The following is a 56,285-nucleotide window of genomic DNA, read 5'->3' as shown; positions in this document are numbered from 1 at the left end:
TTACAGATTCCAAAAATTTTTCCCCCCGTCGCCATAGCGACTGAAACATTGCCGCGTTTAATCTCGTCCCAATCTTTATATTTGGTGACCATCTCAAATACAGCCAAAAAAATAATAACTGCAAGCAAGGCGGCAGCGAAATAAGCGGCAGTCAACACGTAAGAATTAGAGAAAATAACCAACCCTTTCCCTCCTCCACTGTTAAAAGAATAGTGTCTATTCCTTATTATTTATATATCATACGAAAAAAAAAAGCGGCAGTTTCAGCCGCCGCTCTCTCCGCTATTTCAATTCCACAATCGTGGCGCCAAGCCCACCTTCGCCCTGCCCGCCCCAACGGAACGATTTCACAAGCCGATGGTTACGCAAATATTTCTGCACGCCGAGCCCCAGAGCGCCTGTTCCTTTGCCATGAATAATGGACACTTGATTCAATCCGCTGAGCACTGCCTCATCCAGATACTTGTCAATCCGGATAATGGCTTCTTCTACCGTATGGCCGCGCACATCAAGCTCCATGCGTACCGGTTCGCGCGCAGATGTAATGCGCGTAATCTGCTGGGTCGCTTGCGGCCTTGCCGATTTAAGCTTTTCCAAATTATCGGCTTTGACATTCATTTTAACAATACCAATTTGTACCTGGAACTCGTTGTCGCTCACCTTGCCAACAATCTCACCTTTCTGGTTGAACGACAGCACGCGCACTTCATCTCCCACTTCCAACGGCTGCTGATTAAGCGGCACATTCTTCGGCTTCTGCTTTTTCCTTTTGCGCAGCGTGGGCACCGCCTCTTCCAGTCGCTTGCGCGCTTCAATTAGCTTGTGCTCCTTAATATTGGCGTGCTCTTCTCTCGCGAGCCTCCGCAGGTCAAAAATAATCTGCTCTGCTTCTTTGCGCGCTTTCTCCACAGCGGCACGCGCCTCTTCTTCCGCCTGCCGGTATAACTGTTCCTTTTTCTCCTCCAAAATGGCTAACTCGCGGGCAAGCTCCTCGCGCGCAAGCTCCAATTCCGCGCGCAGATGTTCGACCGTGCGCCGTTCCGCCTCCGCTTTACGCTGATTTTCCTCCAGTGAAGCAATCATCGTATCAATTTCAGTTTCTTCCGTTTTCACGAAATCGCGCGCCTGCTGTAAGATTTTTTCCGGCAGGCCAAGCCGAGAGGCGATGGCAAACGCATTGGAACGGCCTGGGATGCCGACAAGCAAACGGTACGTTGGACGCAACGTTACTTCATCAAACTCCACGCTCGCGTTCACAATCTGCGGACGATCATAGGCATACGCTTTCAGTTCGCTGTAATGCGTCGTTGCCACGAGACGGGCGCCGCGCTGATGTACATAATCAATAATCGCCATCGCGAGCGCCGCGCCTTCCGTCGGGTCCGTTCCCGCGCCCAACTCATCGAACAACACGAGGCTGCGATTATTCACATGTTGAAGAATATGCGAAATATTGGTCATATGGCTCGAGAACGTACTTAAGCTTTGCTCAATGCTCTGCTCGTCCCCAATATCAGCATAAACCCCTTCAAAAATCGTCATCTCAGTGCCTTCTTCAGCCGGAATATGAAGTCCCGCCATCGCCATAAGCGAAAACAGGCCGACGGTCTTGAGCGAAACGGTCTTCCCCCCCGTATTCGGGCCGGTAACAACGATGGCTGTATAGCTCTTGCCCAGTTCAATGTCGATCGGAACAACCTGCTCGGCTGGAATAAGCGGATGACGACCTTTCTTAATGCGGAGATAACCTTTATCATTCATCACCGGCTGTATCGCCTTTAGCGCTTGTGCATATGAAGCCTTAGCGAAAATAAAGTCGGCTTCTGCCAAGCATTCCATATTATGCAGCAACACCTCGGCTACTTCCGCTACTTTCGCCGAAAGCGCGCTCAAAATCTTCTCCACTTCACGCGCTTCTTTTAGCTTTAACTCACGCAATTCATTGCTGATATTGACGACAACCTGCGGCTCAATAAACAGTGTCGCACCCGATGAAGATTGGTCGTGAACAATGCCGCCGAACACATGACGGTATTCCTGTTTAACTGGAATAACAAAACGGTCATTACGAATCGTAACGATCGGATCCTGCAACATTTTTTGCGTATTGCTGTTACGGATCATCTGCTCAAGACGCTCACGGATACGTTTTTCGGCGCCGCGAATTTGCCCCCGTATTTGCGAAAGAGCTGAACTCGCCGAATCAACAACTACACCGTTTTCATCGATCGCGCGGTTAATTTCATTTTCCAGGCCTGACAGCCGTTCGACCTGACTTACCAATTCTTTCAAAAGCGGAAGAGATTCTTCTTCTGTAATCGAGGCGATAAATGTTTTTAGGCGTCCGCCACCGTACAGCGTAGACGCGATGTCAAGCAATTCAGTCGTATTAAGCACTCCACCCATGCTCGCTCGTTTACACGCCGAGCGGATATCGCGAATACCGCCGAACGGCACACTTCCACGCAGCCGCAGAACAGTCGTCCCCTCACGTGTCGCTTGTTGGCGACGTTCCACCTCTTCTAGCTCCGCCACAGGAGTTAATTGCTCTATTTTTTCTCTTCCCAGCGAGGAAGAAGCGTAATCCGCAAGCTGCACAATAATTTTATCAAATTCAAGCGTTGACAACGTACGTGCTTCCAACAGAAAACCCCTCTCTACTATAAGTGTGAATAGGGGAGCCTCTTCTTTCTCTCATCCTCTATTCGCAATATGGTGGCTACTTTTCGCCCCTTTGCTATTATATCATTGGCTGCAAGAAGATTTCTCGCTATTACGCTTATCTTCCGGCTTTACTTGTATTTTTTTCTGAAAATGCCAGGACAACCAGCAAAAAACGGCGATTGTCAAAGGATAAAGCATGGACCAGCCCGTAAACGGAAAGACCGCCGCTGTTAGTAAAAAGGAAAGCCAACTAATGCCCATACCTAATCGGCTGTCCCGCAGCAAGCGGATACCGGCCGCGCAACCGCCTAAATAAGTCAGAATAAAGGTTGCGTTCGGCAATTGGATTAATGTCTTCAAAGATATGATTTCTGTGCTATATAATGTCAGCACAAGCGCAAAACATGCGGCTAGAAACAACAGTCCACCCACCGGAGTGCCCTGCCGCGCTGAAAGGCGGCTAAACCATTCCGGCGCCATCCCTTCTTTCGCCAGCGCATAAGCGAGGCGGGAAGCCGCTCCTATATACGCGATAATCGTCGCTGTACAAATAAATATTCCTGTAATTCCCACTACAATAGCTCCGCTCGTTCCAAACAATCGTTCAATAATCAGCACCAGTGAAACAGAAGAAGCGAAGGCACCGTAGCTCCCGGTGCCAACGGTAGCGAACGCGGTAAAAAAATAAAGCAAGCCAACAATCACCGCAGCGACCGATACGCCTTTCACTGCTTCGCGCTGCGGATCCACAAACTCTTCCGATAAATGCGAGACCGCTTCCCAACCGATGAAACACCAAAATAAAAGCGCAGCCGCTTGCCCGACACTTGCCCAGCCATGCGGCATAAACGGCACAAAGTGAGCTTTCTCAATAGAAGGAACGGCACCCACGACAGCAGTCAACAGTACGGAAGCAATTGCCGCCACAACCGCCACCTGTACCATACCTGCCACTTTCATGCCAAGGAAATTGACCAGCAGCGCACACCCCAGCATGATAGCAGCAGTAGCAATCACCGCACCCCGGCTTAGCCCAAATGCCGCCGCCATATATCCGGCGCCTGTCAGAGCAGCTACCGGGGCGCCGATCGGCACCGCCATCAAGAAAAACCATCCGATGAGCGAACCGGTTTTCGGATGAAATGCGCGGCTGACAAAGTACGCGACCCCGCCCGCGTTCGGAAAACGGGCAGACAGCAAGCCCATCACCAGCGCCATCGGCAACACTAACACCGCCATGATTGCCCAGGCTAGCAAAGATGCCGGTCCAGCTATTTCTGCTGCAAGTCCCGGTACCAGTAAAACGCCAGAACCGAGAACCGCTCCGATATAAAGTGCCACCGCTTGCGGCAAGCCAATTGATTTTTTTAACTTTCCTGTCGTTTCCATTTCCTGTTATCTCCTTTTTTCATCATATATCTTGCTTTCTTTACCATCGTAACTGATAATAATATCATCGGTAAAACAGATGATTCTGATGAAAATCTATCAATAAAACCGATGAAAAAAGGAGGAACAATGGAACTCCGTAATCTACATACATTCAAGGTTGTCGCCGAGTTAAAAGGATTTACAAAGGCGGCGGAACTGTTGTCGTACGCGCAATCAAGCGTAACCGCCCAGATTCAATCGCTTGAAGAAGAACTGAAGACCCGTCTGTTCGATCGTCTCGGAAAAAAAGTCATACTAACCACCGCCGGAGAGAAACTTCTTTCCTACGCAACCCAAATCCTTGAACTGCATGACGCTGCCATACAAGCAATTACATCTGACTCCGTCCCGGCTGGAACACTGATCATCGGCGCACCGGAATCGCTCGCCGCTTTTCGGTTGCCGGCCATTATCCGCGAATACACAACCCTTTATCCACAGGTAAAAATTATTCTTAGACCCGGAGTCTGTTGGGAACTGCGGAGCCTAGCGCGCAACGGCGAGCTTGACGTGGTATTCTTGCTGGAGCCGGAAGCGCAGGAAGCCGATCTCTATATTGAGACGCTTGCAACCGAAAAAATGGTAATTATTGCACCGCCGGAACATCCATTGGCTACAGGTAAGAATATTAAAACACCGGAACTAAAAAACGAAACATTTCTGCATACGGAGCCCGGGTGCAGCTATCGCACACTATTCGAAGCACATCTTAACAGTTGTGGCGTGTTTCCCGGTTCTGACCTTGAGTTTTGGAGCATTGAAGCGATTAAGAACTGCGTTATGTCAGGACTCGGTCTCTCATTTCTCCCTTTGATTACAGTCGAAAAAGAAATCATGGAAGGAAAAATAGCTGCGCTCGACTGGGACGACAGCGCCTGCCGCGTAGCCACACAAATGGCGTATCATAAGAAAAAATGGCTGTCTCCCGCATTAAAAGAATTTCTATCGCTTGTAGGTCAGCATGCAAAACGCTGGCGGCAACAAACATAAATGAGCGAACTCAAAATCCGTATTGCCAAACCCCCTGTTTTTTCGTCTAAAAAATAATTCTAAAAAAAGCCGCTGCGAAATGATGTGCCGCAGCGGCTTCCCGTTCTTCTGTTCATTATAATAAATTGGAGGATCGACCCGTAGACAGTGGACTTTGTATCATTTCTTTTATCCATTGGAACAAATCAGAGGAATACGATGTAGCGTATGAAGCGAGCAAAGACCCGTTTATCGTTTCTTGCACAGCCTCTACAGGCAACAGAGAGGCGACGATAAGAAGCACAAACAAAATAAGCCCATTTTTAACAAGGCCGATCACCCCGCCTGCCAGGTTATTAACAACAGAAAGTCCCGGCAGCCGCGCCGCACTATCCAAAAAGCCACCCACAAACCGAACCGCAAGCCCTGTAGCAAGCGCAAGCAAAACAAAGGCCGCAACATTATAAATGGCCTGTTGAATAAATGGGAATCCGGCCACTTCAGAAAATGTACCGTTCACCTCCGCTTTAGCAAACGGAAACCACTCCGCGAGTCGTACTGCAACCGGACGATAACACAAAAATGCGACAAGAAACGAAGCAATCATGCTGACGATGCGTACCAGTTGTCCTACGAGTCCTTGTCTGTACCCTCGCCATCCGCTAAATAACAATACCACGATCAGGACAATATCAAGAATGTTCATGCTGAATCTTACTCCTCGTTCATTTCGTTCTTCTCTTCCCCGTCTCTGTTCTCCCCTTCCTCTTCTTCTGTCTCTTTCGCCGTTTTCTCCAAAAGTTTAATCAGTTCCTCATATTCCATGCGCAAGCGAAAATATTCATCCGCCATATTCAGCGCGGCGAGTACCGCCAGTTTATTCGTATCAAGCCGGGGATTCGCTTCCGAAATCTTCCGCATCTTGTCGTCCACATACCCGGCGATCATCCGCATATGGGAAGAGCTGCTATCTCCTTTCATCGTGTAGTATTGTCCGTATATTTCAACTACCACTCTTTCTTTGTTCTGTCCTGACACAATACGTCCTCCTCACGTCCTTTTCCATAACTATATTCTACACAATAACACAAATAAGGAAAGCTCGGAAAATGAAAAGGGCCACAAAAATGAGAACAAAAAAAGGAGGCAATCGCCTCATGCGTTCCTCCTTTTTATAAATATACAACCGTTCATTGTCTACCCGCGCAATTCGGCGCCGCACTCCTCCGCGAGCGCTCTGACCACTTTGTCATGCACAGCCTGTACTTCCTCATCCGTAAGCGTCTTTTCCGGATCGCGATACGTGCAGGACAGCGCCACGCTTTTCTTATTCACGCCCAGTTTGTCATCCACGTACACGTCGAAGATACGCACAGATTCCAGCCATTCCCCCGCTGTTTCCTCAATGATATTTTGCAGCGTGCCCGCGCTTACATTACGGTCCACAACAACCGCAATATCACGGCTAATAGCCGGGTATTTGGGCAGCGACATCATGCCCTGGTGCATGGTTGCAAGCTCCATCAGCAAATCAGCATCCAGTTGGAAGACGTACGTTTCTCCTACATCGTACTTCTGCTCCGCTACCGGATGCACTTGGCCAAGATATCCCGCCGTTTTTCCCTGCAAAACAACATACGCTGTTCTGCCCGGATGCATGCCAGCCAAATCTTTCGCCGGACGATACTCGATTCCGGTAATGCCGAGACGATTGAAAAGAACATCTAGAATGCCTTTTACCAAATAAAAATCAACCGGTTCAGCTTTTTGCTGCCAGTGCGGCCCGACCCAGTTGCCAGTCAGCAAGCCGGCAAGCGCCAGCTTTTCTTCAGGCAGCTTTGTCAATGTTTCTTCATCAGTCAAAAACACTTTGCCAAGTTCAAACAACGCCAAATCACGCTGTTTACGGTTCATATTATACGCGGCTGTCTCCAGCAAATGCGGCAACAAATTCGTACGCAATACGCTTCGCTCTTCACTCATCGGCATCGCCAGCGGAATTGGCTTCGTTTCCCGATATACAGTCGCAAAGTCGAAAGCGATATCCGGATGGGTAAAAGAATATGTGTTAACTTCATCCAATCCCGCACCGTTAAGGACTTGGCGAATGGTTCGGCGCAGCATCTGCTCACGGGTAAGCAATCCTTGCGTATTGTCACCGTACGGCATCGTAGTCGGAATATGGTCGTATCCGTACAAACGGGCCACCTCTTCAATCAAATCCACTTCGCGCGTAATATCCTGACGGCGTGTCGGAACAGTCACAGTAATCACTTCGCCTTCCGTCTTATACGTGAACGCCAAACGTTCAAAAATCGACGTTACATCCTCCAGGGAGAGGCTGGTACCGAGCAAATCGTTTAGACGAGACAAACGCAATACGATTTTTTTGTCTTCTGGCGCCTCGATGATCTGATCAGACACGCCTCGTGCAACTTGACCGCCTGCCAGTTCCACCATCAAAGCGGCAGCACGATTCAGTGCATATTCCACGCCTTTCGGATCGACTTCTTTTTCGAAGCGCAGGCTCGCTTCGGAGCGAAGGCCAAGTTTACGCGCGGTTTTGCGAATGGAAGAGGCAGCAAAATGGGCGGACTCTAACAAAATTGTGTCCGTTTTGTCCGTCACCTCTGAGTTGGCGCCACCCATTACGCCCGCAATACCGAGCGGTTTAACACCGTCCGTAATCAGCAGCATTTCCTCATCCAGCGTACGTTCTACATCATCTAGCGTTACGATTCCTTCGCCTGGCTTAGCAAGACGAACCACGACGCGCCCGTTCTCCACTTTCGAGTAATCAAATGCATGCAACGGTTGCCCTGTTTCTAGCATAACGTAATTTGTAATGTCTACCACATTGTTAATGGGACGCACTCCAGCTGCCATCAGCCGATTCTGCATCCAGATCGGGGACGGGCCGAGCTTAACACCGGAAACCAAACGCGCCATGTAACGACGGCAATGATCCGGCGCTGTAATTTCCACTTCTACTTTGCCATCAATTGGCTCTCCTGTCTCAGCAACAGCTATGTCCGGAAGTTTTACCTTTCGGCCAAGAATAGCGGCCACTTCGTATGCTACGCCGATCATGCTTAAGCAATCCGAACGGTTCGGCGTCAGGCCAAGTTCCAGAACTACATCATCAAGACCAAGAACCGGTTCTATCGGTTGACCAACTTCCAAATCTTCCGGCAGCACAAGAATCCCTTCCTGGATTTCCTTCGGCATCAGCTTATCATTGATGCCAAGCTCTTTTGCTGAACAAATCATGCCATTTGATTCTACGCCACGCAGCTTCGCTTTTTTAATTTTGAAGTCTCCCGGCAGTTTGGCGCCCACCAAAGCGACAGGTACTTTCTGGCCGGCCGCCACGTTTTTGGCGCCGCAGACGATTTGCAATCGTTCGTCGTCCCCTACGTCCACCTGGCATACGTTCAGCTTATCTGCATCCGGGTGCTTTTCTTTTTCGGCCACGTAACCGACCACCACTTTGCTTACGCCCTTATTTACATATTCGACCGCTTCGACTTCGATGCCGCTGCGGGTTAACTTCTCTGCCAGCTCCTCCGGGGTAACGCCGGAGAGGTCAACATATTGCGCTAACCAATTATACGAAACCTTCATCGTTTTCCATCCTCCTTATACCCGGTTGAATTGCTTCAAGAAGCGTACATCGTTCGTGTAGAAATGACGAATATCGTCAATACCGTACTTTAAAAGCGCGATCCGATCGATTCCCATCCCGAAAGCAAAACCTGTGTATTTCTCGGAGTCGTATCCTGCCATTTCCAGCACGCGCGGATGCACCATGCCCGATCCTAAAATTTCAATCCAGCCCGTATGTTTACATGTCCGGCACCCTTTGCCGCCGCACATGCTACAAGATACATCAACTTCCGCGCTAGGTTCCGTAAACGGGAAAAAACTCGGACGCAGGCGAATTTGCGTATTTTCCCCAAACATCTGACGCGCAAAGCTGAGCAATACTCCTTTTAGATCACTCATGCGCACGTTTTCGCCCACCATTAATCCTTCTACCTGATTAAATACATGGGAGTGGGTCGCATCATCGTCATCACGACGATATACGCGGCCGGGACAAATAATCTTAACCGGAACCTTACCTTTCATTTTTTCCATTGTGCGAACCTGAACCGGCGAGGTATGAGTACGAAGTAATATTTCTTCCGTAATATAGAACGAATCCTGCATATCACGCGCCGGATGGTCTTTCGGTAAATTCAGAGTTTCAAAGTTATAGTAATCGGTTTCGACTTCCGGACCTTCGGCTACTGTAAAGCCCATGCCTAAAAAAATATCCTCGATTTGCTCTGTTACAAGCGTAAGTGGGTGGCGGTTGCCAATATGAACGGTACGCCCTGGCAGTGTTACGTCAATCGTTTCACTTGCCAGCTTCGCTTCCACTTCCGCCCGCTCGGCCGCCTCTCTTTTCTCTTCCAGCTTGCTTTCAATCGCTGCACGTACTTCATTGCCTAACTGTCCGATCACCGGTCGTTCTTCCGGGGATAATTTGCCCATACCACGCAAAATTTCGGTTAACAAACCTTTTTTGCCAAGATATTTTACCCGCAATTCCTGCACCTGCGCGGTTCGCTCGATTTGTTCCAGCTCTTTTAGCGCTTCAGCTTTCAAAGCTTCCAGTCTTTCGCGCACAATATATCCCTCCTTAAAATACACACTGTTTATACGAAAATAAAAAAACTCTCACCCGGTAAGGGGCGAGAGGTCGCGGTACCACCCTTGTTCAAGAACAGGCCAAATCCTGCTCTTATCTCATTGCGCTGATAACGGACAGCTTCCGGCATTCCCCCTACTTTACCATTCAGGGGCCGACTCGGGAGTGAATTCGGTGAATGGCCAATCTCAAGAATGCTTCCAGTCGCGGCATTCTCTCCCTGGGAGCGCCTCTTTCACGTACTTGTCTCCGTCATTGCCTTTCTCAATGATATTTGCTGTAAGAACTATTTTAGGACTGATTATATAGTATGTCCGGCAAATAAGCAAGGGTGCAAAAATTACACTCATGATTTTTTTCCTATCTTAATAGTGATTTTTGTCATATACTATATATATATCTTTTTTAAAAAAAGTATTTATGTATCAGTAAAAGATAGGAAATTTGGAGGGAAGGGAGAAGCACATGAACCGACTAGAAACAATCCTTTATGACAAAAAATTCTCGTGTGCCCACTGCGGACATAACTTTACCAGCAAGAAAACGCGTCTGCGCCGCAGCCATCCTTACAAGCGCGATCCCGACTTCTGCGAATACTATGAAGAGCAGTCGGAAAATCCTATTCTATATCATGTTGTTGTCTGTCCGCGCTGCGGCTACTCATTCAACGACCAGTTCCGCAAAAAAGTGCCACAACAAATCGCACAGCTTATCGAAGAAAAAATCACCGCTAACTGGACGCAGAAAGATTATACAGGCATTCGCACGATTCCGGAGGCGATCGTCACTTACAAACTTGCGATTTTCACAGCCAATGTCTGCAAAGAGCCACATTGTGTTATCGCTGGACTCTGTCTGCGTCTCGCCTGGCTATACCGTTATCTGAAGCATACAGAAAACGAACGCCGCTTCCTCAAGCTTGCCCTAAGCGAGTATGAGGCTTCCTATGAGCGGGGAGACTACGTGAGTACAAGCCTATCCGAAATCCGCTTAACATACCTGATTGGCGAACTACACCGTCAGCTCGACAATTACGCTAAAGCGCTTTACTATTTTTCCAAAGTTGTCGAACATCCGCTTCGGGCAAATGAACCGCAAACGGTACGCATGGCCCGTGATCAGTGGCAAAATATGCGGGAAAAGATGAAGCAGCAGGAAAAAAAAGTAAACAATAAAACGTAAAGAAAGGGGACGCTTCTATTGCCTACGTTGCCTCACTGCCTCATACATAAGAACCGAGCCTGCGATAGCAGCATTTAATGATTCAGCCTTTCCGTAAATCGGAATGATCACGTTCTGATCCGCCAATGCGAGCACCTCATCCGAAACCCCGCTTCCCTCGTTTCCTATAACTAAAATGGCCGCTCCCCTATAAGATACATCAGTGTACGGCTTCGCCTCCCGCAGGCTTGTTCCAATAATCCGCAATTCTGGCTGTTGCTGCTTTGCTCGTTCTATGAACTGCGGCAAAGACTCCCGCCATACTGGAAGATGGAACAGCGAACCCATCGTTGCACGGAGCGTTTTGCTATTATACAGATCGGCGCTTCCCTCTCCGAGAATAACGCCATTAAAACCGGCGGCGTCCGCCGTACGGATAAGCGTGCCGACATTTCCCGGATCCTGCAGCTTGTCCAACGCAAGCCACAATCCGCCATTCTGAAGCATATCAGGTTTGTTCTCCCTTATCTTCGCCACAGCTATAATACCCTGCGGCGTTTTTGTTTCCGCCACCTTTTCCAATACCGGACGCGTGACATAGGTAAGGGAAAGCTGTCTGGCGCGCTGAAAGATAGCAAGCCATTCCGGGATATCCAGCCCTTCTTCAAGCAATATCGCCTCCAGCTGCGCACCCGCAAGGCAAGCTTCCTCCACAAGATGCAAACCTTCCAGCAAAAAAAGGCCTGTTTTTTCCCTTTCTTTGCGCGTATGTAATTTCGCCCACTGCTTTATACGTGGGTTTTGTACCGATGAAATGACTTCCATTTATGAACTCCTATCCATTAGGACTCTTCCTCAAACTTTTTCAAATCGTCGTTATGTCCGATCACGATTAAAACATCGCCCTCTTTAATAGTGTCGGACGCGCTCGGGGCAATGTTAAACGAATTGCCGCTCTTGATTGCCATAACGTTCACACCGAACTTCGCGCGAATATCTAGCTCCTGCAAGCTTTTGCCGTCCATCTTTTCAGGGGCTGCCACTTCAGCGATACTATAATCTTCTGCCAGTTCCACAAAATCAAGTACGTTCGGCGAAACTAAGTTGTGAGCCAACCGTAACCCCATATCTCGTTCCGGGAATACGACGCGGTCTGCGCCTACTTTGTACAACACCTGTCCATGGCGCTCATTCTGAGCTTTAGCTACGATCATTTTAACGCCCATCTCTTTGAGAATAAGCGTGGTTAAAATACTCGCCTGAATGTCCGCTCCAATCGCCACTACAACAACATCAAAGTTGCGGATACCGACTTCACGCAGCGCCTGCTCGTCCGTTGAATCGGCCTGAACCGCATGCGTCGCAATATTAATGTGATCTTGAATGCGCTCCTCGTTTTCGTCAATGACCATGACGTCATATCCCATGTTGTAGAGCGCTTGGGCCACACTGGCGCCAAATCGCCCCATCCCAATTACCGCGTAAGATTGACCCGCCATAAATTCCACCCTTTCTCTAATTCGTCCTTTATTATAACATTCTCCTTCTATTGTTTTCGAGAGGGATGAAAATAAAACATTCCGGTGAAACTACAAAACGAATCTATTTTTATCTCGGTAGGGAGTGTGAATAACATGAATATTTCCGACCTTGATTTGCGTGCAGCGATTATGCATAATATGCATGGTTCTTCTAAGGAGGACGTGCGGCACACGATCGTGGACGCTATCAGCAGCCGTGAGGAAAAGACGCTGCCGGGATTGGGCGTTCTTTTTGAACTGGTATGGCAGCAAGCGAACGAGCAAGAAAAAGAAAAAATGATTGAAGCGATTTACCAACAGGTGCAATGAGAAAAAAGGGGTGTCCCAAGTGATGGGGCACCCTTTCGCGTTAACACATATACGCATAGAAAAGCAATAAGCAATCTATATATTGTATTCTGTTTGGGATTAATCCCCCTTTTGAAACCGCCTCGTTTTGCTTAATATTCCTGACGTTTAATTTTTTCAACAGTGTCTTGATCAAGTTTTTTGATGACTTCAACAATAAGTTTGACCGCATTATCGATATCATCGCGGTGCAGGATAGCAGCATGGCTGTGAATGTAGCGGGTAGCAATACCAATCACGACCGAAGGTACGCCTCTGCCGTTCAAATGCATGCGACCGGCATCTGTGCCACCGCGTGCCATGGCATCATATTGAAACGGGATATTGTGCTCTTCCGCTGTCTCTACAACCAGCTTGCGCAGGCTCGGGTGTCCGATCATAGAGGCATCGTATAGCAAAATCTGTGGCCCTTCACCAATTTTGGACATCGCTTCAGATTCTTTTACTCCTGGCGTATCTCCCGCAATGCCAACATCAACCGCAAACGCGATATCCGGATTTACTGCATAAACGGATGTTTGAGCGCCGCGTAAACCGACTTCTTCTTGAACTGTTCCCACGCCATATACTGTGTTCGGATGATCAACTCCTTGTAGCTGCTGTAGCGTCTGAATCGCCATAGCGATACCAACGCGGTTATCCCATGCTTTTGCCATCATTAACTTCGGATTTTTCATAACGGTGAACGGACAAATCGGAACGACCGTATCACCTGGACGGACGCCGAATTCTTCGGCTTCTTCTTTGCTGGAAGCGCCAATATCAATGAACATATCCTTGATTTCCACTGGTTTTTTGCGCGCTTCCGGCGGCAAAATATGGGGTGGAATCGAGCCAATAACACCTTCAATTATGCCGTTGCGCGTTTGCACAGCAACCCGCTGAGCCAGCATCACCTGTTCCCACCAGCCCCCGAGCGGTTGAAACTTCAGAAATCCTTTGTCCGTTATCATCGTAACCATAAAGCCGACTTCATCCAGGTGTCCGGCTACCATAATCTTTGGCCCCTTGTTTCCTTTACGCGCCAATAAACTTCCCAAGTTATCCGTTGTTACTTCATCCGCATACGTCTCTATATATTTGCGCATCACTTCGCGCACCGCGCGCTCATGACCCGGCACACCCGGTGTTTCAGTCAATTCTTTATACATCGCTAACATTTTGTCTTCCATAATCATTCCTCCATTCCTTCGTTTGCGCATACAATCCAAGCTTTCCCTTTCTTCATCCATATTATCGCACAATTTCAACACATACTAAAAGATAAAGGAGGAATGAAATTGGCAAAACGTGTGTTTTTTAACTTTTTGTATAAAGTTGTGTTATTTCCGGGCGTTCTTTATCTCTTGTCTGTCACTTTTCCTTCTCAGTTAATGTTCGAAAACATCAATCACTGGCTGGACGTTAGCCTGCTGCTGCTTGTCATTGGGCTGATAGCGGATGAAGTTGTGCTCGGCATATACGGTATCTACAAAGCAACACTGCAAGGTACTTTAGCGATAGCAGTTATCGTCTATCTATCCGGTTGGCTATTCCCGCAGAGCAAAATTACGCTACTCGGAGGCGTTATAGCTGGAATTTCCCTCGGAACGGTAGAGCTTATTATGCATAGGTATATCCGCGTCAACCAGAAAAAACATAAACGCAAAAACTCCTAACATCCAGCCTTCTTCTTTCGACAGAACACACAAAAATTTTTCTGCAAAAGAACGAATAATTTAACAAAATTCTGATAGTTATTTAATATACAGAGTTCTCATCTTTCAATTCCTACGCAGAAACGTTCACTGCCAAAAATCAAACGGAAAGAGGGATTGGTATGAACACTCTGTTAAAAATTGCTCTTGTTCTGGTGATTATTGGCGCGCTTAACTGGGGACTCGTAGGCTTTTTTCAATTCGACTTGATAGCTGCAATCTTCGGCGGACAGGGTACAATCATTTCCCGTATCATTTACTCCCTGATAGGACTAAGCGGACTATATACCATTACACTCTTGTTTACGTCTGAAAAAGCGAGGATGTAGATAAACCGCATTGAAATTTCCCCCGTATTTCAAAGGGGCTGTACCAAAAGTCATGAAAAATGACTAATTGGGACAGCCCCTTTGTTGCATTGCTGACGTACTAGTAATTATTTTGTTTCTACTGTCACATTTTAGCATATGTGATTCGTTATATAGGGTGAAGGGGGTGAGCGGTTTGGATGACAATACTCTACGTCAGATTATCGCTGACATATTGGAGGGGAATACCGAAAAGTTCGAGAAAATCATGCAATTATACCAAAAACCGATTTTTCTTTATTGTTATCATATGCTAGGCAATTATGCTGAAGCCGAGGACAGCGGACAAGAAGTATTTTTGAATGCATTTCGCTCTTTGAATAAGTACAACCCGGCTATACCGTTCGGCACTTGGTTGTATAAAATTGCCTATAATCAATGTATTGATGTGATTCGTAAGCGAAAACTTGCAAAATATCTCCCCTTTTTTTATCAGGATGAGAAGGAGAATAAACATGTAGATTTACAGATTGAAGCCAATTATTTTGATGAATACATACAACAGGCGATGTCAAAATTATCGGCAGAAGAGCGGAACTTGTTAATTTTACGTTGTGTTGAGGATAAAAGTTATGAAGAAATTAGCCTTATTCTTAATCAAAACAACGCTACTCTTCGAAAAAAATACGAGCGTTCAGCTGCAAAATTCCGTAAGCACTATGCTCAAGTGAAGGGAGTGAAACCGTATGACATTGGACAAGGATCAGGATTTAAGAGAACTTTTTCATGACCTACAGCTTCCCGATGTTGACTTGACTGGAAAAGTGATGGAGAAGTTGTATGCTGAGCAGAAAAAAAAGGAGCGATTTTTTGTGAAATATAAAGTGAGTGTAATGGTAGTGGCAGGAATGCTTTTGACGGTATCTTCAGCTTTTGCTTTTAGCTATCAGACATTGACCAACAAGCAAGGTAAAGTTGTTTTTGAGGAGAAAACACTGGAAGAGGCAAACTATACCTCGCCTTCATTGGATGAACAACTCCGCGCGCTAAAAGCTAGAGATTTTGCGAACAAGGTGTTAAAAGCGGGGACAGCCGGTGTCTTTTATGTCGTCTCGAACATTCCAGATATGAAAACGTACACCTTAGACAAACCTCTAACCTTTACCGACGTGTCCGCACTCCGCACCAAAATGAAAGGGCAATCGGTCAAAATTTTTGACAGTTTGCCAGGAAAGCACAACTTCGAACATGCAACGGTCTTCTTTACCCCAATTACTGACGTGAATCCTCCTACCCCGAAAGAACAGACGGCTATAGCAGAAAAGCTGCGGAAACAGGCAGAGGAATCGAAACAAGAATATGCGATGCTGCCTGTGGAGATGTCGAAAGATCATTGGCGGATCCTTAGCACATATAAAAAAGGCGGGAGTGCTATACAAGTTGCAATGTCCAGAACAAGTGGAAAAGAGACTTTTCTCGTTCATAAAGAGTGGGGCTCAAAGCGGGAAAAATTTGTTGTAAAGGGAGTAGAAATGATATATACAGACTTCGGTACAGGACACAATATCCAATGGATTTATGACGTTCCAAACAGTACGCATACGATTCGATACCATATCGAAACAGGAAAACAAATAAACAAAAAAGACTTGATTAAAATCGCCGAATCGTATCTGGATTAATCGATTGATGCATACGAAAAGGACCGCTCTGCTATGAACTTAAAAAAGTTAGCTACCTGTCTCTGGAAGTCAGGTGGAACGAAGCGTAAGTTTCCTATTTTTTCTTTGTTTTTTCATCAAAAAGTACAAAAACTCCCTTAGCAGTGTAATTTGCAAGGGAGTTTGTCTTCAGTCTGAGACCTGCCGCTCTTTTTGGCAGGTCTTTTTTACGGTCGTTTCCATGTGGAAAAAGGCGGGCGGCAACGCCCGCGAGATTTTCATACTGTCATTTATTTAACAGATCCCATGTTTACTTCTCGCATCGGAACATAGTAAGTGTCGGGGCGCTCGCGCTCTTCCGGATTATAATAAACGATTAGCAACGTTTCCTCTTCTTTGATTTCACCTGTTTGCAAATATGTGTTCATATTGAACGGTAAAATCTCCAGCATCGTATGTTTATGAAGCAATTTCTCGTCAAGCCCGCGCACCACAAACGCTTCTCCGGCAAGTTCTGGACGCTGGGCGAGCAACTTCATCAAGCGGGAATGTTCCGATTTCCCGACTTCGTATTTCCACCATGTTTTACGTGGTTTATACTTATAATTCATAAAGAAATCGTACTTCATCAAACCTTCGATTATCGGCAGTTTTTCTGTGCCGCGCTCACGCAAAAACATGTGCAAACGAGTGAATAAATCCTCAAGCTGATGCCCAATACGCGCCCAACCTTTTGATTCCCAAAAATTACCGAATTCTTGAAAGAAATCAAACGGCGAAGCAAACTCCCGTTCAATAAGATACAGTAACGTGCGATCCATGCGGTGCGCGTTCCAATATTTTTCTAATACATCTTCTACCCGTTTAATCCGGACAATGTCGGAAAACGGCAGAATACGGTTCTCCAAAATTTCATAAGGCGCATGATCCATATACTTGTATTCATACTTATCCGCATTTAACCGCATTCCCGTGCCGCGCAACATCTTCAAAAACCCAAGCTGCAATTCTTCCGGACGCAACGCAAACACATCATTGAACGTTTTACGGAATGACAGGTAATCTTCTTCCGGCAAACCTGCAATTAAATCAAGGTGCTGAGCAATTTTGCCACTTTCTCGAATCTTGGTCACGGTACGCGCTAACTTGGTGAAATTTTGCCGACGTTTTACAATTTCATTCGTTACGTCATTAGTCGATTGAACACCGATTTCAAAGCGAAAGATACCGGGCGGCGCCTGTTCGGCCAAATAATCGAGCACTTCCGGGCGCATGATATCGGCGGTGATTTCAAACTGGAATACACAGCCGCCATGATTTTCAATTAAAAACTGAAAAATTTCCATCGCGTAGTCACGCTTGATGTTAAACGTCCGGTCAACAAATTTAATCAGCTTTGCGCCGTTTTTAATTAAATGCAGCAAATCTCGTTTTGTCCGCTCAATATCAAAATAGCGCACACCTACTTCAATGCTTGACAGGCAAAATTGGCAAGAAAACGGACATCCCCGGCTTGTTTCAAAATACGTGACACGGTTTTTAAGATTCGGAATGTCTTCTTCAAAATAAAACGGAGACGGAATCCGATTCAAATCGAGCTTTGGACGCGGCGGGTTGATAATAACTTCCTGACCTTTGCGGTATGCAAGCCCATATACGAAATGGTATTTTTGCTCTCCCTGAATTTCTGAAAGCAGGTGGTGGAACGTTTCTTCCCCCTCGCCAACAACAATAAAATCAACTTTCTGTAAGCGATTCATCCAATAGTCGACATCATACGATACTTCCGGTCCGCCAAGCACAATTTTTACATCTGGCATGATCTTTCTCAGCATAGAAATAACTTTAATCGTCTCTTCGATGTTCCAGATATAACAGGAAAAGCCAATTACATCCGGCTGGCGCTGGAATAAATCAGACACGATGTTCATTGCCGGGTCTTTGATCGTATATTCAACGAGCTCCACTTTAAAGTCGTTCTGACAAAATGCCTTCAAATAGCGAAGTGCCAACGAGGTATGGATATATTTCGCGTTCAATGTTGTTATAAGCACATTCATGAATAAGCTCCCTCATCATTCATAAATTTCTGTGTGATAGTATAGCATTTTTTTGCATCCTTTTTCTAATCAATCCGTATAAAAAAGTGAATGGATACTTTTGCAAGAAGAGAGGGACTTGCATGTTACGATTATTGTTGCTGCTAGCCATTATTGCGTTCATTGTCTGGTGGTTTCAATATATATTCAATCCAAAACGCAAACTGGAAAGTGCGCTGGAAAAAAAGCGGACATTTTTTCTGGATGACAGGAACAACGTACGCCGTAACTTCTTGTTAACATATAAAGGAGTTTTATTTGAAGGGGAAAAATATTTAGGAAATACGGAAGATAAGTTTACGGTAACAAAGATTTCTATCTGGTCCAGGCAGCCGGAGCGGCTGCACGGTTTGACGCGGAACGATTTTTTCGAGATCGCAGAGATTATCGCCGAAAGCTATCCGGATGCCGAAATCGAGTGGAAAACACCCATTAAAGAGTTTTTACATGATGAATAAACTTGCTTATTTTTGGCGTGTTGATTAATCAGTTTTAGGAAGACTATAATCACCATAAGGAGGACTTAACAAAAATGATCATTTTTGATCAAACATGGCTTATAAAGATAGCTGCAAAAAAGCGAGAGTATTAGCTGTAACGCTAACCTCTCGCTTTTTTATGCCTCTAAGCCTGCACGTATACTTCGTGCATAGCGGCGATAATTTTATCAGCCATTTCTTTCGTGCTGACGGCTTCTTCTTTACTCTTAGCGATATCGGCCGTGCGCACGCCGGAATTCAGCACCTTGTGCACGGCTTTCTCAACTGCATTCGCCGCCCGCTCCATACCAAACGAATATTTAAGCATCATTGCCGCAGAGAGAATCGTGGCAGTCGGGTTTGCTATTCCTTTTCCGGCGATATCAGGCGCCGAACCGTGCACCGGTTCATACAAGCCGAAGTTACCGTCCGCCAACGAAGCGGATGGCAGCATGCCGATAGAGCCTGTCAGCATGGACGCTTCATCGCTCAAAATATCACCGAACATATTTTCCGTCACAATCGTATCAAACTGCTTCGGCCAGCGGAGCAGTTCCATCGCGCAGGAATCGACGAGCTGATGGCGCAACTCAACATCCGGATAATCGTGCGCAACCCGATCCACCACTTTGCGCCACAGACGGGAAGATTCCAGTACATTCGCTTTATCTACAGACGTAAGCTTTTTACCCCGCAAGCGCGCCACTTCAAACGCACGGCGCACAATCCGTTCGATTTCATATTCGTGGTAGATCAATTCATCGGATGCTACTTCTCCATTCTCCGTTTTATAGCGCTTCTTCTCACCGAAATAGAGTCCGCCGGTCAATTCACGAATCACCATCAAATCAACGCCCCTGACCACTTCTTCTTTCAATGCCGACACTTCCACCATGCAGTCGAGCATGAAAGCCGGACGCAGATTCGCGTACAGGCCAAGCGCCTTGCGAATACCGAGCAGGCCTGTTTCCGGCCGGAGATGCGCCGGGTTGTTATCCCATTTTGGACCGCCTACCGCGCCAAGCAATACAGCGTCAGAACGGCGCGCTTTCTCCAGCGTCTCCTCCGGCAACGGCGTGCCATCTTCATCAATAGCACAACCGCCCAAGCGTGCGTATTCAAACGTAAACGTAACATCTTCCAGCTTTTCTACAGCTTTTAACACATGTATCGCTTGCTCGATAACTTCCGGCCCGATCCCATCGCCAGGCAACACAGTAATAGTAAACGTTTGGCTCATGCTTCGTTCCTTCCTCTCTTACATTACGACTTCCACGGCGTCACCGCGGCGTACAATCAATTTATTCAACGCGCGTAGATACGCTTTGGCGCTCGCTTCCAGCACATCTGTGCTTACACCGCGTCCCTGTACTGTGCAATCCCCCTGGGAAAGGCGTACGTACACTTCGCCAAGCGCATCTTTTCCTTGAGTAATGGATAAAATCTTGTAGTCTTCTAATACTACTTCTTCATTCGTTACGCGATCAATCGCCTTATAAATGGAATCGACGGAGCCGTTGCCGCACGCAGCTTCTTCAAGTACCCGCCCATCTGCGGTACGTACGCGCACACTAGCGGTCGGAACGGAATGGTTGCCGTACGAAAGTTGAATGTTTTCAAGAATATATGTTTCTGGAATATTGGTAATTTTTGCATCTACCAGCGCGATGATATCTTCATCACTGATATCTTTCTTTCGATCGCACAATTCTTTAAAGCGGAAAAATGCGTCATCCAGCTCTTTTTGCGTTAAATGATAACCCAGTTCCTGCAATTTATCTTTGAAAGCATGGCGGCCAGACAGCTTACCAAGCACAAGACGGTTGGATTTGACACCGACACGTTCCGGACGGATAATTTCATAAGTCGTTACTTCTTTCAATACACCGTCCTGGTGAATGCCAGACTCATGCGCAAACGCGTTGGCCCCCACTACCGCTTTGTTGCCCGGTACAATCATACCGGTTAAGCGGCTGACCAGTTTACTTGTGCGCGCGATTTCTTCCAGTTTCAAATTTGTGATCGCCTGATAGAAATCTTTGCGCGTATCAAGCGCCAGCGCCACCTCTTCCAACGCAACGTTCCCCGCGCGTTCACCGATCCCGTTAATCGTGCCTTCCACCTGGGTGGCTCCGGCCTGGATGGCAGCCAGTGTATTGGCAACCGCCATGCCAAGATCGTCATGGCAGTGACAGCTTAACTTCACGTTCTCAATACCGTGTACATTGTTTAATATCTGGGTAAAGATATTGGCATATTCCGCAGGCATCGTGTATCCTACCGTGTCCGGAAGATTGATAATTGTTGCACCTGCATCCACGACCGCCTGCACCACTTCAATCAGGAATGGAATCTCGGTACGAGAAGCGTCTTCGCAGGAAAACTCAACCATATCAAAATATTTCTTTCCATACTTTACCGCTGCCACCGCACGCTCAACAATCTGTTCCTTCGTCATGTTCAATTTATACTTGCGATGAATCGGAGACGTAGCAATAAATGTATGCAAGCATGCGGATTCGGCATCACGCAATGCCTCCCACGCTTTGTCAATATCTTTCTCCGACGCGCGGGACAAGCTAACAATCGTCGAGTTCTTCACCCGTTTGGCAATTTCACGAATAGCCTGTAAATCTCCTGGGGAGGCAGCGGCAAACCCTGCCTCAATCCGGCTTACCCCCAGGCGCTCCAGTTGCAAAGCAATTTCCAGTTTTTCTGCGGCGCTTAAGTTGACCCCTGGGGACTGTTCACCGTCCCGCAGGGTGGTATCAAAAACTTCGATTGTACGCATGCCCTATGGCCACCTCCACAATTTTTATTGAGCTTATTTCTTAATCCAAGCCATCATTTCGCGCAGCTGTTTGCCAACCTGCTCGATTTGATGCTCTTTCTCAATGCGGCGACGTGCGCTGAATGCGGCGCGGCCAGACTGGTTCTCCAGAATCCAGTTTTTCGCAAACGTACCGTTTTGAATTTCTTTCAATACTTTCTTCATTTCTTTCTTCGTTTCTTCCGTAATAATGCGCTGACCTACGCTGTAATCGCCGAACTCAGCTGTATCGCTGATTGAGTAGCGCATGTATTCCAGACCACCCTCGTACATAAGGTCAACGATAAGTTTGAGTTCATGCAAACACTCGAAGTATGCGATTTCCGGGGCATATCCTGCTTCCACGAGCGTTTCAAATCCCGCTTTTACAAGTTCGGCTGTACCTCCACAAAGCACCGCTTGCTCGCCGAACAGGTCTGTTTCTGTCTCTTCACGGAATGTTGTCTCTATAACCCCGGCACGCGTGCAGCCGATACCGCTCGCATACGCAAGACCAAGCTCTTTCGCTTTACCTGTACCGTCTTGATATACTGCCAGAAGTCCCGGAACGCCGAATCCTTCCATGTATACCCGGCGAACCATGTGGCCCGGGCTCTTCGGAGCTACCATTACTACATCCACACCGGCTGGAGCGACGATTTGCTGGAAGTGGATATTAAAGCCATGCGAGAAAAAGAGTGCGGCACCTTCTTTCAAATTTGGCTCAATTTGCTCTTTATATACTTTTGCCTGCATTTCGTCCGGCAGAAGAATCATAATCAAATCGGCGCGGGAAGCCGCTTCATCAACAGTGTAAACCTCAAAGCCATCGTTCTCCGCTTGTTCCCAAGAACGGCCTTTGCGAAGACCGATCATAACTTTCATGCCGCTGTCGCGCAGGTTTTGCGCTTGCGCGTGTCCCTGGCTTCCATATCCGATAATGGCAATCGTTTTGCCTTTCAAAATTTCTTGATTTGCGTCTTTTTCATAATACATCTTAATCATCGAATCTTCCTCCCAAATTATGTGTAATATTTTTATATATAAATAGATTGATAGCGATCCATTATGCTTTTGCCAAGATAGCTCCGCGGCTAATCGCAGTAATTCCGGTGCGGGACAACTCTTTAATTCCGTACGGTGTTAACAGATCAATTAACGCATCAACCTTTTCAGAACTACCCGTTACCTCAATCACAAGGGACGATACCCCCACATCGACAATATTTGCGCGAAACGGCTCAATAATACCATTAATCTCAGAACGCGTGGCCGCTGTCGTCCCCACTTTAATCAGCGCAAGCTCGCGAGCTACCATAGGGCCACTACTCAGATGCTGCACTTTTAAGACGTCAATTAATTTATGAAATTGCTTCATAATCTGTTCGATTGTTTTTTCATCACCGCGCGTTACGATAATCATGCGTGACAGGCCCGGTTCTTCCGATTGGCCAACCGTAATGCTGTCGATATTGAAGCCGCGCTGACCCATTAAACTGGCTACCCGGGTCAAAACCCCCGGCTGGTCGTTTACGAGAATTGAGATCGTATGTTTCTGTTCCATGTTACTCTTCATCTCCCAGCACCATTTGATCAAGTGTGTTTCCGGCTGCTACCATCGGATAGACGTTTTCTTCCGGCTCTACCACAAATTCCACAAGAACAGGCCCTTTTGTATTCATGGCTTCCTGCCACACCCGCTCCGCTTCTTCTTCCGTTGACGCTCGCAAGCCTTTAATGCCGTACGCGTCAGCCAACTTCACAAAATCAACGCTCGTGCTCAAATCAATCTGGCTGTAACGATGCTCATAGAACAGCTCCTGCCATTGACGTACCATGCCAAGGCATTTGTTATTGATGATGACAATTTTGATCGGCAAATTATGGTTTGCAACAACCGCCAGTTCTTGCTGGTTCATCTGAAAGCCACCGTCGCCGCTTACCGAAATAACCGTCTTATTCGGATGGGCGAACTGCGCACCGATGGCCGCCGGGAATCCGAATCCCATCGTGCCAAGTCCTCCAGAAGAGATAATCGAGCGCTGGCCGCTGAACTTGAAAAACTGAGCCACCCACATCTGATGCTGCCCAACGTCAGTCGTTACAATCGCGTCGCCGCCTGTGGATTCGTACATAATTTCGATGGCTCGTTGCGGTTTCAACATCCCTGTCGGACTTGGTTTATACGAGTACGGATGTTGCGCGTTCCAAGCATGAATCTGTTCCACCCAGGCATCGCTGTCGGCCCGCTCTACCTTCGGAAGAGCAGCAAGCAACACATTTTTCACGTCACCAACAATCGGGATATACGTTTCAACGTTTTTGCCGATTTCCGCCGGGTCAATGTCCACGTGAACAATTTTGGCATTAGGTGCGAATTCCTTCGTCCGTCCCATCGTAATCCGATCATCGAAACGCGCGCCTAGGTTAATCAATAAATCCGTGTTAAGCAATGCCATATTGGAAGCGTAAGAACCGTGCATCCCCGGCATGCCCGGACAGAGACGGTGCGTTCCTGGGAAGCCGGCCAGCCCCATAAAAGTTGGAATAACCGGAATATTAGCTTTTTCTGCGAATTCTAATAATTCTTTTTCCGCCCCAGCGGCAATGATACCTCCGCCAGCCAGAATCACCGGTTTTTTCGCTTCAGAAATGGCATGGAGCATGCGCTCGATCTGTAAACTGTTCGGTTTAACAGTAGGATTATAGGTGCGAAGCTTTACCGTTTCCGGATAATAGAACGGAGCCTTCGCATTGCTTACATCTTTTGGAATATCAATGAGTACAGGGCCCGGACGTCCAGTAGTCGCGATATGGAACGCTTCTTTCACAATGCGCGGCAAGTCTTTGACATCTCGAACAAAGTAGTTATGCTTCGTAATCGGAAGTGTAATGCCCGTGATGTTCGCCTCCTGAAACGCGTCTGTGCCGATAAGATGCTGGGCAACGTTTCCCGTAATGCAAACGAGCGGTACCGAGTCCATATACGCGGTGGCGATTCCCGTTACCAGATTGGTAGCTCCCGGACCGGAAGTAGCGATGACGACACCCGGCTTTCCGGTTGCACGCGCATAGCCATCAGCCGCGTGAATAGCTCCCTGCTCATGGCGCGTCAAAATATGTTTCAGGTGACTCGAATAGAGCGAATCGTAAATCGGAAGGACAGCGCCGCCCGGGTATCCAAAAACATACTTCACACCTTCCAACAGAAGACAGCGCAGTAACATATCGGAACCCGTCATTACTTCTCCCATTTCGATAGGCGGCAACGAAGCTTTTTGATTCTCAATCATCGCCGTATCTGTGCTCATGATAGTTCCTCCTTTAAGACTTTCTCTCTCCATTGTTAAAATAATCTAAAAATTTATGCTGGACAGAGTACAACTTTATGCCTCCGCCCGTCATACCAGAAAAAAGAGTAAAAAAGAAAACCCTTTCACCCCCCTGACTCTCCTTGAGCGTCAGTCTGGGGCGAAAGAGTTTCGCGGTACCACCCAAAATTCATTGCCGCCTCACGGTCGGCAACCTCGGCGAGTCAGCGTTCGTCCGCCGACTCTAACACGTAACGCGTGTTCCACGGCCCATCCCTACTGGAATCGCTTCGTTCAGGATAGCAACTCAGGGGTGAGATATATACAGCATTCTTATCCGGCTTCCACCATCCCGGACTCTCTAGGAAGAAGAGGCCATATACGTGTCCCCGTCAACGTTATTCTTCATTATTCTTTCAATTTTCAATCTGAAGAACTATTAATCATTTATGATATTACATGCAATTATAGACAGGGATGAAAAATGTGTCAAGCCAAAAATTTAAGAAACTTTATAAACTTTTTTAAACGACTAAACTGCTGATTCCATGGAATGTTCGGCTTTTAGAATTTTACCTTCCGTCTCCTGTCTGCCCATTCCGTTTAAAATAATATTCAACACGATAGCGGTAAGACTTCCCGTTACAATCCCACTTTCCATTACCAAGCGCACGCTTTCCGGAAGCTGGGAAAATATCGCTGGCGAAATAGATACCCCCAGGCCAAGGCCTACAGATGTGGCAATAATAAACATATTCTCGATCCGCTGGAAATTTACGCGCGACAACTGACGAACGCCAGAAGCCATTACCATCCCAAACATCGGAATCATGGCTCCTCCAAGAACAGGGTTAGGAATCACTGTCGTCAGCGCCGCTACTTTCGGTAGAAGACCAAGAATCATAATAATGATGCAGGCAGCGATCACTACGCTTCTCGCTTTTACTCCGGTCAAAGCAACCAGTCCTACGTTTTGTGAATAGGTTGTATACGGAAACGCTTGAAAGATACCGCCGATAACCTGAGTGATTCCTTCTGCCCGTAACCCGCGTTTAATGTCATTCCCGTCAATTTTCTTGTCGCATACTTCAGCAAGCGCAAAGAAAACGCCCGTCGATTCAATCATACTCACAATTCCTACCAGAACCATACTGATAATAGCGGATACATGGAAAGTAGGCATACCAAAACGGAAAGGTTCAACCATGTGGAACCAGTCGGCTTTTTTTACGGTTGAAAAATCTACAAGACCCATAAACGAAGCGACTGACGTACCGATCACTAACGAAAGCAATACGGAAATTGACTTTAAATATCCTGTGAAAAAGCGATTCATCAACACGATAGATAAAAGCGTGATACCCGCCAAAAACAGGTTGGTTAAGCTGGCGAACTCCGGTGTGTTCGGTTGTCCGACAATGTTGCCCATAGCTGCCCCAATCAGCGATGCTCCAATGATAATCACCACAGACCCCGTTACCACAGGCGGAAAAAATTTGATGATTTTATCCATAAACTGAGCCAGAATCATAACGATTACGCCAGCGGCGATAATGGCCCCGTATATAGCCGTAATTCCCTGCAATTTACCGATAGCGATCATCGGTCCTACTGCCTGAAAAGCACACCCCATCATAATAGGAAGCTTAATTCCAAAATATTTTCCGCCAACAACCTGGAACAGAGAAGCAATCCCACAAGCAAACAAATCAATAGAAATAAGATATGCGATTTGTTCGGGCGTCATACCAATCGCCGGTCCGACAATTAGCGGAACGACAACCGCTCCTGCATACATGGCTAGTACATGCTGAAAACCAAGCGTTCCTATCTCCCAAAGCCCTAACTTTTTCTCCAAGAGAATTCCTCCTAAAAATCGCAAGTATGAAAAAACCTTTAAACACTTGAACCGTTCCTCAGCTTTGATGCTTTACGCATTCCTCAGCAAACTGCACTTCCCCGCCTGCAAACGTGGCGATACGGGCCAGCGATTCGACACGGAATCCGCTCTCACGCAGACGCTTTCCGCCGTCCTGGAACGCTTTCTCAATCACAATGCCGATCCCTACAACTTCGCTGCCAGCCTGTTCTACGATGCGGGCAAGTCCCATGGCCGCCTCCCCGTTTGCAAGAAAATCGTCGATGATTAGAATTTTTTCACCTGCTCCAAGAAACTTTTTCAGCACGGTTACCTCGTTTGTTTCGTTCTTCGTAAAAGAATGAACTTGCGTCACATACGCTTCTTCATTCATTAACGCCGACTTTTTCTTGCGAGCGAATACCACCTTCACATTCAGCTTCAACGCTGCGGTCAGCGCGGCCGCAATCCCTGAAGATTCGATAGTAAGAACCTTGGTCACCCCTGTATCCGCGAACCGACGGGCGAATTCTTCCCCGATTGCCATCATAAGCTCCGGGTCAATCTGGTGGTTCAAAAATGAATCAACCTTAAGCACTTTGTCGTTCAGTACATGTCCCTCTTGACGGATTTTCTCTTTGAGCAACTCCATGTGTATCCTCCCTTGCGTCATGCGTAAAAAAAATCGGAGGTCTGTTTTCGCTCGCAGGGAGCGAAAACAGACCTCCGGATCCTAAAATTGCCTGATCACCTGATCAGACCACAATCCATCTCATAAGATCAGTCATGCTTTCACCCGTAGTCAGATTGTTTACGGCAATCTGGTAGAGACTTGCGAGCCATATTCCCGCGATTATACGAGCGTCGTTAATGTTCGTTTTTTGCTGACGGAGTCATTATACATAATCCGCATGAAAAAATAAAGTCCGGATTTACAAAAAATCCGAACTTTTTTTTAGATATTTATTGAATCATTCGCTTTCTTTTCTTATTTTACCGCAAAAATCAGAACTTACTGCGATTTTGCAGATTCCGCGCGGCGCAGCGCCAGGATCGCCAGTGTGCGCACCATAGCTCCTGTGCCGCCCGCAGGGGACAAGTCGCTTGCCTTATCCGCCCATGCAGTACCCGCAATATCAAGGTGCACCCATGGCGTATCTTCCGCAAATTCACCAACAAACAGCCCTGCCGTGATCGTACCAGCATTGCGTCCACCCGTATTCTTCAAATCAGCAATCTCGCTTTTGATTTGTTCTTTGTACGGCTTATAGCCAGGAAGTCTCCAGAGCCGTTCACCAGCTTCGCCAGCCGCTTCCATTACTTCTTCCATCAACGCTTCGTCATTCGTCAGTGCGGCCGTCGTACACGTGCCAAGCGCAATAAGAGCCGCTCCCGTTAGTGTAGCAAGATCAATCAAATAATCCGCACCCATTTTTCGTGCATAGCTCATACCATCGGCAAGAATGAGCCGACCTTCCGCATCCGTGTTGAGAATTTCCACCGTTTTACCGCTCATTGTCGTAATAACATCACCTGGCTTTAACGCGGAACCGCTGGGCATGTTCTCTGTCGTCGGAATCACAGCAGCGATATTGATGGCTGGTTTTAGCGTACCAATGGCTTCCATTGCACCAAGCACAGAAGCCGCTCCCCCCATGTCACCTTTCATTTCTTCCATGCCTTGTCCCGGCTTCAAGGAAATACCGCCGGAATCGAACGTGATTCCTTTGCCGACAAGTCCCAGCACATTCTCCCACTTTTCCGTTCCGCGATACTTAATGGCAATTAACTTCGGCGGTTCAACCGAACCTTGGCTTACGCCCAGCAACCCGCCCATGCCATATACCTCCATGTCGGCTTTATCGAGGATTTCCACTTCCATACCATGGCGCTCAGCGATTTCTTTTGCTTTTTCCGCAAGCACAGTGGGCGTCAAATAATTGCCGGGCATATTCACAAGATCGCGCGCCAGGTTCGTGCCGCGTGCCAGCGCTTCGGCAATATACGCCCCTTCCTTAGCATCGTCAATGTTCTCTTCCGGGCACAGCACAGTCATTTCTTCAAGGGAGGGCCTGTCTTCCGCTTCTTTGTGATAGCCAGGAAAACGGTAATTGGCAAGTAGTGCTCCCTCCACAATCGCATGTGTCGCGTCATATGCGCCAAGCATCTGTGCCTCACCATCCAGCACAAATACAATCCTGGTTACTTGTGCTTTCAGCGCCTCCTTTACGGCGCGCGCCGCAACTTCACGCAAATCTTCAAACGTCAATTCGTCTTTCTTTCCAAGACCGATGGTCATAATGCGGCGTATGCCCAGCTTTCCAAACGTATGTATGAACTGTACGCTTTTTTGCTTGCCGTTGATTTCCCCGTCCACAAACAATGCAGACAGCGCTCCTCCCATTTTTTCATCAGCTTCTTTTAAAGAGACAGGTAGCACGGTTTGACCTTCAAAAATCCCGACGATAGCACATTGAGCAGAAAAATCTTGCAACTTTCCACTTTTCACTTCTATTTTCATCGCTTTGCACCTCCAATGAAAATTTTATCAATAAATGTAGCAAAAGAAAACGAACGAACAAAGTCACCTGAAGAATTTTTCTCCATAGCAAATGATTTATTCCTCTATTCGTTATAAAATAATAAAAGAGCTTTGAGGAAAGGAAGAAGCCAATGTCCGATTTATTATCCAATTTTCCGCTTTGGTCCGCCCTGCTTGCCATTGGCATCGCGCAGGGAATCAAAGTGCCGATTACCTACTTTGCTATCCGCAAATGGGATTGGAAACTATTGTTTAGCACAGGGGGAATGCCCAGTTCCCATTCGGCGGCCGTCACCGCGCTCACAACCGCCGTAGGATTAATCGAAGGGTTCGGCTCTACATTATTTGCGATTTCTGTTATTTTTTCCATCATTATCATGTTCGATGCAGCTGGCGTGCGCCGACACGCAGGCACCCATGCCGCCGTTCTCAATATTCTGGTCGAGGATTTCAACCAGTTGATCGAGGAACTAAAAACCATGCGTGTGAAGCCCCGCCGCGAACGCGCAAAAAAATTAAAAGAGCTGCTGGGTCATCAACCAAGCGAAGTGCTGGTAGGAGGCTGGCTCGGTATTGTGCAATCTACCCTTTTGTATTACTTGCTTGACTTGTGAAGCGCGGCCTTCTAAGACCATGTATAACACGAAAGACAGGCCGCGCTTGGCCTGTCCTTTTTATGGTATAGGTAAAGATGTTTTTCTCATTGTTTTTTCGCTTCATTTTTGCTCATTTGATTGAGCCTCGCAAACACTTCCTCATCCACTTTGCCGTTTCCACGCTCGATTACATATACGTCCAGTTGCTTTTTCCCCCACTTTTTATATACATCTTCTTTGCTGTCAAAATACAGATCAATTTTGTTTCCTTTAATGGCGGAGCCAATATCCGCAACTACACCGTAGCCATAGCCCGGTATATAAAGGATCGTTCCGAGCGGAAATACGTTTAAATCAGCAGCAATCGTTGAGAATATGTCGCGCCGTGCTTTTACGCCGGAATATGTAATCCCATACGCAGGATGGCCAACATCCTTACCGGTCGATTCAGGGCCGGGAGAATATCCGGTTGCTACTACATTAACCTTCGGGTACTTTGAAAGCATAGCCAGCGTTTCGACCGTTTCCCCCCGATGCACGAACGGAAAACGTTCAACTTCCTGCGGCTTCTCTGCGCGTTTCTCCAAGGATGTGTTTTGCTTCAGCGGTGCTGCTTCTTGATGCGCCTTTGTTCCTTCCACGGCCGGAACAACAGGTTTCGGCTCTGTTTCTCCCAGCAAAATGTACAGGCCGAGAATGATACAAACAAGCGCGATGAAAAGGTAGGTTAGAGAGCCTTTCACGCTTTTAACGATAATATCCATGAATTACTAGCCTCCTCTTCTACTCATCATCTCCCGACCATCCCCGACTTATACATCCAGACAAGAACAAACAGAGCTTGAATTTTCCTGCTAAAATTCGGGAAAACCTTCGTTCTTCACATAAGAAAAACCGGGCATGCGCCCGGTCCTTTTTACTTCTTAACATCTTCAAGCCTATAAAAATGTCTAAATAGGTATGTAAATTTTTTTAACAAATACCGATATATAACATGTATATATTTTACAATAAACAAAAGAAAGGAGTTAAATAACTCTAATAAAGACGAAATCAGTGACTGGATGAAAAAATAATTAAAGAATTAACCAATACTTTAATCAAAAAAATAGAGGAAAATAAAAAGAAGAAGGAGGAATCCATGTCTATTAGTATTGGAGAAAATCGAGCAGCATTTGCTGCCTATACGAAGTTAACACTTGTTTCTCGCTTCCAGAACCAAATAAACGGCATTCAGCCTAACACTCAGTCCAAAACATCTATGGGATTCCCTGAGTTTATGGAGCGTCTACGAAAGAATGAAGTCGTTAACGAAAAATATGCTCGTACAATCCTTAATAAACAGCGAGAAGATAGTCTTATTAATAGTCGTTATAACGGGAATCCCCAATTCGAAAGCGAAAAATTATCCTTTATTGAGAAAGCCTATAATTTAGGTATTGTAGATGAATACGGTACTTTAATCAATACAAGGTTATAAAAATGATGCATTAAGAAAAAGCGAGTGCGAACGCGGCACTCGCTTTTTCCCTAGACCCTTCATGCGTTCCAGCTCCACGGCGCGTCCGCACCTTTCGGAACAGCCAGAAGCCTGCGGGTTAGAAGTACAAACGAGTACCAGGGAAACAGAACTTCTATGAAGGAGTCAAAGCTACAGGGGGAGAAAGAGTTTCCCTTTCTCTCAGAACATGCGGTATCCTTTCATCCGCAGCGTTTTAATCGTCCAGCCGCTGGCAATAGCACCTACTAGTCCAGAAGTCAACATCACATAGTCTACCATATGCGGGGTGCGATCATTCATAATCAAATACACCAGCACGCCGATTGCAATGCCCGAATAAAGAAATGCTGGCATCCATGTAGTCTTTATCAGCATGTTTAAAATAAACCCTATTCCAAAAAGCAATACGATAAAAAGTGGTATCCCAATAATAAATTGTGCAATATTCATCCAATCTCACCCCTATCCTTGTTCCTGGATTTAAGTGTACTTGATTCGGACAAGGAGGGTCAATCTTCTGTCACGCTTCATTACATCTGATTTTATTTTGTCTTTGTTGCCACTCTGGCCTGAGGTTCTCTTGTTTCTCTCCATTTCCCTCCGCCACATGCTGGACAATCAATTGTACCGCCTGTAGCCAATTGAAAGTATCCGACTCCTTCACAATATATACAATGCTCCTGGCATACTTTTTTGCTCATGCATATTCCTCCAAACACATATTTTCTAAATATCTATATTTTCGGAATATTATAACCAAACTCTTCTCTTCTGTAAAGAAAAAAAGCCTTCATAACGAAGGCTTCCCAGTTCTCATCCTACAGCTGTTCTTCATCATTTTTGGCACGCGTCACAATCGGATCGAGATATTCTCGGTTACCGCGCTGACGTCCTTTTTCCTGAAGCCGCTCAATAGCGGGCTCAATCAGAATTTCCAGCTCGCGCTGAATCGTGTAAGCTAAGTCGTGCCGATTTTGCGATTCAAGGTATTTGCCCACTTCGAATAATTTTTCATAGCGCAAACGTTCTTCTTCCGTCAGCAACGCGCGCACCTGCACGCTTGCGTGTCTCACGGTCGCACACCTCTTACAGTTTCACTTTCTTTAGCACAAGCGATAATCCACCCAGAATGTAGAGAGAGCGGTTGTCAATAATTTTCTTCATTAGCGCAGCTGTGCTGCCATACAATTTCTTATCCCCTACAAGTCCGATAGCTTCGCCTTTACCAAGGGAAGCAACTGTACCTTTAATATGCGGCACGAATGGTTTCATTTGACCACCGCGTACAAGGGCCAGCAGGTTTTGTGCCAAGTTCTCCCCTTGCTGAATCGCGATTTGTGCAGTCGGTGGATACGGACGGTTCGTTTCTTCGTTAATAATTAAAGCTCCGTCTCCCACGATGAATACTTCGTCATGTCCCGGCGCACGGAGATACGGATCGACTTTTACGCGGCCACGCATCGTTTCGAACCCTGCTTTTTCAATGATGGAATTACCGCGTACACCACCTGTCCATACAACCGTACTTGACTTAATCTCTTCTCCGTCAGCAAGCACAACACCTTCCGGAGTACATTCTTTAATCGGTGTATTGATTTTGAATGTAACACCTTTACGAGACAGCACTTCCATCGCATAATTTACCAGTTCAGGATCAAAACCTGGAAGCACAGTCGGTGCCGCTTCAATGTTGTAAATTTTAACAAGCGACGGATCTACGTCGAATTCTTTGCACAGTTCAGGGACGCGGTCGGACAATTCACCAACGAACTCAATGCCTGTAAAACCCGCACCGCCGACGATGAATGTCAGCAATTCTGGACGTTTTTCCATTTTGTATTTCGCAAAACAATATTCAATATGTTCGCGAATCTGGCGCACGCTATTAATGCTGCGAATGCTGAACGCGTGCTCTTTTAACCCTTGGATGCCAAACGTTTCCGGTTCGCTTCCTAAGCCAATAACGAGATAATCATAAGCCAGTTCTTCCCCGGACTCGAGCAGAACTTTCTTTTCGTCCTTTTTAATCTCAGTCACGGTGCCTTTTTTGAATCGAACTTTACGAGTATCAAGCAAATCTTCGATGCCTATGCGGCATTGATCCGGATCTTTCGTTCCGGCTGCCGGCTCATGAAGCCATGTGGTAAAATAGTGATAGTCATGCTTATTCACCAGCAAAACGTCAGCTTCGTTGTAATTCATTTGCTTTTGCAGGCGAACGGCCGTCATTAACCCGCCATATCCTGCGCCCAGAATTAAAATTTTTGGTGTGCTCATTTTTTTCACTTCCACTTTCCTTATTAGTAGTTATACTCCATAAAACATTGTGCTTTTTTTCACTATATTGCCCTATAAAAAAGGGCACATGCGTGTCATTCGCCATCTTAATTTTATTCACATTTTTATCATAAATCGGTTTTTACCTTTTTTCAAGTGAAAATATGCACAATAGGTGCTTGCTTACGTTTTTCATTTTAAAACGAATATTTACACTTAATCAACCATAAATTATTCGTATTTTTTACTTTGCGTCAGCATTCTTTTTCTTTTCATTATTTTCTGTCGCCGTTATAATAGAGAAGAATTTATATGGCTTCTAAAATTTCCGGAGGTGTAGAAAATGGGTCTCACAAGGGATGAAAAGGTATACGATATTACAGTGGTTGGCGGGGGGCCAGCAGGCTTGTTTACGGCTTTTTATGCAGGCATGCGGCAGTGCAGCTGCAAAATCATCGAAAGCATGCCTCAGTTAGGCGGGCAACTTTCCGCTCTATATCCCGAAAAATTCATCTATGACGTAGCCGGCTTCCCTAAAATCCGGGCTCAGGAATTAATTGATCGCTTGAAAGAGCAGGTAGCACATTTCGAAACAGAAGTTTGCCTTGAAGAAAAAGTAATCAATGTAGAGAAGAAAGAAAACATCTTTGAAATTACGACTGAAAAAGGTCTTCACTATTCGCGCACCGTAATTATTACCGCAGGCGTCGGCGCGTTCGAACCGCGCAAATTAGAACTTCCAAACGCAGATAAATTTGAAAAAGCGAACCTTCATTACTTTGTCGACGATTTAAATAAATTCGCCGGGCAAAACGTAATTGTGTTCGGCGGTGGAGACTCCGCCGTAGACTGGGCGCTCATGCTTGAGCCAATCGCCAAAAAAGTAACGATTGTCCACCGCCGTGATAAGTTCCGCGCCCACGAACACAGCGTGGAAAATCTAATGAAATCGAAAGTGAATGTCATGACCCCTTATGAGCCGTACGCGCTCGAAGGCGAAGACAAGATCGAAAAAGTTGTGCTCCGTAATAACCAAACAGAAGAGCTGATTACGGAAGAAGTGGACGCTGTTATCGTGAATTTCGGTTTCATCTCTTCGCTCGGCCCAATTAAAAATTGGGGACTGGAATTGGACAGAGGCTCCATCGTCGTTAACTCTAAAATGGAAACAAATATTCCCGGCATTTATGCGGCAGGGGATGTTACAACATACCCAGGTAAAATTAAACTGATTGCCGTGGGCTTCGGCGAAGCACCAACCGCGGTAAACAACGCAAAATCATACATGGATCCGGACGCGAAAGTACAGCCGATGCACAGTTCCAGCATGAAAATGTAATGTATCATTCATCATGACCATGAGAAAAACTCGCAGGCGTTGCCGCTTATCCTTTTCCCACACAGAAAAAGGAAATCTTTGGCACACACTTCGCGAGTTTTTCGTCTTATTGACTCCTTTTTCTATGCATAGATAGCCACACACCCGTAAAACTTAATCAAAAAAGGGATGTGAGCATGATGACGCGCAGTGCCATTTATACGGTTTATATGTTGCTGCTTATCGCTGTTACCATCGGAATTCCTTTTATGCTGTATTACGGAAGCAACGACCCCATAGCCGGGTTCATCGCCGCCATCCTTTCATTTGGCGTCTTAGCCAGTTACGCTATTTACGGTCACTTGCTCAACCGCAGAAACTAGCAAAAGGAGGAAGCCTCCATGTCTATGTGTCCAATTTGCAACGGAATGGAACACCCGCAATATTCCTGTCCTTCCTGTGACCATCAAATGGAGGACGCGGGTAAGCTTGAATCATTCTACGGCCCATACAGCCCTTACCAAGAGTGGGGAGATGTGGCGATGACGAACGGCTACCTGGATCAAATGGCGGAAGAATGTATGCATATTTTTAGCTGTTCGCATTGCGGCTTACAAACCACAAAAGCGATCAAGGAAATTGCACCCCTCTGACACTTCTGGCCTCAGTACGTTGACAATCTCACCTTTTCTTTACACTTCCGTTAATTTTGTATCCAAGAGCTGCGGTCGTAAAGCATAAGCCCGGATATATCTTCCAGGCTTATGCTTCTTTCCCTATTTTTTTACCGCCTCTTTATATCGCTTGCTTACATCATCCCAATTTACAACATTCCACCAGGCTTTGATATATTCCGCTCGCTTATTGTTATACTTTAGATAGTATGCGTGCTCCCATACATCCAACACGAGCAGCGGAATCACGCCTTGCTGGGTTAAATTTTGATGTTTTTCCGCCTGCAAAATTTCGAGCCTTCCAGCCTCTGGGCTCCATACCAGCAGGGCCCAGCCGGAACCTTCCACCTTTTCTGCGGCTGCCGAAAAATGAGCCTTAAATTTTTCAAAACTACCGAATGTCTTATTTATCTCTTCCGCCAACTCCCCTTTTGGCACCCCACCCCCCTTTGGCTTCATATTGTTCCAAAAGATCGTATGAAGATAATGACCTGAGCCGTTGAATGCAGCTTCGCGCTCCCAATGTTTAATAAGCGCGTAGTCTCCTGTCTCACGCGCTTTCTGCATTTCTTTTTCCGCCTTGTTTAGCCCGTCCACATACGATTTATGGTGGATGTCATGGTGCAGCCTCATCGTTTTTTCGTCAATATACGGTTCCAGTGCATTGTATGCGTAGGGAAGCGGCGGCAGCTTATGTTCACCGATAGGCACCGTTTTTGTTGCCATTTGCTCAGACACCGGCACAGTCGACGATTGGGCATTTGTGGTCGCATACGCGATTCCGGTGAGAAGTACCGCCCCGGCGACTGTACCATATAAAATTTTTCGCATGATTGCTTTATCCCTCCAATCTTGCTTGTCCATTCTCTTCAATCTGCTTTTGTATATGCAGTCCTTGATATTTCGACAGCCATTCTACGATGCGAAAATAAAAGTCATTATAGTATGTCAATATATCAAGTAAGATATATATAGTATGGGTATGGCGTAAAAAGTTATACGCCAAAATTTCTATAAAATATAAATCACAACTTGATATATATATTGTTTCGTTATCCCTTTTTTCCTTTCCATTATATACAAAAATATCCATAAAGAAGACGTTTGCGAATTTATTATACAGAATATTTAGATAACTATACATATAATCATGGTAGTAAAAGTGCAGGAGGGAGAAAACACATAAGAAAAACGCCCCCAACATACCCGAAAATACGTCAAGAGGCGCCATATATATACGTCTTTTATTCTAATATAGAGGTAAGTACGTAACCTCCACGCCATAAATAAACGTGCATCGTCTGACTGGCTAACGTGCCGAAAAGCATTAACATTCGCTTGGGCTTCCCGCTTCGTCTCGCGTGCGGAACGAAGAACCGCAACCGCAGGAAGCAACCGCATTCGGGTTATCGATCGTGAACCCGCCGCCCATCATCGATTCTTTGTAGTCAATCGTCACACCATCCAAGAAACGAAGATTGTCTTTGTTCACAACAACTTTTACACCATGTGCTTCAAAGAATACATCGCCTTCCTGCTCTTCATCATCGAGACCCATACCATAAGAAAAACCGCTACAGCCACCGGGCCTTACACCGAGGCGCAGAAACAGTTTATCGTTATTTTCATCAGCAATCATTTCTTTAATTTTTCTGCCTGCATTTTCCGTAAGGTTAATCATTATGATCCCTCCTTATGGGTATCGTAGCGTATCGCATCATACCCTCTGTATTTACAGTATACTAGAAATTACCGCTTGGCTCAAGGATAGTAACATTATTATATAAAAATGTTTACTAACCTAAAATAAGTTCTCTGGAACCCTCTTATCTTGTTCAATTACCGAATCCGCTCTATAATGAAAGAATGGTTTTGGATTAACATGCTTATGAAGAACATCATTCACGCGGCCGATTCCACTTCGGCCCACATGACGCCTTTATCAATATGAATGAAGAAGATAGGCCGTATTCCAGTAAAACATGATACACTGTATTATGTTTCGCACGTGTTTGATTAGTTTTACCTGAGGGGGAAAAATTATGACTATACTTACAAAAAACTTCGTCCAGGATGAAGCACTGCTGCCGATTATGGAAAAAGTGGAAGCAGGAGAACGGCTGACGCTTGAAGACGGAATGACGTTGTATCGTTCCAACGATTTGCTGACCATCGGACAGATGGCCAATCAGGTAAATCTTCGCAAAAATGACAATAAAGTATATTTTATCGAAAACATGTACATCAACCCGACTAACGTTTGTGAAGCGCACTGTAAATTCTGTGCCTTTCGTCGGGATCCGGGCGAAGAAGGCGCCTACACAATGAACGAGGAAGAACTGCTTGCATACGTAGAAAAACGTTACACACCTACAATGCGCGAATTCCATATCGTCGGCGGACACAATCACACCGTACCGTTCGAGTATTATTTGGACACGGTTCGTACGCTGAAGAAACATTATCCGAACGTGACCATCAAAGCATACACGGCAGCGGAAATTGTATTTTTTGCAAAAATCTCAGGTCTAACAGAAGAAGAAGTGCTAAAAGAGCTCATGAAAGCCGGATTGGATACGATGCCAGGCGGCGGTGCAGAAATCCTCACAGAAGAATACCGACTAAAAATGAGTCCGGAAAAAGCAAGTACCGACGAATGGTTAAATGTGCACCGCATCGCGCACAACCTGGGACTAAAAACGCATGCTACCATGCTGTACGGTTCTATCGAGAAATTGGAGGAACGCCTTATTCATATGATTCGCGTGCGCGAACTACAGGATGAAACAAAAGGATTCATGGTATTCATCCCATTGGCCGTGCAACCGAAAAAAGCGACCGCTTCTATCAAGCGCCGCACGTCCGCATTTGACGATATGAAAACGATGGCTATCAGCCGCCTGATGCTGGACAATTTTCCGCATATTAAAGCTTATTTCATTAACATTGGAACCCAATTAACCCAGATGGCACTAAACTTCGGCTCTTCCGATGTTCACGGCACGCTTGTGGAGGAACGCATCAGCCATGCAGCTGGCGCATTGACACAAACAGGATTGACGCGCGATGAATTGATTTGGCTCGTTAAAGGCGCAGGCAAGCAGCCGGTTGAACGCGATACGTTTTACAATATTATTAAGGAGTATTAAGCATAAGAAAAACACCAGCAAATCTGAAATAGTTGCTGGTGTTTTTTTGGAACTCATTCTCTCTCCCGTATCAAACATTCTGCTATTATTAAAATTTATCTATTCTATCTTTATAAGACGCCAATTGTTGTTCTCTGCCCATCCATCTATCCAACAACGGCAATACGTAAGTATCTAAACCGTAGTGGCCTGCATTCCGCCCGGCTACCAGGATAAATGTAGTAAAAAGAACCATTTGCGGATTAATGCTAGTTGTGCCGCTGAACAAAAACGCAAAGTTCATAATGATTCCCATCAGTCCGGCGAAAGTAGTAAACAACCCAAGCAGTAAAGCAACACCTACAAGAAATTCCCCCCAGGGAATAAGGAAGTCGAACAGCCCAGAATTCGGTAAAGCAACCGATTTGATAAAACTTGCCCACCATCCTTGCACCGCAGGATGCTCACCCGTTGCTTTAGCAACAGCCCCCTTCAAAAAGCCTGCGCTCTGAAAGCCTCCGGTAATTTTCTCCCAGCCGCTCACCAGCCATGTATAACCTAACCATATGCGCAGTAACAGCATCGCGCCTGCCGCAACTCTACTTTCCCTAAGCCATTGGACTACCATAACTTTCTCTCTCCTTTTCGGTATGGCCTAATGTGTATATTTTTTCAATGTCTCTGTTTAGTTCATTTTTATTATACATAATTTACTATCTCTATGCACCTTTATTATGTAAAATTTCATATTTATGTCATAAAAAAGTATGACTTTCTTAACTAATAAAAAAGACTGAATATAACAAAAGTCCTTTTTGTCATATTCAGCCTTAGCAATTAAAATCCAAGTTTTTTCCAGGCTTCGTCTTCTTCCTGCAACTTCTTAATATGGTCTTTAATCGCCGCAAGCAATTCCTGTGCGTCTTTGCCTGCAATCAATTTTCCATTTACAAGCGCATACGGCTGGACAAAGCACTGGCCACAGTTACCGAGACAGCCATATTCCAACACATCCACTTCATTTTCCTCTTCCAGAACTTTTTTCACCGTCTCAGAACCAAGGGATAAATTGCTTACGCAAAACTCGACCATAGGTCTCATGATGAATCATCCTACCTTCATATTTTCAATGGCCTGTTGAATATCTTTTAACTTTGGATTCCCTTCACCTATGACTTTACCGTTCAATACAACGAGCGGATACCAAAATTCTTCAGCATGAATACGCGCGGCAAACTCCGCTTCCATCCCTTCCAGCGGCTGGTCGATATCGACATAACGCACTCTGACTTCGTTCCCGTATTTGCGTTCAAGGGCGGCCTGCAACCACTCAGCCGTATCTTTCGCCGAAGGCAAATTCACACAACTGGCACACAACTGCTCCGCTCCAAAAACAAGAATTTCCATAAGCTTCTCCTTACGCTAGGGCGTGTTCTAGATCTTCAATTAAGTCTTCCACATCTTCGATACCGACGGAAATGCGGATTAAGCCGTCCGTAATGCCAAGTTCAGCGCGACGCTCCGCTGGAATGGAAGCGTGCGTCATTTGTGCGGGTACAGAAATTAGACTTTCCACTGCACCAAGACTTTCTGCCAGCGTAAAGATTTTCACCCGAGACAATACCTGGTTGGCGCGTTCCAAACTGCCTACATCAAATGACATCATGCCGCCGAAGCCGCGCGCCTGCTTCACTGCGATATCATGGCCTGGATGATCTTTTAAACCCGGATAGTACACTTTTTTGATGTCTCCACGCTGAGTCAGCCATTCTGCAATGCGTCTTGCGTTCGCTTCATGTTCTTCCATACGCACGCCCAGCGTTTTCATGCCACGCAACAAAATATAAGAATCCTGAGGCCCAAGCACGGCACCGACAGAATTTTGTACAAAATGCAGACGTTCACCTAATTTTTCGTCTTTCACAACCGCAAGACCTGCGACAACGTCGCTATGTCCGCCAAGATATTTTGTCGCACTGTGGAATACAATATCCGCGCCAAGTGCAAGCGGATTCTGCCAATACGGTGTCATGAACGTGTTATCCACGATCAAAAGCAACCCGTTTTCTTTTGTGATTTCGGCTACCGCCGCGATATCGGTTACTTTCAGAAGCGGGTTGCTTGGCGATTCTAGCATGACCGCTCTCGTATTCGGCTTTATCGCCGCTTTCACGGCTTCCACATCGCTTGTATCCACAAATGTGGTCTCTACACCAAAGCGGTTAAACACTTTGCTTAGTACGCGATACGTTCCACCGTATACGTCATCTCCTACAATGAAATGATCGCCCGCGTCAAACAACATCACAATCGAAGAAAGTGTCGCCATGCCGGAAGCAAACGCGAAGCCGCGTACACCGCCTTCAATATCGGCAATATACTTCTCCACCGCATAGCGGGTTGGATTGCCTGTACGCGAATATTCATATCCTTTGTGTTTGCCGACACCTTCCTGTTTATACGTACTAACCTGGTAAATCGGAACGTTAACTGCCCCGGTTAAAGGATCGCCGTCTACGCCGCCGTGGATCAACTTTGTTTTCATTCTCATCGTCTACATCCCTCCCTGATAAATCTTCTGACTCAAATAACGCTCACTGCTGTCAGCAAAAATGGTAACAATGTTTGTTCCCGGTTTCGCCTGCTCCGCTTCTTTCAGGGCAGCATGCATCGCTGCTCCTGCCGAACTGCCCACGAGCATTCCCTCTTTTGCGGCCAATTCTTTAACCCGACGGAATGCATCTACATCGTCAACCGTGTGAATAGCATCAAAATAACTTGTGTCCATAAACTCCGGCAAAAATTCCATACCGATTCCTTCCGTCTTGTGCGGTCCCGGCTTGCCGCCGTTTAAAATCGAGCCTTCCGGTTCCACAATCACCGTCTTAATATCCGGATTTTTTTCTTTCAAATAACGGGCCGTTCCCATAAACGTACCACCGGAACCAGCTCCCGCCACAAAGACATTCACCTTGCCATCCATCTGGCGCCAAATTTCCGGCCCGGTTGTTTTATAGTGAGCTGCGGGATTAGCGGGATTGCCAAACTGTTGCGGACAGAAAGCGCCCGCAATTTCCTGCTCAAGCTGCTTCGCTTTTTCGATTGCACCCTTCATTCCTTTTTCTGTTGGTGTATTGATCACTTCTGCACCGAGAGCCCGCATCAGTTCCTGCTTCTCCAAAGAAAATTTTTCCGGCACAACAAAAATCACGCGGTAGCCTGTACCTACTGCGGCCAGCGCCAGACCAATCCCCGTATTGCCGGCCGTCGGCTCGATAATCGTGCCGCCTGGTTTCAGTGCGCCTCGCTCTTCCGCGTCACGGATTAATTCAACGCCAAGCCGGTCTTTTACGCTGCCACCGGGATTGAAGTACTCCAGCTTCGCGAATAGGCGCACACCTTCCGGCAAATCAAACGAAGTAATTTCCACAATCGGAGTGTTACCGATAAGTTCTTTTATATTACGGTAAACCTGCATAAGTTTCTTCCTTTCAAAGCAAAATGATGATGTCTTATAAGCTATCATATTATAACATATTTTATAGGTTCTCTATAACCAAGTAAACAACTATGCTTTATGAATTATAAACGGTGATCATACACATCTTGGGAAAAACCATAGATTTCTTAACAAAAGGGTAATATAATATTAATATGTTGGAAAGGAGTGATTGCTTCATGACGGATACAAGCAAATTCGAACAAGTTCAAGAAGTTTTAGATAAACTGCGTCCGTTCTTGCAGCGTGACGGCGGTGACTGCGAACTGGTTGATGTAACAGAAGACGGCGTAGTTCAGCTTCGTCTGCATGGCGCGTGCGGCAGCTGCCCAAGCTCAACCATCACGCTGAAAGCAGGCATCGAACGTGCGTTGATCGAAGAAGTGGAAGGGATTACAGAAGTGCAACAAGTATTCTAATCGTGTAGAAACCGGAAGCCAGGCGCTTCCGGTTTTTTACGCCTTAATTCGGCTCATAAGAAAAGACAAAAACGCCTGATTGGCCTTGGAAAGGTAAGCGTTTTTGTTCCAGGCAATGCCCAGGTTTAAAAATACAGGCGGATCTAGCGAGACCGGCACCAAATGCGGATCATCAACAATCACCATACGCAAGAATAAAGTAATGCCAAGCTGCTTTGCCACTAAAGACTTGATAAGCGGAATTTGGTTTGTCTCAAACGTTACATTAAGCGGCGAGCCGGACATCCGGCCAGCCCGAGCAATAATTTCTCGCTGAAAATACCCCTCCTTGAACAAAACGAGCGGTTCATGGGCCAATTCCTCATACGTTACGGAAAGCCTGCGAGCAAACGGATGGGAAGCGGGCACGCACGCGACCATCTCCTCCTTTAAGAACGGAAGCACTTCAAGCTCGTCCGCGCTCATATCTTCAAGTACCACCCCCATATCTATCTCACCTTGTGTGATCATTTGCTGGATTTTGACCGTTCCTTGTTCATATACCGTAATCTGCAAATCAGGATACTGTTTTTTAAAATCAATGATCAATCCCGGAAAATAATATGAACCGACCATTGACGGTAGACCGACGCGCACCTCTCCCTTTTTAAGGCCACGCATTTCTTCCATTTCTGCTTTTGCGCGCGTCATCTGCTCAAGAATAAGTTCAGCATGCTTTAAAAATGCCTCACCTTCCGCAGTCAGCGATACTTTACGTTCGGCACGGTTAAACAAAAGCAAACCAAGTTCTTCTTCCAACTTTTTTATGCTTTTGCTTATGGCAGGCTGAGCTACCAGCAATTCTTCCGCCGCTCTCGTAAAACTTCTATGCTTTGCTACCTCCACAAAAAATTCCAATTGCCGTATTTCCATGGTTCACTCCATAACTAAAAGTTATCAATATGATAAAAATAATATATTTTATTTATTTTTAATCGCATGCTACCATCATGTCAAGAAAACTTTTTGTGAAAGAAGATGATGAACGATGATCAAAGCGGGAACAAAACCATTCTGGCGGGCGTCAGCAGCGCTCAGCATCGCTTCTTTTCTCGTGTTCGCCAATATTTATTTTCCACAACCTCTTCTCCCGCTATTTACTAAGGAATTTCATATCTCTCCGCTCATGTCGAGCCTGTCGGTATCGCTGACGATCTTCGCGCTGGCTATCTCGTTATTGTTCTATGGCCCACTTTCCGACGCAATTGGCAGAAAAAATATTATGTTCGTTACCATGCTCTGCGTAACGATCATTACGCTGCTCACCGCGTTCATGCCAAACTTTAAAACACTGCTTTGGCTCCGTATACTCCAAGGCTTTTTCCTAGCGGGACTTCCGGCAATTGCCGTTGCCTACATCGGAGAAGAATTTGATCAAAAAGCGCTCGCCGTCGCCATCGGTATTTACATTAGCGGAAACACCGTGGGCGGCCTGTCCGGCCGCTTAATCAGCGGTTTTATCACCGATTGGGCCGGGTGGCAATGGGCGTTCATTGTTATGAGTATTATCAGCCTTATCTGCTTGCTTGCGTTCGGTTGGCTTCTGCCCCGTTCGCAGCATTTTCAACCGAAACCACTCGCCTGGAAAAACGCGCTGCATGATTTGGGCCACCATTTAAAAAACCGCATGTTGCGTTACGCATATCTTATCGGTGGCCTGCATTTCCTCATTTTTATGGGGGAATATACTTACATTACCTATCTGCTTAGCGGCGCTCCATATTATTTGCCCGCCTCCGTTCTCGGCATGTTGTTCCTAACCTATCTCGCGGGCACAGTCAGTTCCACACTATCCGGCAAAGCGGCGCGCATCATTCCACAATCGCTATGTATCGGAATCGGGATCACCTGCATGGCGCTCGGCATTGCACTCACACTTCTGCACAGCTTATGGATGATTGCATGCGGACTTCTTTTAAACAGTTTCGGATTTTTCTTTGCTCACTCGGCGTCCAGTTCCTGGGTAAGCCGCCATGCAACGTTTGCCAAAGCAAGCGCAGCCAGCCTGTATTTGCTAGCATACTATTTCGGTGGAAGCCTCGGCGGCTTCTATCTCGGCTTTTTCTATAGATGGTTAGGCTGGAGCGGTGTCGTGCTTGGTGCTATTCTGGTTCTGCTGCTTACCGGTTGGTACATGTGGCAAATGTATCGCATCGAACACCGGAAACAACTGAGGAAGCATATTGTTCGTAGGCTATTTTATTTTTGCTTCTCCAAATACGCCCGGCACAACGGAAAAATGTTATCCTGAATAAACGGGCTCATATCTTTTTGAAACGGCATCAGCGACAACGGAAACACGGAACGCTCCAACGTTTCGAAGCCTTCCGGAATTTCGCCCCATTCCTTTACCATGCCTGTGTAAATGTTTTTCACCGCCTTTTTCGCTCCCGGGCCGCTGTCGATTATGTATTGTCCAATCCAATGCAGACTCTCCGCTTCCACCCCAGTTTCCTCCAATAGCTCACGACGGGCGGCCTCTTCCGGCTTTTCCCCTGGCTCCACTTTTCCTCCCGGCATTTCCCAGCCGCGGCATTTATGGCGGGTCAATACAATTTCCTGTCTATCCTCACCAGCAAACGCCAAAACAAGCACATGCCCCGCATTCGGCACAAAGCACTCCTGTTCAAACGTAAGAGAAATAAACTGGCCGCTTCGATCATAAAAATAATACATCATCATCTCCACCACACTTTCCGGCTTTCTACCACTTTCTTTCATTAATAACCTTAATATACAATGAAATAGAGGCTAATAAAACATTCCAAGCAGGAAGGGATGGTTTTTTGAAACGCAATCGTACGGCCCTTATCACTGGAAGCGCTAAAGGTCTTGGTGTCCGCATCGCCCATGAACTCGCTGCGGAAGGCATGGATATCGCACTTAACTATCGCACAAGTGCAGAAGAGGCAAACAAGCTACGGGAAGAGCTCATACAACGATACGATGTCAATACGCTGTTAATTCAAGGAGACGTCAGCCGGTCCGAAGATGCTGAGCAAATGGTAAAAACAGTCATAGAAGCATGGAACCGCCTTGATATTCTCGTTCTCAACGCCGGCCCATACATAAAGGAACGCAAAAAACTCGCCGACTATAAAATCGGAGAATGGGACCAGATGATTCACGGAAACCTGTCAAGCGCATTTTATTTATGTCGAGCCGCCATTCCACATATGCGCCGCAACAGGTGGGGACGGATTATCACCATCGGATTTGAAAAAGCGCAAACCGCTCCGGGCTGGATGTACCGCTCGGCGTTCGCCGCGGCAAAAACCGGGCTCGTATCGCTGACGCGCACGATTGCACTTGAAGAAGCAGAGTACGGAATTACAGCCAATATGGTATGCCCGGGTGACATCGTGGGCGAAGCCAAAGAAAAATACATCACCGATGTGCGCGGTCTGAGCGATCCAGGCACGCCGGTCGGACGCCCCGGAACCGGCGAAGACATTGCACGGGCTATCACGTTTTTCTGCAGTGAATATTCCGATTTTATTACTGGAACTGTGCTGGAAGTTACTGGAGGTAAAGATGTGCTTAATAAATACAAATTGGAGCGGGAAAAGTAAATAAGCACCAGTTTTTCAACCAGCCCCCTTAATAAGGATGTGAAGCAAATGAGCAATATGGAACATGCCGTTCATGATAAAAAAGTGCGGGAAACTGCCTATCGTTTGCTAAAAGAGCGCGGAGTAACAATGGAGCATCTTGTAGAACTAGTTATGTTCTTGCAGAAAGACTACTTTTCAGACTTAACAACTGAAATGTGCGAATACAACATTAGGAAAGTGCTAGAAAAACGGGAAATCCAGAACGCGATTATCACCGGTATCCAGCTCGACATTCTTGCAGAAAAAGGACTGCTTATGGAACCGCTACAGGAAATGCTCGCCCATGATGAAGGGCTGTACGGCATCGACGAAATTCTGGCCCTTTCCATCGTGAATGTTTACGGAAGTATTGGATTTACCAATTATGGGTACGTAGACAAAGTGAAACCCGGCATTCTTAAAAAATTAAACAAAACAGAAAAAGAAAAAGGAGAGGTGCATACATTTCTGGACGATATTGTCGGGGCAATTGCCGCCGCAGCATCCAGTCGACTTGCACACAGCCGCTTCGGCACAAAATAAAAAAAACTTGCGAGGCATTTGCCTGCAAGCTTTTCTCAACTTATATTATTTTCCAGTCAGCCAGCGTATGCGCTGTATACGTTGGCTTCACTGCCGCATGCTCTACGTCTACCTCCTGACTGAACCCGCTGTATACAAGCAGCGTGTCGACACCACTTTTCGCTCCAGCGGCGATATCAGTCTCCAGATTATCACCTATAAGCAACGCTTCATCCGCGCGTAATCCCAGCTTTTCAAGCGCCAGCCGGATTATCGTCTCTTCCGGTTTGCCAACGTATATCGGCTCTGTCTGTGTCGCGTACGCAATGGATGCGGTTAACGCTCCATTACCAGGTACAAATCCTTCTTCCGTCGGGATCGCCCGGTCACAGTTGGTGGACAAAAAGCGGGCGCCGTTATAAATGGCCAACGTAGCCTGCTTCATTTTTTCATAAGTAAACTGCCGGTCGATGCCAACAACAACATATGAAGCAGGAGCTTTCTCTACGATTTCATAGCCTGCCTCCGCAAGCGCCGTCTTAAGTCCTGTCTCACCGATCGCCAGCACCGTAACGTTTTTTTCTGTTTCGGATTCGCGTGCCATTTGTCTGATGATTGCCGCCACCGCCATACTCGAAGTAAAAAAGTCCTCCGGAGAAGCTTCAACCCCCATGTTTTGCAAGCGCTCTGTCAACTGTTCCGGTGTTAGTGACGAATTATTCGTTACGTAAAGATAAGGAATCCGTTTTTCTTTTAATGTCCGGATAAAAGAAACAGCTTCAGGAATCACTGTACCGCCCCGATAAACCGTTCCATCCAAATCAAGCAAATAGCCCTTGTAATTTCGCCTGTTCATCCTGTCTCTCCCCACTTTCTCTTCCTTCGTCAAATGCTTTATCTTTTTATCGATCATATCACAAAACAGGAGCAGAAAAAGCGGGTACCAGATTGTTTATGCTTTTCATCGTTATGCTTCAAGAGAAAAAACAGTTGCACAAATGCTGGTTGAGGATATAATTATTGATATTCATTCATGTCTACTCACATCTGCACTTCCGAGCAGTTACTAGCTCGCGACTTTCGCCGCGAGTCATTGACAGCTGTAAAGGAGAAAATATTAAGGGGGGAATTGCTTGTCATGTCTGGCTATCGTACACTTACTGAACAAGAAGCTGTTGAATACGCGCGTAACATCCCGAATTTATTTCCAGAAGACGCCAGGCTCGTAAGCCGGGAAATCGGCGACGGCAACTTAAACTATGTGTTTCACATCAAAGATGAAAGACCTTCCGGCAAAAGCGTTATTTTCAAACAAGCGCTTCCGTATGTTCGAGTTATCGGTGATTCCTGGCCGCTCACGCTCGAACGAGCGCGCATCGAAAGCGAAGCGCTTATTTTGGAAGATCAGCTTTGCCCGAGTTCCGTGCCAAAAGTATACCATCATGATACCGAACTCGCCCTGATTGTAATGGAAGACCTTTCTGTCTATCAAATCATGCGGAAAGGATTGGTGGAAAAAAAGCGGTACCCGAACTTTCCGAAGCAAATCGGAACCTTCTTGGCACGTACGCTGTTCCTGACTTCTGACCTGGCGATGTCACCGCTTGAAAAAAAGCAAAAAGCGGCTTCTTTCACTAACCCCGAACTGTGTAATATCACAGAAAATTTCGTATTTACGTATCCGTTCCATGATCATCCTTCCAATGCCTACAATCCGCTGATTGCAAACGTGGTGCAACGCATCTGGAACAACAATGAGCTAAAGCTTGAAATTGCGAAATTAAAAGAAGGATTTATGACGCGCGGACAAGCTCTCTTGCACGGCGATTTGCATACCGGCAGCATTATGGTAACGGAAGAAGATACCAAGGTCATCGACCCAGAATTCGCCTACTACGGCCCAATGGGCTTCGATATCGGCGCGGTAATCGCTAACCTGCTGCTTAACTACGCGGCACATGAGGGTCATACACCGGACCTACAGGAACGTGAATCTTATCAAACGTATCTGCTGGAAACCATCATGGAGATCTGGAACGTATTTGAAAACGAATTCCGCGCGCTCTGGAATGAGAAAGCACAAGAACCATACGCGAAAGTTCCGGGCTATCAGGATAGCTACCTGCAAAATATACTGCAAGATACAGCGGGTTACGCGGGATGCAAGATGATGCGCCGCGTGATTGGACTTGCACATGTGTCCGATCTTGAGAGCATCACCGATCCAAAGCTGCGCGCCAAAGGAGAAACACTGGCGCTTACTATCGGTCAGGAACTCGTACTCCAACGCAAAACAATGACCAGCATCAAAGACATAGTAAACGTTGTAGTCGCTGCTACACAGAACTAAATGAAAAAGCGAGACGCAAGCCGCCTTCTGTATCGCTCTATCGAAAGGTACAGAAGGCGGCTTTGTTGTCTCGTATCTTTTTGCTTTGGTTGGTGTGGATCATTTCTCTACAAAAAATCAACCAAGCACAATAAAGAAGAGGCGTATCTATTAACAAACTGAGCAGCTTACATTCAAATGATTACAGAAAAAAATCACAAATAATTATATAACACGTATTGACAATGATTGTTCTGTTATAATACAATAAAACCAAGAATAAATTCAGAATAGAAAAATAAATGGAGGGATAAAAAATGACAAGAGATCTTGAATTTTACAAAAATTTACCGCAAAAACAGTGCCGTGAATGTGGTGAAGTAATTGAAGAGCAAGCAGAATCTTACATCTATGAGTGTGAGCGTTGTTTTAGTCATAAACATGAATAAAAAGGTGATTGAATGGAGCTAGAAGACGTGAAATACCCTGCTTATTCTTGTTTTCAGAAATAAGCAGGGTATTGTCGTTCTATTATGATTCAGCTTTGTCTTCTTTTTTGGAAATGATATACACACAATTATCTCCGCCAGTCGCTATACATTCTTCCTGCTTGACTTCGGCGTTTAGCACATTCTCAAATAACATTTTTTCGCAATTACACGCGTATGTGTACTCCTTGGCAACAGATGAAATCGGACAATTCGATTCGACAAAGATGTATTTTCCTGTTTTTTCGTCCTTTTTCAATTCCACCATGTATCCTTTTTCATCCTGCATTTTCGCCAATGCTTCCAGCTTCTTCTCAAAATCGCTGTCGGAAGGTACGATGTCACGGTACAAATTCTCCTGACGCTGCTGGCGGAGCTTAAATAAAGCCTCAACCATTCCCGCACCCTGAAGTTCCTTGATATCATTCAGGAATTCTAGCGCCAAATCCTGATAGTTCTTTGGGAACATGTTATCGGCTTCTTCTGACAGGGAGTATACGTTTGTCGGACGTCCCATCGCCTGGCGAAGCAGGCGCGACTCAATCAGGTTATCACGTTCCAACGTATTCAAATGACGGCGCACGGCCATTTCGGTAATGCCCAATTCCTGAGCCATATCCCCTACTGTCATCGATCCTTTAATTTTCAACATATGCAAAATCTGGTTGCGGGTAGAAGAGGATTTGTCTTTGTTCATATTCTTTCACCTTCCTCCCCTATATTGTACCCGATTTAATGAAACAAGTAAATTTCTATACAATATAATATAAAAACTATACTAATAATGCTATTAAACTATTACAATTCACGTGCCAAGTAATCGCGTACACGCGCCGGAAATTGCTGAAGCTGGGGGGAATGGGTACGCAAAAGGGTGTACACCTCTTGACGATCCACTGTCGTATAGTGAGTAATCAACTTCTTGCGCATATTAACCACCGATTTCAACGCAGCCGCCATCTCACTGTCAATCACCTTTTCATCTTCAAGAATGTCAACAATGTCTTCATAGCTACCGGGATCACGCATGATAAAACCATCGATCAAATAGTTTCCTACGTCAGCTATCGTCTCCAAGGCAACATGAAGCGCACGTTCCAACGCTAGGTTGGTCAGCATGTCCTCAGCGGCGCTTTCCTCATGCTTGAGCACAGGTATAACTTTTTCAAGAACCCGTTCCAAATAGGATAAATGCTCCTCGATTTTTTCCACGTTAACCTGGTACATATTTATGCTCCACTCCTCATTGTTTTTTCTTCTTGTTCTTTATCTTTGAGGTAATAATCGTAATTGCAAACGTAAGGACAAGCAGGGTAAAAATGACAACCCCCTGCATGATATTTTCCATTTCCATTCCTGTCACCTCTTGCTTCCTCAGCTCTCTTGTTACAGTATACCATGACTTAGGAAAGATACACATATGGGGTATGATAAAAAACAAATAGCAAAACAACAAAAGATATGTATATAATATCCAAGAAAGTTTTTATTAAGATGGGAGGCAAAAATATGTCACAACATGGAGATTGGACTTTTCTTTATGACCATAAGGAAGAGACTACGACACGATATGTAAGCTTTATCGGGGAAGAAGGGCGCTACGATATCGCAATTATTAAAACGAAAAACTTCTACGGCAAAAGCCTGGTATTAAATATTCTTACTCACCGGATGGCCATTCTCGGTCAAAAAGATCTAGACGAGCCAGGTTATCTGGAAGAAGCCTTCAATATGACAGAAGAGGAAGCCAACGAGCTGCGGGAATTTTTGCGTTTAAGCATCTAATTTTCCTAGAATAAATTATGAGACGTTGGCATGATACTACCTTTATCCTTTATTTTATGAAGGAGGGGGTTTTCTTGTCTGCCAAAGAACCACTATCTGAGAAAAAAGAAGAAATGTTTGAACCTCTAAAAACGGAAGCGAGCGTGATCCATACACATTACCCGGAGGAATTCCCGGAAGGATCTTATGGCACCGCCGCGTTCTCCCATCCTTTCCTCGGTAAAGAATCCTGGGACACCGGCGAAAAAGCTGAATCTGCGTTCACATACGAAAACCGTTCCTTCCACGAAGGCATTCCGCGCCAAGATCCGGGCGCGCACCCGACGCATGATAATCCGGGCGAGAATGAAGAGCCGATGCTCGAGTAAAAACAAATAAAAAAACTCACGGGCGTTTCCGCCCGTCCTTTTTTGCAACGGAGAAACGGCTAACAAAAAAGCGGAGCGCCGCATCGACGATCCGCTTGTTCCTTATTCTTATTGTACTGTCATTTTTTCCTTGCCTTCCTTCAGTTTGCGGCGAGAGCGCGCACGACGTCTTGCTTCGCGTCGCTTCCCTTCTTTGCCTTTGGTCGTTTTTCCTTCCAGCCTCTCTGCCGATTCTTCCCCTTCCGGATCATCAATTTCTTCCACTTCTGGCAGATGATCTGCTTGCTTTACTTTTTTCAACAGAAAATACGCGCATCCAAAATTGCAATACTCCATAATATACTCGTCGAAAAAGCTAATTCGCGCGTCAAAGGGCGCTTTACGGTTTGTGTCTTCAAAAAAACCTTTCAACCGAAGCTGACCGTATCCCCAGTCGCCCACGATATAGTCGAACTTACTTAAAATGTCACTATACCGTTCTCTGAACGCTTCCTGGTTGAACCCGTTTTTATTTTCCTCAATTAGCTCGTAGACCTGATCCTGGACCCGTATCACTTCAGTTGCCTCCTCTCGGGCCATCAGTAATATGCATGGTGGCGCGCGTCTCCTATTTTACCACAATTTTTGGCGTTGCACACAAAATTCCCACGAAAACTCCCCAATCCTGCGGGCAACCTACAGGATAGGAGGTGGTACAATGAAAAAAATCTTATCCGTACTTTCTGTAGTAGGTCTTGCTGTTTCGCTGGCCGCTTGCTCTCCGGCAGCGGATAATACGCGCACAAACCAATACCGCCCACTAAGCGTTGGCCCTAACAACCCGCCCGGTACGATCTACCGTTACCACAATGTAGGGGACGGCCGCTACGATACGTACCGTAACGGTATCATTAAAGATCAAACAAATTACCGCCCGGGTGTACTGCGCGATTCAAGGGACAGAATGCTTCGCACACAAGGCCTGAATGATATGGGAATTAATAACAATGGGCAGCGCGTATACAGTACGGGTAAATACGGTACGAATACCATTGTAGGTAACAATGCATATCCGTATTCCATTTACAGACCAGACACGAAAAACTATAACGTGGGAACCCGTAGCAACCAGCCGACCATCGGCTTCGTCCACCTCGGCGACAACCAAGCCGGTAATGGCCGTACGTATAACGGTATGGGCGTGCAAAATTACAACGCACCAAACGGTAATACCTTGTATCAGGGTATACAAGCTAACTATGATACAGCTACACCAAACGTATACGTTGACCGCCAAATGCTGGCTTCCGCCGTCGCCAAGGTCGCCAAACAAATACCCGGTGTAAAGCGAGCGACTGTGCTTACGACTGATAACCAAATTTTTGTGGGCTGCGATACATCCGGTCTAAGTCCATCTGCTGCGCAAACAATACTGGAAAAAGTACAAAAAGGTTGCGAAAACGTATCTCCACGTTATTATAAAGTGTACACAACGAACGATCAAAACACCATCGACAAAGTATACAAAAACGCGATGCAAATGGGCACAAAAACCGATCAGGAGTTCGAACAAATGATTGGTCATAAAGCCAATTCCATGCATAACCTCTCCACAAATACCGAAAGCAATAAATCCAGCAGCAGCAAATCTGGAAAACCAATGCGTACGCATCATATGAAGAAATAACGCAACATAAGCCCTTCCGCATCCTGCGGCAGGGCTTGTTACATTGCTTCCGATTCACAATGCTTTAGCAGCCGACTCTACCTGTTCGTGCGCATGGTATGAACTGCGTACCAATGGGCCGGACTCTACATGCTTGAAACCTCGCTTCATTCCTTCGTCTTTTAACTGTGCAAACTCGTCCGGATGATAAAACTTCTTCACTGGCAGATGTTTCGGCGTCGGCTGAAGATATTGTCCGATAGTCAATATATCTACATCCACACGTCGCAAATCGTCCATCGTTTTCAGAATTTCCTCCATTGTTTCCCCAACACCGATCATAATGCTTGACTTTGTTGGAATATCCGGTTGGAACTCTTTTGCCTTAGCCAGAAGTTCCAGCGTGCGGTTATATTTCGCTTTCGAGCGAACACGATCTGATAGACGTTCTACCGTTTCAATATTATGGTTTAAAATATCCGGTCTGGCATCCATAACAACTTTCAATGCATCCCAATTGCCAAGAAAGTCTGGAATCAACACTTCCACACTGCAGAGTGGCATACGTTTTCGGATCGCTTTAATCGTCTCAGCAAAAATAGACGCTCCGCCATCTTTCAAGTCATCGCGGGCTACAGACGTGACGACCACATGTCTCAACCCCATCTGTTCTGTCGCTTCCGCCACGCGTTCCGGCTCAGCCAAATCAAGCTCCGTCGGAAGCCCCGTTTTTACGGCGCAAAACCGACAAGCACGAGTACACAAATCACCAAGGATCATAAACGTTGCGGTCCGATTGGCCCAACATTCATATATATTCGGACAGCGCGCTTCTTCACAAACTGTATGCAACGTTTTGCCGCGCATCATTCGTTTGAGCTCTTTGAAGTTTTCACCCGTATTTAGTTTAATTTTTAGCCATTCTGGCTTTCGTTCTGACATGAAGCGCTCATCTCCATTCTCTTATCAAGTTCCTCTTCCCTATTGTAAAAAAGCCCAAGCACTAAAGCAATCCAAACCTGCTTCCAATGGGTTTTATTGTCATATTCTTCCCGTTCCTCCCGTTATAAAATCAGTGCCTTTGCACACACTAAGGCCAAGATATAAACACGTTATCACGGGAGGGCCATATGTGGTGTAAAAGAGCATTTCTACTTATTATCGTCTGCATCCTTTGCCTTATTCCTGCCCCCGTATGGGCTGCTTCTCACGGTTCTGCGGAGGCAGAAGCACGTGAAAGGCAACTGCTGTTTGAGCATATGCAAGCCATCACCGGCGTGCCTTGGTATTATCTGGCCGCCGTCGACCAATATGAGCGCAGTATTCACAAACATGTGAAAAAGAAGGAAAAAAATGTCTCACCTGAAGCAAAGCAGCGTAAACTCGGCATCGTTTTTTCTCCTGAAATCTGGAGCGGTTTTCTGAATCCAAATCCGGAGGATACATCTCCGTCGACCATCTCATTTTTCGGCGGTCTTGGCAAAGACGGAGACGGAGATGGCAAAGCAGACCGAAACAATGATCTTGATGTCGCATATACCATGGCCAGTTACCTAACGGAGTTCGGCTTCACAGAGGATGATATTCGCATCGCACTTTGGCAATATTACACACGCGACAAAAACGTCGAGATCATTTCCAATCTCGCCACTATCTACCAGTACTACAACACACTGCATCTGACCGGCAGCGCTTTTCCAGTGCCGCTTCATTATAATTACAGCTACCGTAGCACCTGGGGTGATCCGCGCGGTTGGGGCGGACGGCGCATCCACGAAGGAACCGATATTTTCGCTGGGTACGGTACCCCCGTACGCGCTACCAAGCACGGTATTATCGAAACAATGGGCTGGAATCCATACGGAGGCTGGCGCATAGGAATAAGGGATGTGGACGCCCTTTACCATTATTACGCCCATCTCAATGGCTTTAACAAAAAATTCAAAGTAGGTGATGTGGTCAAACCGGGAGACGTTATCGGTTATGTCGGTAGTTCAGGATACGGCAAGCCCGGTACATCCGGCAAGTTCCCGCCGCATTTGCATTACGGTGTCTACCGGGATAATGGCAAAACCGAATATTCTTACGATCCATATCCAATGCTAAAACGCTGGGAGAAGGAAGAATACAAAAACAAAAAGAAAAAGAAAAAATAAAGGGAAAAGGAGGAAGTGACGATGCGCAAATATTTTCCACTATGGTTCCTCTTTTCCCTATTATTTTACACAATCCTTATCTGTCCTGCTTCTGCCTTAGAAGATGAAGTGCATATCGAAATTAACAAAACAACCAACCGCCTGACCATTTTTCTGAACGATGTACCAGTGTATGTGTTTTCAGTCGCGACGGGCAAAAACAAAAATTTAACACCTGAAGGCGAATTCAAAATCGTGACAAAAGTAGAAAACCCGTGGTATCTGCCAAAGAACGTGCCTGGCGGCAGTCCACAAAACCCGTTGGGTACAAGATGGCTCGGGCTCAACATACAAAACACCGGCGGGTATAAATACGGGATTCATGGGACGAATAA

The 56,285-nt window shown here is 46.1% G+C and carries 62 protein-coding genes, 1 pseudogene, 1 riboswitch and 1 other annotated feature (2 of these 65 only partly in view); of the genes and pseudogenes, 25 read left to right on the top strand and 38 right to left on the bottom strand.

Going from position 1 to position 56,285, the window contains the following annotated elements:
* The 3 genes from ACH33_RS03650 to ACH33_RS03640 form a co-directional block, all read right to left on the bottom strand.
* Window positions 1-182, bottom strand: partial view of a DUF350 domain-containing protein gene (locus ACH33_RS03650; RefSeq protein ID WP_057897794.1) — the start only. It extends 226 nt beyond the left edge of the window; the window shows 182 of its 408 coding nt (coding positions 1-182); its start codon is at window positions 180-182; its stop codon lies beyond the left edge, outside the window.
* A 100-nt stretch (window positions 183-282) separates the two neighbouring features.
* Window positions 283-2,643, bottom strand: coding sequence for an endonuclease MutS2 (locus ACH33_RS03645; RefSeq protein WP_057897793.1), 2,361 nt, complete (start codon window positions 2,641-2,643; stop codon window positions 283-285).
* A gap of 102 nt (window positions 2,644-2,745) precedes the next feature.
* Window positions 2,746-4,053 (bottom strand): amino acid permease, encoded by a 1,308-nt coding sequence (locus ACH33_RS03640; protein ID WP_057897792.1) that lies wholly within the window; start codon window positions 4,051-4,053, stop codon window positions 2,746-2,748.
* A 129-nt stretch (window positions 4,054-4,182) separates the two neighbouring features.
* Between ACH33_RS03640 and ACH33_RS03635 the strand changes: the two genes are divergently transcribed.
* Complete coding sequence (locus ACH33_RS03635) at window positions 4,183-5,085, top strand: LysR family transcriptional regulator (protein WP_057897791.1); 903 nt, start codon at window positions 4,183-4,185, stop codon at window positions 5,083-5,085.
* 115 nt (window positions 5,086-5,200) lie between these two features.
* Here ACH33_RS03635 and ACH33_RS03630 read toward each other — a convergent pair whose 3' ends face one another.
* The 4 genes from ACH33_RS03630 to pheS form a co-directional block, all read right to left on the bottom strand.
* The gene (locus ACH33_RS03630; protein ID WP_057897790.1) at window positions 5,201-5,770 is read right to left on the bottom strand and encodes a CvpA family protein; all 570 of its coding nucleotides are present in this window, start codon (window positions 5,768-5,770) and stop codon (window positions 5,201-5,203) included.
* 8 nt (window positions 5,771-5,778) lie between these two features.
* Window positions 5,779-6,102, bottom strand: coding sequence for a cell division protein ZapA (gene zapA, locus ACH33_RS03625; RefSeq protein ID WP_057897789.1), 324 nt, complete (start codon window positions 6,100-6,102; stop codon window positions 5,779-5,781).
* Window positions 6,103-6,261: 159 nt separating this feature from the next.
* A complete protein-coding gene (gene pheT, locus ACH33_RS03620; protein ID WP_057897788.1) occupies window positions 6,262-8,688 on the bottom strand; it encodes a phenylalanine--tRNA ligase subunit beta in 2,427 nt (808 codons plus the stop codon).
* A 15-nt stretch (window positions 8,689-8,703) separates the two neighbouring features.
* Window positions 8,704-9,738, bottom strand: a complete 1,035-nt coding sequence (gene pheS, locus ACH33_RS03615) for a phenylalanine--tRNA ligase subunit alpha (protein ID WP_057897787.1) — start codon at window positions 9,736-9,738, stop codon at window positions 8,704-8,706.
* A gap of 487 nt (window positions 9,739-10,225) precedes the next feature.
* On the opposite strand from pheS, the gene ACH33_RS03610 reads away from it, so the two are divergent.
* Window positions 10,226-10,942, top strand: coding sequence for a DUF2225 domain-containing protein (locus ACH33_RS03610; protein ID WP_057897786.1), 717 nt, complete (start codon window positions 10,226-10,228; stop codon window positions 10,940-10,942).
* Window positions 10,943-10,957: 15 nt separating this feature from the next.
* Here ACH33_RS03610 and ACH33_RS03605 read toward each other — a convergent pair whose 3' ends face one another.
* Window positions 10,958-11,746: a TrmH family RNA methyltransferase gene (locus tag ACH33_RS03605; protein ID WP_057897785.1), complete on the bottom strand. Its 789-nt coding sequence runs from the start codon at window positions 11,744-11,746 to the stop codon at window positions 10,958-10,960.
* Window positions 11,747-11,763: 17 nt separating this feature from the next.
* On the bottom strand, window positions 11,764-12,420 hold the full coding sequence (locus ACH33_RS03600) for a potassium channel family protein (RefSeq protein WP_057900233.1): 657 nt from the start codon (window positions 12,418-12,420) through the stop codon (window positions 11,764-11,766).
* A gap of 135 nt (window positions 12,421-12,555) precedes the next feature.
* On the opposite strand from ACH33_RS03600, the gene sspI reads away from it, so the two are divergent.
* A complete protein-coding gene (sspI, locus tag ACH33_RS03595) occupies window positions 12,556-12,771 on the top strand; it encodes a small acid-soluble spore protein SspI (protein WP_057897784.1) in 216 nt (71 codons plus the stop codon).
* Window positions 12,772-12,902: 131 nt separating this feature from the next.
* Here the strand turns inward: sspI and ACH33_RS03590 are convergent, their stop codons facing one another.
* Complete coding sequence (locus ACH33_RS03590) at window positions 12,903-13,982, bottom strand: M42 family metallopeptidase (RefSeq protein ID WP_408863254.1); 1,080 nt, start codon at window positions 13,980-13,982, stop codon at window positions 12,903-12,905.
* A gap of 108 nt (window positions 13,983-14,090) precedes the next feature.
* Here ACH33_RS03590 and ACH33_RS03585 point away from each other — a divergent pair, with 108 nt between their 5' ends.
* The 4 genes from ACH33_RS03585 to ACH33_RS03570 all read left to right on the top strand — a co-directional run bounded on the left by ACH33_RS03585 (window position 14,091) and on the right by ACH33_RS03570 (window position 16,497).
* Window positions 14,091-14,468 carry a DUF2512 family protein gene (locus ACH33_RS03585; protein ID WP_057897782.1) on the top strand — a complete coding sequence of 126 codons (378 nt, stop codon included), beginning with the start codon at window positions 14,091-14,093 and terminating at the stop codon, window positions 14,466-14,468.
* Window positions 14,469-14,629: 161 nt separating this feature from the next.
* Entirely contained in the window at window positions 14,630-14,836 is a 207-nt protein-coding gene (locus ACH33_RS03580; protein ID WP_057897781.1) for a DUF378 domain-containing protein, read from the top strand.
* A 166-nt stretch (window positions 14,837-15,002) separates the two neighbouring features.
* Window positions 15,003-15,605, top strand: coding sequence for an RNA polymerase sigma factor (locus tag ACH33_RS03575; RefSeq protein ID WP_322787672.1), 603 nt, complete (start codon window positions 15,003-15,005; stop codon window positions 15,603-15,605).
* Window positions 15,562-16,497, top strand: a complete 936-nt coding sequence (locus ACH33_RS03570; RefSeq protein ID WP_057897779.1) for a DUF4367 domain-containing protein — start codon at window positions 15,562-15,564, stop codon at window positions 16,495-16,497. Before ACH33_RS03575 ends, ACH33_RS03570 begins: the two co-directional genes overlap by 44 nt.
* Before the next feature lie 269 nt (window positions 16,498-16,766).
* Here ACH33_RS03570 and ACH33_RS03565 read toward each other — a convergent pair whose 3' ends face one another.
* Window positions 16,767-18,536 carry a B12-binding domain-containing radical SAM protein gene (locus tag ACH33_RS03565; protein WP_057897778.1) on the bottom strand — a complete coding sequence of 590 codons (1,770 nt, stop codon included), beginning with the start codon at window positions 18,534-18,536 and terminating at the stop codon, window positions 16,767-16,769.
* Between the two features lie 122 nt (window positions 18,537-18,658).
* Here ACH33_RS03565 and ACH33_RS03560 point away from each other — a divergent pair, with 122 nt between their 5' ends.
* Window positions 18,659-19,033: a hypothetical protein gene (locus ACH33_RS03560; RefSeq protein WP_057897777.1), complete on the top strand. Its 375-nt coding sequence runs from the start codon at window positions 18,659-18,661 to the stop codon at window positions 19,031-19,033.
* A 166-nt stretch (window positions 19,034-19,199) separates the two neighbouring features.
* On the opposite strand, the gene leuB is transcribed toward ACH33_RS03560, so the two are convergent.
* From leuB to ACH33_RS03520, 8 genes are all read right to left on the bottom strand, one after another.
* On the bottom strand, window positions 19,200-20,294 hold the full coding sequence (gene leuB, locus ACH33_RS03555; RefSeq protein WP_057897776.1) for a 3-isopropylmalate dehydrogenase: 1,095 nt from the start codon (window positions 20,292-20,294) through the stop codon (window positions 19,200-19,202).
* An 18-nt stretch (window positions 20,295-20,312) separates the two neighbouring features.
* On the bottom strand, window positions 20,313-21,845 hold the full coding sequence (locus tag ACH33_RS03550; protein ID WP_057897775.1) for a 2-isopropylmalate synthase: 1,533 nt from the start codon (window positions 21,843-21,845) through the stop codon (window positions 20,313-20,315).
* A 33-nt stretch (window positions 21,846-21,878) separates the two neighbouring features.
* The gene (ilvC, locus tag ACH33_RS03545; protein ID WP_057897774.1) at window positions 21,879-22,868 is read right to left on the bottom strand and encodes a ketol-acid reductoisomerase; all 990 of its coding nucleotides are present in this window, start codon (window positions 22,866-22,868) and stop codon (window positions 21,879-21,881) included.
* Between the two features lie 61 nt (window positions 22,869-22,929).
* Entirely contained in the window at window positions 22,930-23,427 is a 498-nt protein-coding gene (gene ilvN, locus ACH33_RS03540; protein WP_057897773.1) for an acetolactate synthase small subunit, read from the bottom strand.
* A gap of 1 nt (window position 23,428) precedes the next feature.
* Window positions 23,429-25,156 (bottom strand): biosynthetic-type acetolactate synthase large subunit, encoded by a 1,728-nt coding sequence (ilvB, locus tag ACH33_RS03535; RefSeq protein ID WP_408863348.1) that lies wholly within the window; start codon window positions 25,154-25,156, stop codon window positions 23,429-23,431.
* 171 nt (window positions 25,157-25,327) lie between these two features.
* Window positions 25,328-25,579, bottom strand: a binding site (T-box leader).
* A 127-nt stretch (window positions 25,580-25,706) separates the two neighbouring features.
* Complete coding sequence (locus ACH33_RS03530; protein WP_082705877.1) at window positions 25,707-27,032, bottom strand: nucleobase:cation symporter-2 family protein; 1,326 nt, start codon at window positions 27,030-27,032, stop codon at window positions 25,707-25,709.
* 58 nt (window positions 27,033-27,090) lie between these two features.
* Window positions 27,091-27,684, bottom strand: a complete 594-nt coding sequence (locus ACH33_RS03525) for a xanthine phosphoribosyltransferase (protein WP_057897771.1) — start codon at window positions 27,682-27,684, stop codon at window positions 27,091-27,093.
* Window positions 27,685-27,811: 127 nt separating this feature from the next.
* Window positions 27,812-27,913, bottom strand: a riboswitch (purine riboswitch).
* A gap of 131 nt (window positions 27,914-28,044) precedes the next feature.
* Window positions 28,045-29,553: a leucyl aminopeptidase gene (locus tag ACH33_RS03520; RefSeq protein ID WP_057897770.1), complete on the bottom strand. Its 1,509-nt coding sequence runs from the start codon at window positions 29,551-29,553 to the stop codon at window positions 28,045-28,047.
* Window positions 29,554-29,705: 152 nt separating this feature from the next.
* Here ACH33_RS03520 and ACH33_RS03515 point away from each other — a divergent pair, with 152 nt between their 5' ends.
* A complete protein-coding gene (locus ACH33_RS03515) occupies window positions 29,706-30,188 on the top strand; it encodes a divergent PAP2 family protein (protein ID WP_057897769.1) in 483 nt (160 codons plus the stop codon).
* An 86-nt stretch (window positions 30,189-30,274) separates the two neighbouring features.
* Here the strand turns inward: ACH33_RS03515 and ACH33_RS19055 are convergent, their stop codons facing one another.
* Entirely contained in the window at window positions 30,275-30,934 is a 660-nt protein-coding gene (locus ACH33_RS19055) for a 3D domain-containing protein (RefSeq protein ID WP_091260728.1), read from the bottom strand.
* A gap of 377 nt (window positions 30,935-31,311) precedes the next feature.
* On the opposite strand from ACH33_RS19055, the gene ACH33_RS03505 reads away from it, so the two are divergent.
* The gene (locus ACH33_RS03505) at window positions 31,312-31,650 is read left to right on the top strand and encodes a hypothetical protein (protein WP_057897768.1); all 339 of its coding nucleotides are present in this window, start codon (window positions 31,312-31,314) and stop codon (window positions 31,648-31,650) included.
* A gap of 201 nt (window positions 31,651-31,851) precedes the next feature.
* Here the strand turns inward: ACH33_RS03505 and ACH33_RS03500 are convergent, their stop codons facing one another.
* The 4 genes from ACH33_RS03500 to ACH33_RS03490 form a co-directional block, all read right to left on the bottom strand.
* Window positions 31,852-32,121 carry a YuiB family protein gene (locus ACH33_RS03500; RefSeq protein WP_057897767.1) on the bottom strand — a complete coding sequence of 90 codons (270 nt, stop codon included), beginning with the start codon at window positions 32,119-32,121 and terminating at the stop codon, window positions 31,852-31,854.
* A gap of 92 nt (window positions 32,122-32,213) precedes the next feature.
* A complete protein-coding gene (locus tag ACH33_RS19635; protein WP_162264996.1) occupies window positions 32,214-32,372 on the bottom strand; it encodes a YuiA family protein in 159 nt (52 codons plus the stop codon).
* A 117-nt stretch (window positions 32,373-32,489) separates the two neighbouring features.
* Window positions 32,490-32,744, bottom strand: coding sequence for a hypothetical protein (locus tag ACH33_RS03495; RefSeq protein ID WP_057897766.1), 255 nt, complete (start codon window positions 32,742-32,744; stop codon window positions 32,490-32,492).
* A 13-nt stretch (window positions 32,745-32,757) separates the two neighbouring features.
* Complete coding sequence (locus ACH33_RS03490) at window positions 32,758-33,948, bottom strand: NAD(P)/FAD-dependent oxidoreductase (protein ID WP_057900231.1); 1,191 nt, start codon at window positions 33,946-33,948, stop codon at window positions 32,758-32,760.
* 343 nt (window positions 33,949-34,291) lie between these two features.
* Here ACH33_RS03490 and ACH33_RS03485 point away from each other — a divergent pair, with 343 nt between their 5' ends.
* The 3 genes from ACH33_RS03485 to ACH33_RS03475 all read left to right on the top strand — a co-directional run bounded on the left by ACH33_RS03485 (window position 34,292) and on the right by ACH33_RS03475 (window position 35,919).
* Window positions 34,292-35,287, top strand: coding sequence for an NAD(P)/FAD-dependent oxidoreductase (locus tag ACH33_RS03485; protein ID WP_057897765.1), 996 nt, complete (start codon window positions 34,292-34,294; stop codon window positions 35,285-35,287).
* Window positions 35,288-35,463: 176 nt separating this feature from the next.
* Window positions 35,464-35,649, top strand: coding sequence for a hypothetical protein (locus tag ACH33_RS03480; protein WP_139184964.1), 186 nt, complete (start codon window positions 35,464-35,466; stop codon window positions 35,647-35,649).
* Between the two features lie 18 nt (window positions 35,650-35,667).
* On the top strand, window positions 35,668-35,919 hold the full coding sequence (locus ACH33_RS03475; protein WP_057897763.1) for a hypothetical protein: 252 nt from the start codon (window positions 35,668-35,670) through the stop codon (window positions 35,917-35,919).
* A gap of 123 nt (window positions 35,920-36,042) precedes the next feature.
* Here ACH33_RS03475 and ACH33_RS03470 read toward each other — a convergent pair.
* Window positions 36,043-36,654 (bottom strand): annotated as a pseudogene (locus ACH33_RS03470) (superoxide dismutase); the annotation flags it as partial.
* A gap of 613 nt (window positions 36,655-37,267) precedes the next feature.
* Window positions 37,268-37,621 carry a HesB/IscA family protein gene (locus ACH33_RS03460; protein WP_057897761.1) on the bottom strand — a complete coding sequence of 118 codons (354 nt, stop codon included), beginning with the start codon at window positions 37,619-37,621 and terminating at the stop codon, window positions 37,268-37,270.
* Between the two features lie 361 nt (window positions 37,622-37,982).
* Here ACH33_RS03460 and mqnE point away from each other — a divergent pair, with 361 nt between their 5' ends.
* On the top strand, window positions 37,983-39,089 hold the full coding sequence (gene mqnE, locus ACH33_RS03455) for an aminofutalosine synthase MqnE (RefSeq protein ID WP_057897760.1): 1,107 nt from the start codon (window positions 37,983-37,985) through the stop codon (window positions 39,087-39,089).
* Between the two features lie 88 nt (window positions 39,090-39,177).
* Here mqnE and ACH33_RS03450 read toward each other — a convergent pair whose 3' ends face one another.
* From ACH33_RS03450 to cysK, 5 genes are all read right to left on the bottom strand, one after another.
* A complete protein-coding gene (locus ACH33_RS03450; protein ID WP_057897759.1) occupies window positions 39,178-39,696 on the bottom strand; it encodes a DoxX family membrane protein in 519 nt (172 codons plus the stop codon).
* A gap of 209 nt (window positions 39,697-39,905) precedes the next feature.
* Entirely contained in the window at window positions 39,906-40,169 is a 264-nt protein-coding gene (locus tag ACH33_RS03445; RefSeq protein WP_057897758.1) for a YuzB family protein, read from the bottom strand.
* Between the two features lie 6 nt (window positions 40,170-40,175).
* Window positions 40,176-40,475: a YuzD family protein gene (locus ACH33_RS03440; protein WP_057897757.1), complete on the bottom strand. Its 300-nt coding sequence runs from the start codon at window positions 40,473-40,475 to the stop codon at window positions 40,176-40,178.
* Window positions 40,476-40,485: 10 nt separating this feature from the next.
* Entirely contained in the window at window positions 40,486-41,619 is a 1,134-nt protein-coding gene (locus ACH33_RS03435) for a bifunctional cystathionine gamma-lyase/homocysteine desulfhydrase (RefSeq protein ID WP_057897756.1), read from the bottom strand.
* Between the two features lie 3 nt (window positions 41,620-41,622).
* The gene (gene cysK / locus ACH33_RS03430; protein ID WP_057897755.1) at window positions 41,623-42,546 is read right to left on the bottom strand and encodes a cysteine synthase A; all 924 of its coding nucleotides are present in this window, start codon (window positions 42,544-42,546) and stop codon (window positions 41,623-41,625) included.
* A 176-nt stretch (window positions 42,547-42,722) separates the two neighbouring features.
* Between cysK and ACH33_RS03425 the strand changes: the two genes are divergently transcribed.
* Window positions 42,723-42,986 (top strand): NifU family protein, encoded by a 264-nt coding sequence (locus ACH33_RS03425; protein WP_302846666.1) that lies wholly within the window; start codon window positions 42,723-42,725, stop codon window positions 42,984-42,986.
* A 36-nt stretch (window positions 42,987-43,022) separates the two neighbouring features.
* Here ACH33_RS03425 and ACH33_RS03420 read toward each other — a convergent pair whose 3' ends face one another.
* A complete protein-coding gene (locus ACH33_RS03420; RefSeq protein ID WP_057897753.1) occupies window positions 43,023-43,898 on the bottom strand; it encodes a LysR family transcriptional regulator in 876 nt (291 codons plus the stop codon).
* A gap of 115 nt (window positions 43,899-44,013) precedes the next feature.
* On the opposite strand from ACH33_RS03420, the gene ACH33_RS03415 reads away from it, so the two are divergent.
* Window positions 44,014-45,276 (top strand): MFS transporter, encoded by a 1,263-nt coding sequence (locus tag ACH33_RS03415; RefSeq protein ID WP_057897752.1) that lies wholly within the window; start codon window positions 44,014-44,016, stop codon window positions 45,274-45,276.
* Here the strand turns inward: ACH33_RS03415 and ACH33_RS03410 are convergent.
* On the bottom strand, window positions 45,225-45,707 hold the full coding sequence (locus ACH33_RS03410; RefSeq protein ID WP_162264995.1) for an NUDIX domain-containing protein: 483 nt from the start codon (window positions 45,705-45,707) through the stop codon (window positions 45,225-45,227). The genes ACH33_RS03415 and ACH33_RS03410 overlap by 52 nt on opposite strands.
* Window positions 45,708-45,811: 104 nt before the next feature.
* Here ACH33_RS03410 and ACH33_RS03405 point away from each other — a divergent pair, with 104 nt between their 5' ends.
* Both ACH33_RS03405 and ACH33_RS03400 read left to right on the top strand, forming a co-directional pair.
* Window positions 45,812-46,597, top strand: coding sequence for an SDR family oxidoreductase (locus ACH33_RS03405; RefSeq protein ID WP_057897750.1), 786 nt, complete (start codon window positions 45,812-45,814; stop codon window positions 46,595-46,597).
* Window positions 46,598-46,645: 48 nt separating this feature from the next.
* Entirely contained in the window at window positions 46,646-47,161 is a 516-nt protein-coding gene (locus tag ACH33_RS03400) for a phosphatidylglycerophosphatase A family protein (protein WP_057897749.1), read from the top strand.
* A 40-nt stretch (window positions 47,162-47,201) separates the two neighbouring features.
* Here the strand turns inward: ACH33_RS03400 and ACH33_RS03395 are convergent, their stop codons facing one another.
* A complete protein-coding gene (locus tag ACH33_RS03395; protein WP_057897748.1) occupies window positions 47,202-47,996 on the bottom strand; it encodes a TIGR01457 family HAD-type hydrolase in 795 nt (264 codons plus the stop codon).
* Window positions 47,997-48,278: 282 nt separating this feature from the next.
* Between ACH33_RS03395 and mtnK the strand changes: the two genes are divergently transcribed.
* Window positions 48,279-49,490 (top strand): S-methyl-5-thioribose kinase, encoded by a 1,212-nt coding sequence (gene mtnK / locus ACH33_RS03390; RefSeq protein ID WP_057897747.1) that lies wholly within the window; start codon window positions 48,279-48,281, stop codon window positions 49,488-49,490.
* A gap of 296 nt (window positions 49,491-49,786) precedes the next feature.
* On the top strand, window positions 49,787-49,918 hold the full coding sequence (gene yhfH, locus ACH33_RS18525) for a protein YhfH (protein ID WP_082705875.1): 132 nt from the start codon (window positions 49,787-49,789) through the stop codon (window positions 49,916-49,918).
* Between the two features lie 82 nt (window positions 49,919-50,000).
* Here the strand turns inward: yhfH and ACH33_RS03385 are convergent, their stop codons facing one another.
* Together ACH33_RS03385 and hepT are read right to left on the bottom strand one after the other, a co-directional pair.
* A complete protein-coding gene (locus tag ACH33_RS03385; RefSeq protein WP_057897746.1) occupies window positions 50,001-50,654 on the bottom strand; it encodes a helix-turn-helix transcriptional regulator in 654 nt (217 codons plus the stop codon).
* Between the two features lie 101 nt (window positions 50,655-50,755).
* The gene (hepT, locus tag ACH33_RS03380; RefSeq protein WP_057897745.1) at window positions 50,756-51,184 is read right to left on the bottom strand and encodes a type VII toxin-antitoxin system HepT family RNase toxin; all 429 of its coding nucleotides are present in this window, start codon (window positions 51,182-51,184) and stop codon (window positions 50,756-50,758) included.
* 282 nt (window positions 51,185-51,466) lie between these two features.
* On the opposite strand from hepT, the gene ACH33_RS03375 reads away from it, so the two are divergent.
* Both ACH33_RS03375 and ACH33_RS03370 read left to right on the top strand, forming a co-directional pair.
* The gene (locus ACH33_RS03375) at window positions 51,467-51,742 is read left to right on the top strand and encodes a DUF3055 domain-containing protein (protein WP_057897744.1); all 276 of its coding nucleotides are present in this window, start codon (window positions 51,467-51,469) and stop codon (window positions 51,740-51,742) included.
* Window positions 51,743-51,816: 74 nt separating this feature from the next.
* Window positions 51,817-52,110 (top strand): hypothetical protein, encoded by a 294-nt coding sequence (locus ACH33_RS03370; protein ID WP_236781960.1) that lies wholly within the window; start codon window positions 51,817-51,819, stop codon window positions 52,108-52,110.
* Window positions 52,111-52,218: 108 nt separating this feature from the next.
* On the opposite strand, the gene ACH33_RS18520 is transcribed toward ACH33_RS03370, so the two are convergent.
* Window positions 52,219-52,665 carry a YutD family protein gene (locus ACH33_RS18520; RefSeq protein ID WP_082705874.1) on the bottom strand — a complete coding sequence of 149 codons (447 nt, stop codon included), beginning with the start codon at window positions 52,663-52,665 and terminating at the stop codon, window positions 52,219-52,221.
* A 142-nt stretch (window positions 52,666-52,807) separates the two neighbouring features.
* On the opposite strand from ACH33_RS18520, the gene ACH33_RS03360 reads away from it, so the two are divergent.
* Window positions 52,808-53,776 carry a YhcN/YlaJ family sporulation lipoprotein gene (locus tag ACH33_RS03360; RefSeq protein ID WP_057897743.1) on the top strand — a complete coding sequence of 323 codons (969 nt, stop codon included), beginning with the start codon at window positions 52,808-52,810 and terminating at the stop codon, window positions 53,774-53,776.
* Window positions 53,777-53,830: 54 nt separating this feature from the next.
* Here the strand turns inward: ACH33_RS03360 and lipA are convergent, their stop codons facing one another.
* Window positions 53,831-54,697: a lipoyl synthase gene (gene lipA, locus ACH33_RS03355; RefSeq protein ID WP_057897742.1), complete on the bottom strand. Its 867-nt coding sequence runs from the start codon at window positions 54,695-54,697 to the stop codon at window positions 53,831-53,833.
* A gap of 188 nt (window positions 54,698-54,885) precedes the next feature.
* Here lipA and ACH33_RS03350 point away from each other — a divergent pair, with 188 nt between their 5' ends.
* Together ACH33_RS03350 and ACH33_RS03345 are read left to right on the top strand one after the other, a co-directional pair.
* Entirely contained in the window at window positions 54,886-55,911 is a 1,026-nt protein-coding gene (locus ACH33_RS03350) for a M23 family metallopeptidase (RefSeq protein WP_057897741.1), read from the top strand.
* A 21-nt stretch (window positions 55,912-55,932) separates the two neighbouring features.
* A protein-coding gene (locus ACH33_RS03345; protein WP_057897740.1) for a L,D-transpeptidase crosses the window boundary here: on the top strand, window positions 55,933-56,285 show its 5' portion. 124 nt of this gene lie beyond the right edge of the window; the window shows 353 of its 477 coding nt (coding positions 1-353); it begins with the start codon at window positions 55,933-55,935; its stop codon lies off the right edge, out of view.

This window comes from Aneurinibacillus sp. XH2 (genome assembly GCF_001439585.2).
Taxonomy (GTDB): Bacteria; Bacillota; Bacilli; order Aneurinibacillales; family Aneurinibacillaceae; genus Aneurinibacillus; species Aneurinibacillus thermoaerophilus.
This window is presented reverse-complemented; position numbering and strand designations above follow the sequence as displayed.

Bases quoted from the DNA above. Each gene is read 5' to 3' on its own strand.
- ilvC (WP_057897774.1), bottom strand. From the start codon at position 22,868: ATGATTAAGATGTATTATGAAAAAGACGCAAATCAAGAAATTTTGAAA.
- ACH33_RS03640 (WP_057897792.1), bottom strand. From the start codon at position 4,053: ATGGAAACGACAGGAAAGTTAAAAAAATCAATTGGCTTGCCGCAAGCG.
- ACH33_RS03440 (WP_057897757.1), bottom strand. From the start codon at position 40,475: ATGGAAATTCTTGTTTTTGGAGCGGAGCAGTTGTGTGCCAGTTGTGTG.
- mtnK (WP_057897747.1), top strand. From the start codon at position 48,279: ATGTCTGGCTATCGTACACTTACTGAACAAGAAGCTGTTGAATACGCG.
- ACH33_RS19055 (WP_091260728.1), bottom strand. From the start codon at position 30,934: ATGGATATTATCGTTAAAAGCGTGAAAGGCTCTCTAACCTACCTTTTC.
- ACH33_RS03605 (WP_057897785.1), bottom strand. From the start codon at position 11,746: ATGGAAGTCATTTCATCGGTACAAAACCCACGTATAAAGCAGTGGGCG.
- ACH33_RS03565 (WP_057897778.1), bottom strand. From the start codon at position 18,536: ATGAATGTGCTTATAACAACATTGAACGCGAAATATATCCATACCTCG.
- ACH33_RS03420 (WP_057897753.1), bottom strand. From the start codon at position 43,898: ATGGAAATACGGCAATTGGAATTTTTTGTGGAGGTAGCAAAGCATAGA.
- ACH33_RS03360 (WP_057897743.1), top strand. From the start codon at position 52,808: ATGAAAAAAATCTTATCCGTACTTTCTGTAGTAGGTCTTGCTGTTTCG.
- ACH33_RS03475 (WP_057897763.1), top strand. From the start codon at position 35,668: ATGTCTATGTGTCCAATTTGCAACGGAATGGAACACCCGCAATATTCC.
- ACH33_RS03375 (WP_057897744.1), top strand. From the start codon at position 51,467: ATGTCACAACATGGAGATTGGACTTTTCTTTATGACCATAAGGAAGAG.
- ACH33_RS03570 (WP_057897779.1), top strand. From the start codon at position 15,562: ATGACATTGGACAAGGATCAGGATTTAAGAGAACTTTTTCATGACCTA.
- ACH33_RS03590 (WP_408863254.1), bottom strand. From the start codon at position 13,982: ATGGAAGACAAAATGTTAGCGATGTATAAAGAATTGACTGAAACACCG.
- ACH33_RS03500 (WP_057897767.1), bottom strand. From the start codon at position 32,121: ATGAATATTGCACAATTTATTATTGGGATACCACTTTTTATCGTATTG.
- pheT (WP_057897788.1), bottom strand. From the start codon at position 8,688: ATGAAGGTTTCGTATAATTGGTTAGCGCAATATGTTGACCTCTCCGGC.
- ACH33_RS03525 (WP_057897771.1), bottom strand. From the start codon at position 27,684: ATGGAGTTGCTCAAAGAGAAAATCCGTCAAGAGGGACATGTACTGAAC.
- yhfH (WP_082705875.1), top strand. From the start codon at position 49,787: ATGACAAGAGATCTTGAATTTTACAAAAATTTACCGCAAAAACAGTGC.
- mqnE (WP_057897760.1), top strand. From the start codon at position 37,983: ATGACTATACTTACAAAAAACTTCGTCCAGGATGAAGCACTGCTGCCG.
- ACH33_RS03515 (WP_057897769.1), top strand. From the start codon at position 29,706: ATGTCCGATTTATTATCCAATTTTCCGCTTTGGTCCGCCCTGCTTGCC.
- sspI (WP_057897784.1), top strand. From the start codon at position 12,556: ATGAATATTTCCGACCTTGATTTGCGTGCAGCGATTATGCATAATATG.
- leuB (WP_057897776.1), bottom strand. From the start codon at position 20,294: ATGAGCCAAACGTTTACTATTACTGTGTTGCCTGGCGATGGGATCGGG.
- ACH33_RS03480 (WP_139184964.1), top strand. From the start codon at position 35,464: ATGATGACGCGCAGTGCCATTTATACGGTTTATATGTTGCTGCTTATC.
- ACH33_RS19635 (WP_162264996.1), bottom strand. From the start codon at position 32,372: ATGAGCAAAAAAGTATGCCAGGAGCATTGTATATATTGTGAAGGAGTC.
- ACH33_RS03600 (WP_057900233.1), bottom strand. From the start codon at position 12,420: ATGGCGGGTCAATCTTACGCGGTAATTGGGATGGGGCGATTTGGCGCC.
- ACH33_RS03450 (WP_057897759.1), bottom strand. From the start codon at position 39,696: ATGGTAGTCCAATGGCTTAGGGAAAGTAGAGTTGCGGCAGGCGCGATG.
- lipA (WP_057897742.1), bottom strand. From the start codon at position 54,697: ATGTCAGAACGAAAGCCAGAATGGCTAAAAATTAAACTAAATACGGGT.
- ACH33_RS03385 (WP_057897746.1), bottom strand. From the start codon at position 50,654: ATGAACAAAGACAAATCCTCTTCTACCCGCAACCAGATTTTGCATATG.
- ACH33_RS03435 (WP_057897756.1), bottom strand. From the start codon at position 41,619: ATGAGAATGAAAACAAAGTTGATCCACGGCGGCGTAGACGGCGATCCT.
- ACH33_RS03350 (WP_057897741.1), top strand. From the start codon at position 54,886: ATGTGGTGTAAAAGAGCATTTCTACTTATTATCGTCTGCATCCTTTGC.
- ACH33_RS03630 (WP_057897790.1), bottom strand. From the start codon at position 5,770: ATGAACATTCTTGATATTGTCCTGATCGTGGTATTGTTATTTAGCGGA.
- ACH33_RS03395 (WP_057897748.1), bottom strand. From the start codon at position 47,996: ATGAACAGGCGAAATTACAAGGGCTATTTGCTTGATTTGGATGGAACG.
- ACH33_RS03580 (WP_057897781.1), top strand. From the start codon at position 14,630: ATGAACACTCTGTTAAAAATTGCTCTTGTTCTGGTGATTATTGGCGCG.
- ACH33_RS03635 (WP_057897791.1), top strand. From the start codon at position 4,183: ATGGAACTCCGTAATCTACATACATTCAAGGTTGTCGCCGAGTTAAAA.
- ACH33_RS03415 (WP_057897752.1), top strand. From the start codon at position 44,014: ATGATCAAAGCGGGAACAAAACCATTCTGGCGGGCGTCAGCAGCGCTC.
- hepT (WP_057897745.1), bottom strand. From the start codon at position 51,184: ATGTACCAGGTTAACGTGGAAAAAATCGAGGAGCATTTATCCTATTTG.
- ACH33_RS03490 (WP_057900231.1), bottom strand. From the start codon at position 33,948: ATGAGCACACCAAAAATTTTAATTCTGGGCGCAGGATATGGCGGGTTA.
- ACH33_RS03400 (WP_057897749.1), top strand. From the start codon at position 46,646: ATGAGCAATATGGAACATGCCGTTCATGATAAAAAAGTGCGGGAAACT.
- ACH33_RS03485 (WP_057897765.1), top strand. From the start codon at position 34,292: ATGGGTCTCACAAGGGATGAAAAGGTATACGATATTACAGTGGTTGGC.
- ilvN (WP_057897773.1), bottom strand. From the start codon at position 23,427: ATGGAACAGAAACATACGATCTCAATTCTCGTAAACGACCAGCCGGGG.
- ACH33_RS03560 (WP_057897777.1), top strand. From the start codon at position 18,659: ATGTTACGATTATTGTTGCTGCTAGCCATTATTGCGTTCATTGTCTGG.
- ACH33_RS03410 (WP_162264995.1), bottom strand. From the start codon at position 45,707: ATGATGATGTATTATTTTTATGATCGAAGCGGCCAGTTTATTTCTCTT.
- ACH33_RS03520 (WP_057897770.1), bottom strand. From the start codon at position 29,553: ATGAAAATAGAAGTGAAAAGTGGAAAGTTGCAAGATTTTTCTGCTCAA.
- ACH33_RS03505 (WP_057897768.1), top strand. From the start codon at position 31,312: ATGTCTATTAGTATTGGAGAAAATCGAGCAGCATTTGCTGCCTATACG.
- ilvB (WP_408863348.1), bottom strand. From the start codon at position 25,156: ATGATTGAGAATCAAAAAGCTTCGTTGCCGCCTATCGAAATGGGAGAA.
- cysK (WP_057897755.1), bottom strand. From the start codon at position 42,546: ATGCAGGTTTACCGTAATATAAAAGAACTTATCGGTAACACTCCGATT.
- ACH33_RS03445 (WP_057897758.1), bottom strand. From the start codon at position 40,169: ATGAGACCTATGGTCGAGTTTTGCGTAAGCAATTTATCCCTTGGTTCT.
- ACH33_RS03425 (WP_302846666.1), top strand. From the start codon at position 42,723: ATGTTGGAAAGGAGTGATTGCTTCATGACGGATACAAGCAAATTCGAA.
- ACH33_RS03610 (WP_057897786.1), top strand. From the start codon at position 10,226: ATGAACCGACTAGAAACAATCCTTTATGACAAAAAATTCTCGTGTGCC.
- ACH33_RS03550 (WP_057897775.1), bottom strand. From the start codon at position 21,845: ATGCGTACAATCGAAGTTTTTGATACCACCCTGCGGGACGGTGAACAG.
- ACH33_RS03460 (WP_057897761.1), bottom strand. From the start codon at position 37,621: ATGATTAACCTTACGGAAAATGCAGGCAGAAAAATTAAAGAAATGATT.